This window comes from Campylobacter sp. MIT 12-8780 (assembly GCF_006864535.1).
Classification (GTDB): Bacteria; Campylobacterota; Campylobacteria; order Campylobacterales; family Campylobacteraceae; genus Campylobacter_D.
In genome coordinates, this window is sequence record NZ_QHLL01000013.1 from 1 (window position 1) to 40,558 (window position 40,558).

Annotated in this window: 36 protein-coding genes, 5 tRNA genes and 4 pseudogenes; 21 read left to right on the forward strand and 24 right to left on the reverse strand. The window is 34.2% G+C overall.

Features of this window, described 5'->3' with window-relative positions:
• Positions 1-166: pseudogene (locus tag DMB95_RS09800) on the forward strand (methyl-accepting chemotaxis protein); the annotation flags it as partial.
• Positions 166-429: a hypothetical protein gene (locus DMB95_RS08930; protein WP_142931784.1), complete on the forward strand. Its 264-nt coding sequence runs from the start codon at positions 166-168 to the stop codon at positions 427-429. The pseudogene DMB95_RS09800 and the gene DMB95_RS08930, both read left to right, overlap by 1 nt.
• 41 nt (positions 430-470) lie before the next feature.
• Here the strand turns inward: DMB95_RS08930 and moaA are convergent, their stop codons facing one another.
• The 4 genes from moaA to mqnP are packed head-to-tail and all read right to left on the reverse strand — an operon-like array spanning position 471 to position 3,301.
• Positions 471-1,433 carry a GTP 3',8-cyclase MoaA gene (moaA, locus tag DMB95_RS08935; protein WP_142931785.1) on the reverse strand — a complete coding sequence of 321 codons (963 nt, stop codon included), beginning with the start codon at positions 1,431-1,433 and terminating at the stop codon, positions 471-473.
• Positions 1,433-1,948: a hypothetical protein gene (locus DMB95_RS08940; protein ID WP_137633655.1), complete on the reverse strand. Its 516-nt coding sequence runs from the start codon at positions 1,946-1,948 to the stop codon at positions 1,433-1,435. Before DMB95_RS08940 ends, moaA begins: the two co-directional genes overlap by 1 nt.
• A complete protein-coding gene (locus DMB95_RS08945; protein WP_142931786.1) occupies positions 1,941-2,435 on the reverse strand; it encodes a hypothetical protein in 495 nt (164 codons plus the stop codon). Before DMB95_RS08945 ends, DMB95_RS08940 begins: the two co-directional genes overlap by 8 nt.
• Complete coding sequence (gene mqnP / locus DMB95_RS08950) at positions 2,429-3,301, reverse strand: menaquinone biosynthesis prenyltransferase MqnP (RefSeq protein ID WP_137633653.1); 873 nt, start codon at positions 3,299-3,301, stop codon at positions 2,429-2,431. Before mqnP ends, DMB95_RS08945 begins: the two co-directional genes overlap by 7 nt.
• A 72-nt stretch (positions 3,302-3,373) precedes the next feature.
• On the opposite strand from mqnP, the gene miaA reads away from it, so the two are divergent.
• Positions 3,374-4,249 carry a tRNA (adenosine(37)-N6)-dimethylallyltransferase MiaA gene (gene miaA / locus DMB95_RS08955; protein ID WP_142931787.1) on the forward strand — a complete coding sequence of 292 codons (876 nt, stop codon included), beginning with the start codon at positions 3,374-3,376 and terminating at the stop codon, positions 4,247-4,249.
• A 13-nt stretch (positions 4,250-4,262) separates the two neighbouring features.
• Here miaA and DMB95_RS08960 read toward each other — a convergent pair.
• The 7 genes and pseudogenes from DMB95_RS08960 to rplU all read right to left on the reverse strand — a co-directional run.
• Positions 4,263-5,393, reverse strand: a pseudogene (locus DMB95_RS08960) (glycosyltransferase family 8 protein); the annotation flags it as partial.
• Between the two features lie 176 nt (positions 5,394-5,569).
• Complete coding sequence (locus DMB95_RS08965; RefSeq protein WP_142931809.1) at positions 5,570-7,933, reverse strand: DUF7494 domain-containing protein; 2,364 nt, start codon at positions 7,931-7,933, stop codon at positions 5,570-5,572.
• A gap of 43 nt (positions 7,934-7,976) precedes the next feature.
• Positions 7,977-8,687: a hypothetical protein gene (locus tag DMB95_RS08970; RefSeq protein WP_142931789.1), complete on the reverse strand. Its 711-nt coding sequence runs from the start codon at positions 8,685-8,687 to the stop codon at positions 7,977-7,979.
• Positions 8,688-8,787: 100 nt separating this feature from the next.
• Complete coding sequence (recO, locus tag DMB95_RS08975; protein ID WP_137633648.1) at positions 8,788-9,405, reverse strand: recombination protein RecO; 618 nt, start codon at positions 9,403-9,405, stop codon at positions 8,788-8,790.
• Between the two features lie 2 nt (positions 9,406-9,407).
• Positions 9,408-10,433 (reverse strand): GTPase ObgE, encoded by a 1,026-nt coding sequence (obgE, locus tag DMB95_RS08980; protein WP_142931790.1) that lies wholly within the window; start codon positions 10,431-10,433, stop codon positions 9,408-9,410.
• 68 nt (positions 10,434-10,501) lie between these two features.
• Positions 10,502-10,756 carry a 50S ribosomal protein L27 gene (gene rpmA / locus DMB95_RS08985; protein WP_002800974.1) on the reverse strand — a complete coding sequence of 85 codons (255 nt, stop codon included), beginning with the start codon at positions 10,754-10,756 and terminating at the stop codon, positions 10,502-10,504.
• A 10-nt stretch (positions 10,757-10,766) separates the two neighbouring features.
• Positions 10,767-11,075, reverse strand: a complete 309-nt coding sequence (gene rplU, locus DMB95_RS08990; protein ID WP_142931791.1) for a 50S ribosomal protein L21 — start codon at positions 11,073-11,075, stop codon at positions 10,767-10,769.
• Positions 11,076-11,377: 302 nt separating this feature from the next.
• Here rplU and DMB95_RS08995 point away from each other — a divergent pair, with 302 nt between their 5' ends.
• A complete protein-coding gene (locus tag DMB95_RS08995; RefSeq protein WP_142931792.1) occupies positions 11,378-13,270 on the forward strand; it encodes a DUF342 domain-containing protein in 1,893 nt (630 codons plus the stop codon).
• Positions 13,271-13,282: 12 nt separating this feature from the next.
• Here DMB95_RS08995 and DMB95_RS09000 read toward each other — a convergent pair whose 3' ends face one another.
• The 7 genes from DMB95_RS09000 to DMB95_RS09030 form a co-directional block, all read right to left on the reverse strand.
• Complete coding sequence (locus tag DMB95_RS09000) at positions 13,283-14,539, reverse strand: DUF2920 family protein (RefSeq protein WP_142931793.1); 1,257 nt, start codon at positions 14,537-14,539, stop codon at positions 13,283-13,285.
• A 155-nt stretch (positions 14,540-14,694) separates the two neighbouring features.
• Positions 14,695-16,119, reverse strand: coding sequence for an anaerobic C4-dicarboxylate transporter (locus DMB95_RS09005; protein ID WP_142931794.1), 1,425 nt, complete (start codon positions 16,117-16,119; stop codon positions 14,695-14,697).
• A gap of 9 nt (positions 16,120-16,128) precedes the next feature.
• Positions 16,129-17,535, reverse strand: a complete 1,407-nt coding sequence (aspA, locus tag DMB95_RS09010; protein ID WP_142931795.1) for an aspartate ammonia-lyase — start codon at positions 17,533-17,535, stop codon at positions 16,129-16,131.
• 243 nt (positions 17,536-17,778) lie between these two features.
• Entirely contained in the window at positions 17,779-18,282 is a 504-nt protein-coding gene (locus tag DMB95_RS09015) for an ankyrin repeat domain-containing protein (RefSeq protein WP_202922035.1), read from the reverse strand.
• A 108-nt stretch (positions 18,283-18,390) separates the two neighbouring features.
• A complete protein-coding gene (locus DMB95_RS09020; protein ID WP_137633641.1) occupies positions 18,391-19,812 on the reverse strand; it encodes a catalase in 1,422 nt (473 codons plus the stop codon).
• A gap of 279 nt (positions 19,813-20,091) precedes the next feature.
• On the reverse strand, positions 20,092-20,583 hold the full coding sequence (fldA, locus tag DMB95_RS09025; RefSeq protein WP_142931796.1) for a flavodoxin FldA: 492 nt from the start codon (positions 20,581-20,583) through the stop codon (positions 20,092-20,094).
• A gap of 118 nt (positions 20,584-20,701) precedes the next feature.
• Positions 20,702-21,022: a DUF2325 domain-containing protein gene (locus tag DMB95_RS09030; RefSeq protein WP_137633639.1), complete on the reverse strand. Its 321-nt coding sequence runs from the start codon at positions 21,020-21,022 to the stop codon at positions 20,702-20,704.
• A gap of 359 nt (positions 21,023-21,381) precedes the next feature.
• Here DMB95_RS09030 and DMB95_RS09035 point away from each other — a divergent pair.
• The 10 genes from DMB95_RS09035 to DMB95_RS09080 all read left to right on the forward strand — a co-directional run bounded on the left by DMB95_RS09035 (position 21,382) and on the right by DMB95_RS09080 (position 30,201).
• A tRNA-Pro gene (locus DMB95_RS09035) sits at positions 21,382-21,459 on the forward strand.
• Positions 21,460-21,470: 11 nt separating this feature from the next.
• Positions 21,471-21,547 (forward strand) — tRNA-His (locus DMB95_RS09040).
• Between the two features lie 3 nt (positions 21,548-21,550).
• Positions 21,551-21,627, forward strand: a tRNA-Arg gene (locus tag DMB95_RS09045).
• A gap of 9 nt (positions 21,628-21,636) precedes the next feature.
• Positions 21,637-21,713 (forward strand) — tRNA-Arg (locus DMB95_RS09050).
• A 59-nt stretch (positions 21,714-21,772) separates the two neighbouring features.
• Positions 21,773-21,857 (forward strand) — tRNA-Leu (locus DMB95_RS09055).
• 303 nt (positions 21,858-22,160) lie between these two features.
• A complete protein-coding gene (locus tag DMB95_RS09060) occupies positions 22,161-23,792 on the forward strand; it encodes a multidrug ABC transporter permease/ATP-binding protein (protein WP_260604845.1) in 1,632 nt (543 codons plus the stop codon).
• Between the two features lie 137 nt (positions 23,793-23,929).
• Positions 23,930-25,738 (forward strand): translational GTPase TypA, encoded by a 1,809-nt coding sequence (typA, locus tag DMB95_RS09065; RefSeq protein ID WP_142931798.1) that lies wholly within the window; start codon positions 23,930-23,932, stop codon positions 25,736-25,738.
• Entirely contained in the window at positions 25,738-26,409 is a 672-nt protein-coding gene (locus DMB95_RS09070; protein ID WP_142931799.1) for a hypothetical protein, read from the forward strand. The genes typA and DMB95_RS09070 overlap by 1 nt, the downstream gene beginning before the upstream one ends.
• Before the next feature lie 194 nt (positions 26,410-26,603).
• Complete coding sequence (locus DMB95_RS09075) at positions 26,604-27,728, forward strand: FkbM family methyltransferase (RefSeq protein WP_238386920.1); 1,125 nt, start codon at positions 26,604-26,606, stop codon at positions 27,726-27,728.
• A gap of 319 nt (positions 27,729-28,047) precedes the next feature.
• Complete coding sequence (locus DMB95_RS09080; protein WP_142931800.1) at positions 28,048-30,201, forward strand: TonB-dependent receptor; 2,154 nt, start codon at positions 28,048-28,050, stop codon at positions 30,199-30,201.
• Positions 30,202-30,356: 155 nt separating this feature from the next.
• Here DMB95_RS09080 and map read toward each other — a convergent pair whose 3' ends face one another.
• From map to DMB95_RS09095, 3 genes and pseudogenes are all read right to left on the reverse strand, one after another.
• The gene (map, locus tag DMB95_RS09085; protein WP_137633635.1) at positions 30,357-31,115 is read right to left on the reverse strand and encodes a type I methionyl aminopeptidase; all 759 of its coding nucleotides are present in this window, start codon (positions 31,113-31,115) and stop codon (positions 30,357-30,359) included.
• Positions 31,116-31,118: 3 nt separating this feature from the next.
• Positions 31,119-31,625 (reverse strand): NAD(P)H-dependent oxidoreductase, encoded by a 507-nt coding sequence (locus DMB95_RS09090; protein WP_142931801.1) that lies wholly within the window; start codon positions 31,623-31,625, stop codon positions 31,119-31,121.
• A 247-nt stretch (positions 31,626-31,872) separates the two neighbouring features.
• Positions 31,873-32,565 (reverse strand): annotated as a pseudogene (locus tag DMB95_RS09095) (putative metalloprotease CJM1_0395 family protein); the annotation flags it as partial.
• A gap of 88 nt (positions 32,566-32,653) precedes the next feature.
• Here DMB95_RS09095 and DMB95_RS09100 point away from each other — a divergent pair.
• The gene (locus DMB95_RS09100) at positions 32,654-33,022 is read left to right on the forward strand and encodes an HIT family protein (RefSeq protein ID WP_142931803.1); all 369 of its coding nucleotides are present in this window, start codon (positions 32,654-32,656) and stop codon (positions 33,020-33,022) included.
• A gap of 89 nt (positions 33,023-33,111) precedes the next feature.
• The gene (locus DMB95_RS09105; RefSeq protein WP_142931804.1) at positions 33,112-33,672 is read left to right on the forward strand and encodes a YceI family protein; all 561 of its coding nucleotides are present in this window, start codon (positions 33,112-33,114) and stop codon (positions 33,670-33,672) included.
• 31 nt (positions 33,673-33,703) lie between these two features.
• Here the strand turns inward: DMB95_RS09105 and DMB95_RS09110 are convergent, their stop codons facing one another.
• Positions 33,704-34,642, reverse strand: a complete 939-nt coding sequence (locus tag DMB95_RS09110) for a hypothetical protein (RefSeq protein ID WP_142931805.1) — start codon at positions 34,640-34,642, stop codon at positions 33,704-33,706.
• Positions 34,643-34,799: 157 nt separating this feature from the next.
• Positions 34,800-34,997, reverse strand: coding sequence for a hypothetical protein (locus DMB95_RS09115; RefSeq protein ID WP_137633629.1), 198 nt, complete (start codon positions 34,995-34,997; stop codon positions 34,800-34,802).
• Positions 34,998-35,170: 173 nt separating this feature from the next.
• Between DMB95_RS09115 and DMB95_RS09120 the strand changes: the two genes are divergently transcribed.
• The 4 genes from DMB95_RS09120 to DMB95_RS09135 all read left to right on the forward strand — a co-directional run bounded on the left by DMB95_RS09120 (position 35,171) and on the right by DMB95_RS09135 (position 38,316).
• Positions 35,171-35,761: a toxin-antitoxin system YwqK family antitoxin gene (locus tag DMB95_RS09120; RefSeq protein ID WP_185906694.1), complete on the forward strand. Its 591-nt coding sequence runs from the start codon at positions 35,171-35,173 to the stop codon at positions 35,759-35,761.
• 224 nt (positions 35,762-35,985) lie between these two features.
• The gene (locus DMB95_RS09125) at positions 35,986-37,560 is read left to right on the forward strand and encodes an ABC-F family ATP-binding cassette domain-containing protein (protein ID WP_142931807.1); all 1,575 of its coding nucleotides are present in this window, start codon (positions 35,986-35,988) and stop codon (positions 37,558-37,560) included.
• A complete protein-coding gene (locus DMB95_RS09130; protein ID WP_137633626.1) occupies positions 37,560-37,892 on the forward strand; it encodes a hypothetical protein in 333 nt (110 codons plus the stop codon). Before DMB95_RS09125 ends, DMB95_RS09130 begins: the two co-directional genes overlap by 1 nt.
• A 79-nt stretch (positions 37,893-37,971) precedes the next feature.
• A complete protein-coding gene (locus DMB95_RS09135; RefSeq protein ID WP_142931808.1) occupies positions 37,972-38,316 on the forward strand; it encodes a hypothetical protein in 345 nt (114 codons plus the stop codon).
• 188 nt (positions 38,317-38,504) lie between these two features.
• Here DMB95_RS09135 and DMB95_RS09140 read toward each other — a convergent pair whose 3' ends face one another.
• Positions 38,505-39,101, reverse strand: a complete 597-nt coding sequence (locus tag DMB95_RS09140) for an IMPACT family protein (RefSeq protein ID WP_137633624.1) — start codon at positions 39,099-39,101, stop codon at positions 38,505-38,507.
• Between the two features lie 181 nt (positions 39,102-39,282).
• On the opposite strand from DMB95_RS09140, the pseudogene DMB95_RS09145 reads away from it, so the two are divergent.
• Positions 39,283-40,558: pseudogene (locus DMB95_RS09145) on the forward strand (hypothetical protein); the annotation flags it as partial.

Genomic DNA, 40,558 nt, shown 5'->3' on the forward strand with positions numbered 1-40,558 from the left:
TAAAGAGCAAACTGCAGGTATTACTCAAATCAATGAAAGTGTAGCTCATATAGAAAGTGTAACTCAAGATAATGTGAAGATTGCTAATGATAGTTCTGTGATTTCTGATGCAGTCAATAGTATTGCAAAAAATATACTTGAAGATGCTCGGAAGAAGAAGTTTTAATGAAAATTTATGAAGTTTTAAATCAAAATAAAAGAGGCATGGGGTATTTTAGAAGCTCTTGGAATATACACGCTTTTATACAGATGAGTTATACAAGTGGAATTTATATGCTGTATGAGGTGCGTGATACAGAGCTTTTGAAAAGCCCTTTTGAATTTAATCAAGAAGATATTGACGCGAGTGATTGGAAAGTAGATAATCTTTGTGCCTTAGAATCAAAACTTTTAAGCATACAAGAAGCAAACAAAAACAAAGCTTCTTGATTCATTCCTCGTAAGATAACACAAAACAAGTAGCTATAAACTTAGCCTCCAGTTTGATAAAAAGCCCTTGTTGAGCGTTCGTTATCTTTAATGCTCCATTTGTTCTTTTCTGGCTTGTTTTCAATCACGCTTTGAAGTATCTTACTTGCTGCGTCTATATCGCCTTGTTTCACAGCCTTTCTTATGCTTAAAGCCTCATCAAAATAAAGACAAGGCACAAGCAAGCCATCAGCCGTCAAGCGGATACGATTGCAAGTATCGCAAAACTCATGACTATGCGGATCGATGATGCCAAAGGTATAATCATCTGCTTTGTATAAGCTTACCGGAGCATTTAAACTTTTTTCTAGGGCTTGCACTTTATACTTTTGACTTAAAAGCTTTAAAATTTCATCTGCTTTTAAGCCTTGAAGCTGTCCGTAAGCGTGGGTATTTTCCATAAATTCTATAAAGCGAATTTGGATATTTTTAGCCTTTGCAAACTCGAGCAAATCACATATTTCATCATCATTAAGCCCTTTTAAAGCAACGCAGTTAAGCTTGACTAAAAAGCCCTCACTTAAAGCAGCGTTAATGCCTTGCATAACATCTTTTAAAATATCTTTTTGAGAAATTTTTATAAGTTTTTTTGCATGAAGAGAGTCTAAAGAGATATTTACCCTTTTTAGTCCAGCTTCTTTTAAAAGCTTTGCTTGATTTTGAAGCAAAAAGCCATTTGTAGTTAAGGCTAGATCAATGCTATTTTTATACTCAAAAATCATTTTTATAAATTTGTGTAAATCTTTTCTTAAAAGTGGCTCACCCCCTGTGATCCTAATCTTTCTCACCCCAGCATCAATGGCAACTTTAACAAATAAAAAAAGCTCGTCAAAACTAAGTAAATTTTCATTAATTTTTTCATCAAAAGGGATTTTTGGCATACAATACAAACAGCGAAAATTGCAATTTTGCGTTACTGAAATGCGTAAATAATCAATCACCCTATCATAACGATCAACAAGCATTAATCAACCATCTTTTTCATCTTTAGCGTAAATTCAACGCTTCCTGTGGGAATTCTTAAATCTTTTGAGATTTGTTCTATACTTTTGCCTTCCTTAAACAAATCAACGATTTTTTGCTCTTCGTTTTCATAATTTGGCGTAAGCTTTGAGATATTTTGCGTTTTTTGCTCAAGATGAGAGAGTCTATTTTCTTGCTCATTTTGAAACTCTTCAATCACGCTTTCAAAGCCCTTCAAGCTCTTGAGTATAGGCACGATCTTGCTATTGACTTCTTTATTAAGCAAAAGATTGATCTCATCTTTTAAATCATCTGAATTTTGTAAATTTACACTTTGTATATCAGCTTTTGCCTCAAGTTCTTTGCGTAAATAGTGCATATTTTTACTCAACTCTTCCACTGCTTTTTCAAGCTTTATAATCTTAAGTGAATTTTCCTTGTCCTTGATAAAAATATAAGCCACTAAGGCAATTTGTAAAATCACTATAAAAATGAGATAAAGTAACTCATCACTCATTTTCTTTTCCTTTCATTTCTTTGATAAGCTCTCTTTGTGTCTGTGCCACAAAAGCATCATAAAGCGTTTTATCTTCACTTTTGATCTTAATAATACTCGCCGTTTTTTCATCTAAAGCCTTGATGAAAAAGGCTATCTCTTTGTTATTTATCTTTAATCTAGCATAATAGACTTGATTTTGAACTAAATTCGTGTTTAAAAATTCAAGATTTTCATAATGCACGCCTGAAATATGAGCTTTATTTTGAAGCGCGATTAAAAGCTGCTTGTCTTTTAGCTCAAGTCTTGCTATATCTTCTTTTATGCTAATAAGCATATCAAAAAGCAATTCTTCACTTTCGCTCAATTCTATTTTTTGGGCAAGTTTTTTAAATCTCATAATTTGAGCGTTTGAATTAAGACTGATAAATTCTTCATTAAAACGCATATCATCAAGAGTGCTTTCTTCAAATTCAATTCTTAAAGCTGTTTTAAAAAAACTTACCATATCAAATCAACCCAAATAAAAATCAAAAAAATGATACTTAAATATCCATTTAAAGTAAAAAAAGCCCTATCAATATGAGCAAAATTCTTACGCACGATCTTTTGCTCGAAAAACAAAATCACCGCACAAACAAGCACCCCAAAAAAAGCCACAAAAGAAAGTCCAGCCTGCCAAGCAAACAGAAACCAAAACAACACCGCCAAAAAATGACAAAATGCCGAAGCAAACAAAGTCGCCTTTGTGCCAAATTTAGACGGCACAGAATGAAGCCCTTTAAGCTTATCATACTCCATATCTTGCAAGCTATAAAGCAGATCAAACCCGGCCGTCCAAAACATCACCCCAAGACACAAAATCACACTATAAAGCTCTATCTTACCAAGCACAATCACACTTCCAGCAATAGGTGCAAGTCCCAAACAAAAACCTAAAACCAAGTGAGCCAAAGATGAAAAACGTTTAAAAGTTGAATACAAGCCAAGTATAAGCAGTATAGGAAAAGAAAGCACAAAGGCTAGGGTATTGATAAAAAAAGATGCTAGCACAAAAACAAAGGCATTAAGCAAGATAAAGCCCAGCACGCTTTTTCTATCTATCTTGCCACTGATATTTGGGCGATCTTTGCAACGAGGATTATCCTTATCAATATCCTCATCTAAAAAGCGGTTCATCGCCATAGCAAAATTTCTTGCACTCACCGCACAGATTATGCCTAAAAATAGCACCTTAAAGCCAAACCAAACGCTTTGAGTTTCAAGCTTTGAAGCTACCATCATAGAAATAAACAAAAAAGGTAAAGCAAAGATAGAATGCTTAAAAACAACAAGCTCTAAAAGAGTGTTAAGTTTTGTATAAAATGTTTTCATTATTTTTACTCTTTAGTAAATTTTTGTTATGATTTTACTAAAAAAACTTTAAATTTAAGGAAAAACTCGCTTATGTTTTTTGAATTTGCACTCATTGGCTGCACAGCTTGTGGTAAAAGCGAGCTTGCTTCAAGGCTAGCTGCTGAATTTAACGCCTTTATCTTGAGTCTTGATAGCCTGTGTGTGTATAAAGAGATCAATATCGCTTCGGCTAAGCCTGATGATACACAGTGTATTAATTATTTTGGAATCAATCTTTTAAGCGTAGATGAAGCCTTTAATGTGGCTTTGTTTTTCAAAGAGTATAAAAGAGCTAAAAACGCAGCTTTAAAGGCAAATAAGCCTCTTATTATCGTGGGTGGGACGAGTTTTTACTTAAAGGCTTTAATGAGTGGTTTAAGTAAAGAGGTGCCTGCGCTTTTGCATTATGAGCTTGATAATGAAGCTATTTACGCCCTTGTAAAACGTATAGATAAAAAAGCAAAGATAGAAAAAAACGATACTTATCGCTTAAGAAAATGGCTTGATATTTATGAGTTTAGCAAAGAAGTGCCAAGTGAGTTTTTAAAACGCACCTTAAAGCCAGCTTTGATTAAAAAGCTTGATATCTTTGAGCTGGTGTGCGATAAAGAGCTTTTAAGACAAAGGATAGCTAAAAGAACAAAGGCTATGCTTGAAAAGGGCTTGCTTGAGGAGGCGAGGTATTTATTTATGCATTTTGATACAAGTTTAAAGCCTTTAAATTCCATAGGTTTAAAAGAGTGTAAAGCTTATCTTGATGGTGAAATTTCACTTCATGAGCTTGAAACACTCATCACAACGCACACAGCCCAGCTTGCTAAACGACAAAGAACTTTTAACAAAGGTTTTGATAAGTTTAGCCTTGAGCAAAGCAAAGCGTATGATGAGCTTCAAGGTTTTATGCAAGCAAAATTAAACCAAATGTAAAACCTTACAAAATTTACTCTTCTTTAAGCTTATTGAGCCCATATTTTCTTACTCTAAGCTGAGTGCGGTAAGCCTGATATGGCAAAGAAAGCATTTTTCCTTCTTTCCTTCGCCAATATGCCTTAAAAGCTATCTTTCTTAGCTCAAAACCAAGATTGTGTTCTTCAAGTTTTCTTTTTTTCAAGCCTGTTTTATCGTGCTCATATTTTTTAATCGCTTGAAAAATCACAAAAGGCATTTGAAGATAACCCAAGAAAGACTTTGTGCATTGTATCATCAAAAAAGCGATTTCATCAGTATAAGGCTCTTGAAGCTCTAAAGCTTCTTGTAAATTTTTATATTCAGCATAAAGTTCGTCTTTAAAAATCGGTGTTTGTAGAGCATATCGCCACCATATCTCGCCTAAAAACTCGCCTTTTTCATTGATATAATTATGTGGTGCAAACCAAGCCTTATGCTCGTTTGTAAAGTGTAAAATGATAGGATTTTTTAAAGCAAAATTAAGCTCTTTTCGCGAGTAATCCACATCAAATTTCTTTCTTTCATCATTTGCTCTAACAAAAGAATACGAATGCACGAAGATATTGTATTCATAAGGAAGCTTAAGCACCTTTTGTCCTTGCACCAAAGCATTTAATATATCTTGATCATGGGCTTTTAAATCATAATTTGGCATAAGTTCTAGGCATTTTTGCTCCAGATTTTGTTTCCTAAATTCCTCAAGATTAATTAACATACAACCGCCATTAAAATAAGTCTTGCAAAAGGCTATATCTTTATACTCTAAGTTTAAGCTTTTTAAAATTCTCTTACTCTGCGTTCTCTCATCATAAACAGCTGCTAAAACTTTATCTTGCAAATCTAAAGCAAATAAAGCCCTTAAATCTCCCAAAACAAGCATATCCACATCAAGATACAAACAAGTTTTAACACTTGTATCTAAAAGAGAAGCGAGTTTGAGCCGAAAATAAGTCGTATGATTTGCCCCAAGTTTTGGCAAGTCCTTAAAAATGCTATCATCAAGCTGATGAATGTGTATAGAGCAAGGATAAAGGGCATTTAACTCTTTTTCAAGAGCATAAAAGCGATCTATGGTGTTTTGGCTAAAATTATTTGTAAGTATGTGAAAGTGATATTTAAGTTTTTCTTGTGAATTTAAATTATCATCAAATGCTTTATAAGTTAAAGCCCCCCCCCCTCGCTTGCATTGTTGGTTTTGGTGTTTTTGATGATAGAATACATCATCACCGCTGTGTATTTTGCATAATTTTCATCTGAATTAAAAACGATATGAAACATTGTTTCTCCTTTGTTAAAGTGTTAATTTGTATTTAAAATATTCATTTTTTCACGGCATAAATTCTGCCAATTCGAACTTGCATTAATATCAAGGCATTGTGTAAGGCTCGTTCTTTGGGCATTTAAATTTTGTGTTTTTTCAAAAATTTCAGCTTGTATATAAAAAGCCCTTGCTCTTTGTTCAGCATCTAAGTTAAGCTTTATCAAATCCGTTAAAACAGCCAAAGCTTCACTAAAATTTCCACTTTTATTTAAAGCATCAAGATACATAAACTCAAGCTCTGGACTATATACATTTACCCCTTTTAAATTTTGAAAATCAATCGCCTTTGGTGCATAGTGAAGTATGCTCGTAGTGAGGTTTTGCTCATTACAATAAAGTAAAAACTCATGATAGAGCTCAACCATTTTAAAGTTCATCTCAAAACGTTCAAGAGCTTCAAGACTCTTAATCGCAGCATTATAATCATTTTGTCTAAGCTGGGCTAAAAATTTGAAATAATACGCATTAAACCGCTCTTCATCGCTTTTCATCGTCCTTGAATCAATCACGCCATTTGCCAAAGCGATAGTATTTGCATAATTTTTAGCATTAAGCTCTAATTCGCTTTTTTCCAAATCATAATAAATGCTGTCTTCTTGCCTATTTTTATCGATATATTCTTCAGCTAAAGAAACTTGTAAATTTCTTTTTAAGCACGCGAGCATAGCTTTTTTGTTATTGATTTTCTGTCCTATTTCATACTCTTTATAGGCTTGAAAAAGGCTTGTTGCCCCGGAGCAATTATCCGCCCTTAAGTCTTCATTGAGCCTTGAAATAGCCGCTCTTTCAAGCAAATTTTTCATCTCAGGGTTATTGTATCGTTCTATCTCATCTTTATAATCAAGCACGGCTTGGGTATTGTTCTCATCAAAATACAATTTTACATCATAAAGAAGAGCTTTAGCAGCGATTTCATTAGCGTATTCTTTCATCAAGCTTTGATATTTTTCGTGCAAAAAGCTTGAATTTCCATCTTTCAAATCAAAAAAGATTCGATCGGCTGCTTCTTTTACTAAAGCCAAATGCTCCCCATCGCCAAATTCATCTGTATATAAGTCAAGATAACGCTTGGCTTTTTGATATTCATTTGTTTTACTTAGTGCAAGGGCGAGGTTTTTAAGCACTTCTTCGTATTCTTTATCGCTTCTATTTAAGCTATTAAATACTCTTTCATAGATCATCGCACTTATTTGAGGATTGTCTTTATCATACAAAAGCTTTGCAAGCTCTAAAGAAAGGGCTTTGTTTTGGATAAAAGAATTTGCATTTGCGTTTGTAATGGTATTGATAAGATTTAAGGCTTGATTTGTATCATCTGCGATAAGTGCAAGTCTAGCTAAAGAAAGCCCAGCTCTTGCGGCTATATCAACATTTTGTGTTCTGTAATAAAGATCATTAAAGATAATTTGGGCTTTTGCTCTATCGCCAAGAGTAAGCAAATAATCTGCATAATCAAGCAAAGCAAGCTGAGCAAAGTAATTCTCAGGGTATTCATTGCTTAAAATTTCAACCACATATTCCATATTTGCTCGCTGTTCTAGTGCCATATATGCTCGCATCATAATATATGAAATTTCGGGAAAATTTCTATCACTCGTAAAGGTTCTGCTCCATTCTTTAGCATCTTCTACCATTTGCTCAAGTTGATTTTGGTTTCTAAAGTCTGGAGTGTAAGTATAAAGCTGATTTTGCGCTCTAAGCTTATATAAGATAAACTCGTTCATAAAAATACTGCCTTGATAACGTTCAATCGCATTACTTGCATCAGTGATAACTTGAGTGTAATTTTGTTTTTCATACTCTTCTTTGATGCGTAAAAAGGTATTTATATCAGCACTTTGAGGGATAAGCACAGGGTTTGAGTTTAAGTCTAAAGCTCCTACAAAAGGCGTTTGTAAATTAGAAAAATTAATGTCAAAGTCAAGTCCATCATGATCTTTAAAATACGCTATCTCGTCAGAAAAAACAAAGGTAAAACTTGTGGAATTTGTATCGCTATTATCACTTAAAACTACATTTTCATCATAAATTTTTTGAGACAAATTAAACATTTTTGATGGAATTTTAGCTTGTATAAAAATTTGAGTGAGCTGATTTGTTTTTGTAAAATTAAGATCAAAAAAATCAAAACTTTGATTATCAAGTCTTGTTTCAACTACTCCTAAAATTTCGCATTCATAATGCTTTAAATCCCCTTCTTCAAATTCTTTACAAGTAAAGTTTTCATCATTTTTTAAATGAAGCACGCCAAAGGGGTTGTTATTATCACTACCTCTGTTTAAAACGATCTCAAAAGAAAAAAGAGTAGAAAAACTCAGTAAAAATATACATAAAATTCTCATAAAATAATTATATCCATAAAAAATAAATTTAAACACCAAAGCCTTATATCTTTGTAAGTTTTACACGCACAAAATCATAGCCCTTTGTATCAAAGTCTAAAAAAGCAATGATCGTGTTTAAGCCCTCATCACACATAAGCTTGCTTTCAAGCTTAAAAAACTCACTTTCTATGAGAATATTTGCTTGATCATTTATCTTAGCAATTTGTGAAAATTGTTGAGAACAATGCAAAAATTTATCCTTGTTTTTCAAACGAAAAAGCACTAAACCATCATAATTATCAAGCTCTTTTAAATGCCTAAATGTATCTTGCACTAAAAGCTCTTCTTCGCTCTCATCGCTAAAAGCGAATTTAAGCTTAAATTTATGAGCCAAAAAAGCACAAAAAAATAAGATATTTTCATAATCCTTATGCTCTTTTAAATTTATATCGATGATGAGAAATTCAGCCTCGTTTAAAAAGTCTAAAATTTCAGCAGCTTCTTCTTCGCCCAAACAACTCTCAGCACTCAAATACCCCTCATCAAGCATATCAAACTCATCACTACCAAGCCTTGCTAAAAGCGCTAAAACAAAGGCTGTGCTGGCAATCTCACATTTAAAAAATCGGGCTTTAAAATCACTATCATGCAAACAAGAAACATAGTAATTTTCGCTATTTTCAAGCTTTTTACATAAATTTGCATGTCTTTTACTCGCTAAATCCAAAAAACACAAAGCTTTTTTGCCGACTTCATAAACAACGCTTTTCATTAATTTTACCCTTATCAGTATGAGTGTGAATTTTTTATCAATTGTAGCGATTTTTAGCTTAAATTGAAGTTTTTATCATCAATTTTTATTTACAAAAACCCTAAAATCCCTCTTTGATAAGCATATAAAGCTCTTTAATCTCCTCATCATCAAAAACCGAGCAATTTTTATGCGTAAAAAAGTCCTTAAGTTTATTTTTATCAAAACTAAAACTCAAAGCATGGGCTTTGTGAGCTGGTAAAAAACCTCTTATGAGCGTTACTTCATCTTCATTTATCAGTTCATCACAAGCAAAACAATAAAAATCTTTATGAAGCCTGCCCTCAAATTCAAGCAAATTTGCATAAGCATCAACAATAACACGAAATGGATTTTGCCTTTCAAAACGTCTTGAGCTTTCATCAAGCAAATCAAAATAAAATGAATCAAGTGCTTCAATATCTTTTAAGTGTTTATAAAAAAGTCGTATAAATTCCTGCCAAATAAACATTTTATCGCGACTCATAATCCACTTAAAACCAAGATGAAGCGTATCTTTAAGGCGAGGTAAAAAGCTTGGATTTTCTTCTAATTCAAAATCTATCTTATAGCCACTTAAAATACTTGAATGTCTTAAACCATAAAAGCGATATGCCTTAATCACAGCCCTTTGACTTAACACATAAACGATTAAGTCTTCATCTTTTACGCGTTGGGTATGAAGGATAAAGCCTTGCATTATTACACACGAGTGATTTGTTTAAAAAGTTCATTTTTAAGCTCACTTAGCCCAAGACTTTGCAAGCTTGAAACCTTGATGATAAAACATTCTGGATTTTTAAGTGTTTTAAGATGAGCTTTTAGCTCATTAAAAGCGACTTCAAATTTTTCTTTTAACTCAGGCATAAGTTCTATACTATCACTTTTTGAGATCATAATGCCAAATTTTCTTTCATAAAGCTTTGATGAAAATTTTTCAAGCTCTTTGCTTAAAGCCTCAAACTGCTCTTTTAAACTTAACTCACGCAAAGGATCAAGCACAAAAAGCAAAAAAGAAGTGCGTTCTATATGCTTTAAAAACTCAAGTCCCAAGCCCCTGCCCTCACTTGCCCCTTCGATGATGCCGGGTATATCAGCCATAACAAAACTATCATATTCACCAACTTGAACCAAACCTAACTTTGGTGTGAGTGTGGTAAATTCATAATTTGCAATTTGTGGCTTTGCATTTGAGATCACGCTTATAAGTGTTGATTTGCCAACATTTGGAAAGCCCACAAGTCCAACATCAGCGATAAGCTTAAGTTCTAAACGCACCTTTAAGCTTTGCCCCTTAATACCAGCTTGAGCATAATCTGGACGTTGATTTGTCGCATTTTTAAAATGCGTATTGCCAAGCCCACCTTTACCACCTTTGAGTAATATTTTTTGCTCTAAGTGAGTTGTCATATCAAGTAAAACTTCTCCACTTTCATCATCGATAATTTGTGTGCCAGCAGGCACTGAGATCTCAAGATTTGCTCCACTTTTGCCATTGCGGTTGCGTTTATCGCCGTTTTGTCCATTTTGTGCGCTAAGTTCTTTTTTGCCCTTAAAATTAGCCAAGGTATGAGCGTTATTATTACACACGATAACCACATCGCCGCCCTTGCCACCATCACCGCCATCAGGACCGCCTAAGGGCACATGTTTTTCACGGCGAAAGCTTACCGCTCCTTTGCCACCATTTCCAGAGCTAAGGACTAATTTTACACTATCAATAAACATAGCAAAAGCCTTTAAATTTAAAAAAGAAGTTAATAAAAGAGTTTTTAGAGGATAAATCCTCTAAAAAATTAAGCAGGATATACAGAAACTTTTTTTCTATCTTTGTCTTTTCTTTCAAATTTCACAAAACCATCAATCAAAGCGAAGATAGTGTGATCTTTACCCATGCCTACATTGTTGCCAGCGTGAGTTGCTGTGCCTCTTTGGCGAATGATGATATTGCCAGCTCGGACAAATTCACCACCAAATTTTTTAACACCTAAACGACGACCTATGGAATCGCGGTTATTTTGAGTTGAGCCTTGACCTTTCTTGTGTGCCATATTTTACTCCTTAGCCTTTGATTTCTTTTACTCTAACGCGTGTGAATTGTCTTCTAAAGCCTCTTTTTATCTTTGAATCTTTTCTGCGTCTTTTTTTGTAAATCACGACTTTTTTGTCTTTGCCGTGATTAATCACTTCTAAAACAACTTTTGCACCAGCTAGCAAAGGCGCACCTACCTTGAGTTCTTTATCACTAAGTGCAAGCACTTCTGTGACTTCAATACTGCTTTTTTCTTCGGCTTCAAAACGATCAAGTTTTAGCTCATCGCCAACGCTTACTCGGTATTGCTTGCCGCTGTGTTTGATGATCGCATACATCAATACTTCTCCTTTTTCTTGGGTAAGTTAATGTTAAGCACCGAAAATTCGGATTTAAAAAGCTTAGACATTTCATAAAAAAGAACTAATTATACATTTTTTTGTTGAATTTTAGGTTAAAGATAAAAAATAAAATCTTTATTTTTAAAAAAAGAAGTGTTGAGTTTTTGCCACTTAAATGAGCTTATTTTAAGTTTTAAGCTCAAAATAATTATTTTTAACTTATAATCAAAATATATGTGAAAAAATACAATTAATCAATAATTGTTAAATATCAAATAAACTTAGTTTTGGAGTTACAAATGAGTTCGCAAATTCTTACGAGCTTTGTATCAAAAACACCGGTTTTTGACTATGAAGCATATCTTAAAAAAAATACACTTGATCCACAAGAGCATTCATTTAAGGTGCTTAATTTTACGACTTTTTATACAGAATCAAACGACGGCTTGTCTATCGAGCTTAAAAGCACGCAGCTTAATGTCTTTGAAAGCGATAGCTTTTTTATAAATGAAAAATTAAATATTTATCAAACCTATGAAATTGCAGTGATTCAAAAAGCTCCACCTCGTTTTGAGCTTGAGCTTAAATACGATGAGCAATTTATCAATATCCAAGCCATAATCAAGCAAGATACACACCTTGAGTATTATGATGAGTTATATGAGGATATTTTGCAAGAAATTTATCGTCAAATGATTGAACTTAACTTACTTATAGGTATTCGTGCTTTTGCACTGCATTCTTTGATTAAAGACTTTGTAGAGCAAGTAAGTATGGGAATTTGTATGATTAATGATGTTGTGATTGAAGTAGCAAGAGGTATTGAAAAGATTGATGATAAACCAGATGAGCTTATCATGCATTTTCGCCAAATTTTAGATGAGAAAAAAGCCCACTTTGAATCAGATTTTGAAAAAGGTGATTTAGCTGCAACCTTAAATAAAGGTGATTTGACACTTGAATACAAAAAAGTTCGCACAGGGATTGATGGTAAAAACATCAAAAATCATGTCATCAAACGCAAAGTCGAGCTAGCAAAATGTCGTCCAAAAATCAATGAGCAAAATTTCGAAGTAGAAGAAAATGATAAAATCATCAAATATTTTGCAAAAATCGATGGTTTTATGCAAAATAAAGACTTAAATTTTGATATTAGCAACGAAATCACTTCAGATAAAAAGCTTAGTCTAAAAAGTTCAGGCTCCGTAAAAGCAAGTGAAGGTGAAGAGGTTAATATCAACTTAACTATGGCAAATCGCTTTGATGATGGTATAGATTCAGGCATCACAGTAGAAGCTCAAATCATCAATCTTAACGGCTCAGTAGCCGAAAATGCTATAGTTAAAGCCAATAAAAGGCTTGATATCAAAGGACAAATCCACTCAAAAGCAAAAATTTATGCAAAACATGCAAGAATTTTTAATCTCAAAGGTTTTTTGCGTGCTGAAGTGGCGATAGTTGATACCTTAGAACGCGGTATTTTAGAAGCAAAAACAGCCTTTGTAAAAAATGCAATCAACGCAAAAATTTATGCTGAAAATGTCTATATTGAGAATCTCGCTAGCACAAATGAAATTCATTTCTTAAACAACTGCTTTATCAAAGAATGTTGCGGCGATACAAATAAATTTATCGTTGATGCCCTTGACTTTAAGCAGATTAATGATGCTTTAACAAGAGGAAAGCAAAAGCTTCAAGAACTAGAAGAGTGTGAAAAAATTTGTAAAAGCCTCCAAGAAAGTTATAAGCTTATCAGCCCAAATATGCAAAATATACTTTTATCTTACAAAGCTATGAAAGACGCTCACCAAGAGCCACCAAAAAGCTTTACAGATCAAATCATTCGTTTTAGAAATTTAGTCAATAAAATAAAAGAAGTCGAACAAAAACTTACAAATAAGCAAAAAGTAGAAAATGAAGTAAAAGAACAAATCAACAAAATAAACAATATCATCAATCAAGCAGAAGTCTTTAATCAAAGCGGTTTGTGGAGTAGAGATTATAATGAAATCCGCTTTGTTTTTACAGAAGGTGATGTTATCACAAGAGCTATTGATGCGCAAAGTGATTTATTTAAGATCGCTTTGCATGAGAAAAAAGTATGTTTTACTCATAAAAGCCAAGAAGAAAACAAAGAATTTGAGGCTTTAAAAGAGCTTGAAGCAGAGCTTATAAAAGAATTTGACTCATAAACTTTTGCAAATTTAATCATGCCTAAAAAGCTCTAATTCAAATGCCCCCCCCCCATGAGTTTCTTTAAAAAGATAATCAAGCTTTTCGCCTTTATAAAGAATTTCTCTTGGTGTATTTTTAGAAAGTTTGCGTTTTTTTAAAGCAAGTAAAGTGGGTAATTCTTTTTGTATCAGCATTTTTAAAGACATACCCATGCCATGTTTTAAGCTTTTGATAAAAGTCCCATCAACTTCGCTTTCATCTTTGATAATATGAAGCGAGCCTTTAAAATCAAGCTCTTTTAAAAGCTCAAACATTTGTTCTTTGTTTTGGGCTAAATCAAGTTCATCTTGTATGCTATGATAACTGATATAATAAGGCTTTGGATAGTTTGCTTGAGTGCGTAAATGGGCTTCATTAAAGATATCTCGTATATGATGATGATCGCTTGAAAAATAATATTTTGAATTTGTATCAAGCGAAAAAGGTGTCTTTGTAACACAGCACAACACAACATGCTCAAAAAATTCACCAGCTTGAAATTCACACTCTTTAATATAATCCACATCCCTTCCAAGCCCAAAAAGACGCATTTGTGGCTTTACATAGGCTGAATTTTCTAAAACACCATCGATAAGCCAAGGAGCAAATTTAGCCGCAAGCAAAGCAAGATACCCGCCATGAGATGAACCAAACATAATCGTTTTATAATCTTTTTCAAGTATAAAAGGTGGATTTTTCTTGATAAATTGTAAAACATTAAGTATATCCATGGCTTGTAAAACACCAAAATTTAAGTATTCGTTGCGAGCTGGCTGCACGCTAATGCTTATACCGATCCTTATGCCTTTTTTGTAAAAGCCTCTGTTTTGTCTTTCTTGTATAGCGTTATTGAGTATAGCGCAGGCTTGATATGTTTCTTGCTGACTAAGATCATGTGGTGGAAAAAAATTATCTGCAAAGTTGATATTAAGACCTTCGCCTACTCGTAGATAAATTTCCTTATCTTTTGCGTCCATAACAAAAGTCGCTCCATTTTGCGGACGAAGTCCTATATTGTTGTAACTTACTCGTATCACAGCGACTTGGTATTCTTTAACTAAAAATTCAGCCAAATGATCTTGATAGCTTTGATTGTTATCCTCGCCCAAACCAGCGATAAGAAAAAACAAAGCCTTAACCGGTTTTTCATCATCAAAATCAAGCTTAAACTCAAGCGGATTTTCTCTTTTTAACTCAAGCTCCTTATCCTCGCTTGCTGGTATGCTTAAAGTTTTGTTATTAAACATGCTTCTTCCTTAATCATAAAGCTAAATTGATAAAAAGTATATAATGATTATGCTTCATTTTGTTTGAATTTAAAACAATAAAAGCTTATTTTTGTGATAAAAGAGTATGATTTATGATAAAACAAGCTCGCCATAAAGGCGAACTTGTAAAAAATTTAAAAAAGTGGAGCGACTAAAAATCCTAGAGCTACACTTAAAGCGATAGCTAAGGTTCCTGGAACCAAGAAAGCATGGTTAAATACATATTTTCCTATCCTTGTTGAACCTGTATCGTCCATTTGCACCGCACCAAGTAAGGTTGGATAAGTAGGAAGCACAAAAAGAGCTGAAACTGCAGCAAAAGAAGCTACAAGTATGTATGAGTTTGCAGCAATGCTTCCATCGCTTGTTGCTGAGATGGAAAGAGCAGCAACTATAGTAGGCACGATAGCCTTAGCTGTAGCTGCTTGAGAGTATAAAAGCATACTTGCAAAGAAAAAGGCTACAGCCACAAGGAAAGGTAATTTTGTCGCTAAATCCCCAGCTATATCTTGAATTTGACCCTTATAGCCAGCCACAAAAGTATCTCCAAGCCAAGCTACACCAAGCACGCACACGCAAGCTACCATACCTGATTTAAACACGCTTTGTTCAAAAATCTTTGCGGTGTTGATTTTACAAAAGATCACAATTAAAGCCGCAATGCTTAGCATAAAGCTCATGATCGCACCATCTCTTGGCAAGCGCACAGGATCAATATAGCTTTTTACAAATTCAGCCAAAGCACTTAAAGAACTACCCTCAGCAATAAGCATATTCACATAATCAAGCATAGGCTTACGCACTACATCTGAAATCGTTGTTGCATAAAATACCACACAAAGCACTCCAAGCAAGAAAATAAGCACTGAAAGCTTGGCGCCTGGTTTTACTTCAGTATGAATTGCTCCTGTGCTTGCTTTGATAAGCCCATTTTTAAGTCTTTCTTGATACACTTCATCTTTGCTTAGATCAAGATCAGTGATTTTAGAAATGATAAAAGCTGTAAGCATACAACCCACAAAGGTTGTTGGTATCCAAATTCCTAAAAGCAAAGGATAGCTCCAGCCTAAAGGCTCTAAAACCCCTGTCATATATACAACAGCAGCTGAAACTGGGCTTGCTGTGATGGCGATTTGACTTGAAACAACAGCTATGCTTAGAGGAGCTGAAGGCTTGATGTTTTGCTCTTTTGCTACCTCAACGATAACTGGTATCATAGAAAAAGCTGTATGTCCTGTGCCCGCTAAAAGTGTCAAAACATAAGTCACGGTTGGAGCAAGATAGTTGATATACTTTGGATTTGAACGTAATATCTTTTCAGCTACTTGCACGAGATAATCAAGCCCACCAGCAAGCTGCATAGCTGAAATAGCTGCAATGACGCTCATAATGATTAAGATAACATCCCAAGGGATATTACCTACTTTCATACCAAGTATAAGCGTAAGCACGACTACGCCAAGCCCACCAGCAAAGCCTATGCCTATGCCTCCAAGGCGAACGCCTAAGAAAATGGCACCAAGTAAAACGATGATTTGAAGTATGAGTAAAATATCCATAACTTTCCCCTATTTTTTCGCTGTCATGTGAGGATTAAGCATATTTGCTGGAGTTAAAATTTCATCAAGCTTTTCTTTGCTTAAAAGTCCTCTTTCAAGGGCTAGATCATAGACTCTTTTACCTGTATTTAGAGCTTCTTTAGCTATGGAAGCTGAGTTTTCATAACCTATGTAAGGATTTAGTGCTGTTACTATGCCTATGGAGTTATATACAAAATCAGAGCAGATTTTTTCATTGGCTGTAACGCCATCTATACATTTATCAGCCAAAGTTTTCATCGCTTTTTCAAGCATAACTATAGAATTAAAAAGACTATAAGCAATAACTGGCTCAAACACATTAAGCTGAAGCTGTCCGCCTTCGCTTGCAAAGGTTACGCTTACATCAGCTCCTATTACATAAAAGCATACTTGATTTACAACTTCTGGGATAACTGGATTTACTTTGCCCGGCATGATAGAGCTACCTGGTTGCATTTTTGGTAAGTTAATTTCATTAAGCCCGCATTTTGGACCAGAGCTTAATAATCTTAAGTCATTACACACCTTAGAAAGTTTAGTAGCCACTCTTTTAAGCACGCCTGAAATTTGCACATAAGCACCTGTATCTTGAGTCGCTTCGATCAAATCATCAGCTACTTTGTATTCAAAGCCTGTAATTTCTCTTAATTTCTTCTCAACCACTTTTGGATAATCAGGATGTGAGTTTATGCCTGTGCCTATGGCTGTTCCACCAAGATTGATCTCTAAAACAAGCTTTCTTGCTTCTAAAACGCGTTCTATATCCTCGCCTATCATTACCGCAAAGGTTTGAAACTCGCGACCTAAAGTCATAGGCACGGCATCTTGAAGCTGAGTTCGTCCCATTTTAAGCACATCTTTAAATTCAACTGCCTTTCTTTCATAAGCTTTTTTAAGATGCTCCATAGCCTTAGCTAAATCACTTAAATAATCATGCAAAGCCATTCTAAGTGCTGTTGGATACGCATCGTTTGTGCTTTGAGAGAGATTTACATGATCATTTGGGTGAAGGTATTGATACTCACCTTTTTTGTGTCCTAAAATTTCTAAAGCAATATTTGCAATGACTTCATTTGCGTTCATATTCGTGCTTGTTCCAGCTCCACCTTGAAACATATCAACGACAAATTGATCGTAGTATCCGCCCTCTAAAATTTTATCACAAGCTTTAATGATAGCCCCTTCTTTTTCTTTGTCTAAAAGTCCTAATTCGCAGTTTGCCATAGCTGCTGCTTTTTTAACCCTTGCCATAGTGCGTATAAAACGAGGGAAATTTTTGAGTCTATCATGAGAAATATTAAAATTCTCCATTGCTCTAAAGGTTTGCACCCCATAATACACATCATCACTGATCTCAAGCTCACCGATGAAATCGTGTTCTTTACGTGTTGCCATCTTGTTTCTCCTTAAGTTAAGAATAAAATCTAAAGACCAATTAGTCTTTACAAGAAGCAATATAAACTAAAAATATTTAAATAAATATTAAATTATTATTTAATATTTAAAAATAAATAAGATATTGTTACTTTTTGTAAATACACACTTTCATATTCAGTGCAAGATAAAAAACAAAATGTAACAAAAGATAAGTATAAATACGGATTATAAGAAAAAATTTATTTTTAATAGTCTAGAATTTTAGGCAAACTTGTTTCTTTTTGAAATTTTATTTGCTTTTTTGAAAAGAGACAAAAACCAAAGTAAAAGTCTTCTGCTTGCACTCATCTTTGTTTGCTCGGCAAAATACTGCGCAATATCAGCTCGTGCAAACATCAAAGCAAAAGAAAAAGGTGTCATGCCTAAGCCATTGTTTTCATTGATATTTGCTCCATGCTCCACTAAAAGCTTAGCCATATCAAAATAACCCTTAAAGCATACACCAGCTAAGGGCGTTTGTCCGCGATCGTTTTTCTCATCAACTATTGCTCCATGCTTTAAAAGCATTTTTGCAGTCGCTAAGGCGTTGTGATAGCTTGCGAGCATTAAAAGACTATCGCCTTTGTGGTTTTTTAAATTTGCACTTAAGCCAGCTTCTATCATCGTTTTGAGGTTTTCGCATTCATCATTTCTGGCAAAATTAAACGCCATGGCACAAAGCTCTTCGTAACGTTTTTCTTCTTCTTGAGTTAAATTTTGTATCATTGTAACTTCCTTATGTTGCATAAACTTAAAACTGCCAACTCCAAGGAGCGTCAAGTTGGCAGTTTTAAGTTTATAAATGCGTAAAGCAAAAAGACTTTACGCTTAAGATTAACCAAGAGCTTTTTTTACTCCAGCAGCATACTCAGGGCTGATTTTTTCAAAATGCCCTAAAGCTCTTTGAATGATTGCCTTATCAACACCTTCCATAGAAGCAGCTATGTTATTAAAGAGCTGATTTTTTTGATCAGCGTTCATAAGATCAAACAAAGCCCTTGGCTGAGTGTAAAAATCCTCATCAAGTGGGGCATATCTTTGTGCATTGCCATTAAGCTCAAGATCAGGCTCAAGATAAGACTTATCTTCTTTTGGGCTGTAATCATAGCTATTTGGTTCATAATACGCTGCTTTGTTTTTGTAAGTATCACTATTCATCGCACCAGCGACATTATAGGTATTTACTTCGCTTTTTGCAGCATTTACCGGTAAAAGATGATAATTTGTGCCTATGCGGTAGCGTTGTGCGTCTGGATAGCTAAAAATCCTACCTTGAAGCATTTTATCAGGGCTAAAACTAATTCCCGGGACTATGTTTGACGGCGAAAACGCAGCTTGCTCAACTTCATTGAAGTAATTATCCACATTGCGGTTAAGCACCATTTCACCTACATCGATAAGTGGCACATCTTTATGAGACCATACTTTAGTAAGATCAAAAGGATTGAAGCCTAACTTTTCAGCATCCTTCTCGCTTAAAATTTGAATTTTAAAGCTCCATTTTGGAAAGTCACCTTTTTCTATACTTTCAACCAAATCTCTTTGATGACTTTCTCTATCCTTAGCGATAAGTGCTTCTGCCTCAGCATTTGTAAGGTTTTTTATACCTTGTTTGGTTTTAAAGTGGAATTTCACCCAAAATCGTTCGCCCTTATCATTAATAAGGCTATAAGTATGACTTCCAAAGCCGTGCATATGGCGATAACTTGCCGGAATTCCTCTATCACTCATCAAAATCGTAACTTGATGAAGGCTTTCAGGACTTAAACTCCAAAAATCCCAAGCTGCGTTTGCACTTCTTAAATGTGTGCGCGGATCTCTTTTTTGTGTGTGGATAAAATCTGGGAATTTATATGGATCGCGTATAAAAAAGGTTGGGGTATTATTGCCTACTAAATCCCAATTCCCCTCTTTTGTGTAAAATTTGATCGCAAATCCTCTCACATCTCTTTCAGCATCAGCAGCTCCAGCCTCACCAGCAACGGTTGAAAAGCGAATGATAAGAGGGGTTTTTTCACCTTTTTGAAGCACTTTTGCTTTAGTATATCGTGAAATATCTTCTGTGATAACAAGCTCACCATAAGCTGCACTTCCTTTGGCATGAACTGTTCTTTCTGGAATTCTTTCTCTATTTTGATGAGCAAGTTTTTCAAGCAAGATATAATCTTGCAACAAAAGCGGTCCTTTTGCACCAGCACTAAGTGAGTTTTGATTATCAGCAACGATATTGCCGAAGTCATTTGTAAGTTTTTTCATTTAACTTCTCCTAGATAATAAATTTTATTGATTGATAAATTATATCTATAATAACTAAAAATAATCTTAAATAATAAAATTTATTATTTAAGATTTAATGGGTATTTGAAAATAAAATATCTTGCCTTAACTTTTTGTAAGAATCTAAAATAATAAATTCAATATTTTTGCTAAAAAGCATTGTCATAAAGAGAAAAACAAGGAAAAAATCTATAAAGTTCAGTGGATAAAAGACTAAAAATAAGCATTTGAAAAAGCCCGCAAACGCAGGCTTTTAGATTAAGAAAAAGAAGGTTTTATCGTCGCTACCCAAGCATCGATTCTACTTTCGGTTTGATCTTCGTGATTGTCATTGTCTAGTGCAAGTCCTACAAATTTACCATCTACCACAGCTTCGCTTGCTTCAAAGCTATAGCCATCAGTTGAAACCGCACCAACCAAAGTTGCGCCAGCTTCTTTAAGCTTCTCAGCAAGTTTTCCCATAGCGCCGCAGTAAGTATCTGAATAACTTTCGCTATCTCCCATTCCAAAAATAGCAACTGTTTTGCCACTTAATTTTAAGCCAGAAAAATCAAAAGCGTCCCAATCATCTTGAAGATCGCCGCTTCCCCAAGTTGAAGTTCCGCAAATAAGTTTATCGTAAGAATTAAGCTTATCAGCATCAACATCTGCTATGTTTAAAACATCGCTGATTCCTAGTTTTTCAGCTATAAGATTAGCTGCACCTTCTGTATTTCCCATAGCACTTCCATAAACTACGGCTACTGACATAAGTTCTCCTTTTATAATTGATAAAATTTTCTAAGCAATTCTAGCATAATTTTATATATTTTATGCAATAAATTTATTTTTTATATAAACAAAGTGTTTCTTTATTACACTACCACACTTAAAATTCATCTTCACCACAACAAAAATCTTTATTAAGATTAAAAATCTTGCAGTATTCAGAATACACACAACTCACGCTTCTTTTGGCACAAACTAAAGGAATTTTTCGTTTTTTTGCTTCGCCTTTGATTTTTTTCATTGTATTGTGATTTAAAAAACTTGTAAGCATCACAACACAACGAGTATCTTGGGGAATGGGCTTGCGATTAACTCTGTTTTCATTACGAGCATCCCAATGCTCAACTTTTTTCGCACCCAAATCATAAAGCACCGCCTTTATAGGCGTAATCTCATCTGCTCCTATCACTAAAACTGACATTTTTGCTCCTTGTAATTATCAAAATATAATTTAATAATTATTATTATAAACTAATGAAGCTAAATTTATTTTGAAATTTATTATAAAATTTTAAATTTTGATATTTTAACTGAGTCAATAATGAAATATAAAGCAATATATCTCTTTTAAAAACAATTTTATTTTGATTATATATAATTTAAAAAATTTCTAGCAGATTTGGTATATTTTTACTTGCTTTTTGAGTGATTGTAGTCATTTTTATTTTGCATGATTGAAATTTTATGGATAAATTTTTAAATACTTTCGCTTGTAAAGTCTTTTTCCTATCTTGACTTTTAAGAAAAATTTGTATATAATTTTGCCTTTGATATTGTCATCGGGGTGTAGCGCAGTCTGGTTAGCGCACCTGGTTTGGGACCAGGGGGCCGAAAGTTCGAATCTTTTCACCCCGACCATTTTGCAAATGGTGAGTGTAGCTCAGTCGGTTAGAGCATCAGATTGTGGTCCTGAGGGTCGTGGGTTCGATTCCCATCACTCACCCCAGTCGCGCTCGTAGCTCAACTGGATAGAGCGACAGACTTCGGATCTGTAGGTTATGGGTTCGATTCCTATCGGGCGCACCATTTTTTTGAGCGCTCATAGCTCAGCTGGATAGAGCAACGGCCTTCTAAGCCGTAGGTCAGAGGTTCGAATCCTCTTGGGCGTACCACTTTTTAAAGTTTTTGATTAAATTTACACAAGATTTTATTTGTTTAAATTTACGCTTTTGCGGATGTGGTGAAATTGGCAGACACGCCAGACTTAGGATCTGGTGCAGCAATGCGTGAAGGTTCAAGTCCTTTCATCCGCACCACCTTACTAAACTTTTATCTCTTTACTGGCTCTTACAAAATTTATTTAATTTAACAGGCAACAATAAAAAAATAAAATCATCTTTGATAGCTTATTTTTAAGTCTTTACTTTTTATAAATTTCCTTAAATTTTCTGAGTTCTTAATATGAAACACTTTTTAAGTCTTTACAAACAATTCTATCCTTGCAAAACAAATATAAAATTTTACTTTTTTCCTCAAAACTAGTTTAAATTTAGCTTTATTTTTGTAAAATGGCATTTTATTTTAAATTTTTTTATCATTTTAAATTCAAGGATAAGTTTTTGCAACTCATTACTAGTATCTTAAAAGAACATAAATTTAAAGTTTTTGCGTTCTTGTGTATCTCTATCGCTACGAGTTTGCTTGGTGTTGGTATCTTAGCTTTTATCAACGAATATTTGCTTAAGCAAGCTGGAAATTTTATCTTTATCATTTATTTTGCTTTGCTTTTGCTGATCTTTTTTGCAAGTTCTGTTTTTGTGGAGCTCAGTCTTGCCCACTTTGGACAAAAGTTCATTTATGCAACACAAAAAAAAGTTGTCAAACAAATCATCGATACTTCAGTGCTAAAAATCGATCAAATCGGCAAAGCAAAGCTTTTAGCCTCTTTAGGAAATGATGTTCGCACTATTTCTTTTGGCTTGCTTCGTTTTCCAGACTTTATCCAATCAAGCATTTTAATTATTGCGAGCAGTTTTTATCTTTTTTCACTTTCAGCAAAGATTTTTTTGCTCTGCTTTGTGTGGATTTTTGTGGTATTTTTTATCAACCATTTTTTTATGCGAAAAACTTATCATTATTTTCGCAAGGCAAGAGATAATGATGATGCCTTGCAAAATAATTACCAAAATATCATCGATGGACGCAAAGAACTCACGCTAAATACTTTCAGGGCAAAGCTTTACTATGAAAGTGAATTTGATATCAACGCCGAGGATAAACGCCGCAACAACACCCTAAGTTCTGCTATGCAAAGCTTGTCGAGCAATTTTACAAGTGTGGGCTTACTTGCACTTGTGGGCTTTGAATTTTATTGTTCCTTGCATTTTGCTTGGACTAGCCTTGAAAATGCTACGACTATAGCTATAGCCATACTTTTTTTACGCACGCCTTTAATGGCGATGATAGGGGCTTTTCCTACACTTTTAATGGCAAAAGTCGCTCTTGAAAAAATTCAAAAACTTGATCTAAGCGAATATAAACAAGACTTTAAAACCCTGCCTAACTCAAGCTCTTGGCAAAAGATAGAGTTCAAAAATGTGGCTTTTTCCTATGATGAAAAATTTTCCCTAAAGCCTACAAATCTTGAAATTCACAAAGGCGAGCTTATCTTTTTAATCGGCAAAAATGGTAGTGGCAAATCCACCTTTTCCCTCCTTTTAGCTGGACTTGTTAAGCCAAAAAGCGGGGCGATTTATCTTGATGAAAAGCAAATTGATGATGAAAATATCACTGAATATAGACGTTTAATCACAGCTATTTTTAGCGATTTTCATCTTTTTACCCAAACGATAAAAGATGATGAGTTAGCAAATGCCAAAGACATAGAACATTGGCTTGAGGTGCTTGAGCTTAAAGACAAGACAAAAGTAGAGCAAGGGCAGATCAAGCTTACTAAACTTTCTACCGGGCAAAGAAAACGCCTAGCCATGCTTATAGCTTTGCTTGAGGCAAGAGATATTTTAATCCTTGATGAATTTGCAGCTGATCAAGATCCACTTTTTAGACGCTTTTTTTATCAAAAACTTCTTCCCTTGCTTCAAAAAGAGGGCAAAACTATCATCGCTATCAGCCATGATGATAAGTATTTTGATATAGCTGATCGTATTTTGCTTGCACAAAATGGTCGTATAAGCGAGCTAAAAGGAGAAGATATAAAAGAAATCGCTAAAAATGCCGTGGAGCATTTTTAGTTTTAAACTTTAAAGTATTGTAAATTCAAAGCTTAAGGCTGATTTTAAAGCAAAAATAAATTTATAAAATTAGATATTATATATTTTAAGCAAAGTTTAGCTATAATCAGCCTTTTAAAAAATTTGTGGAGAAAAACTTGGAAAATATAAGAAATATAGCTGTTATAGCCCACGTTGATCATGGTAAAACAACTATGGTTGATGAGCTTTTAAAACAAAGTGGCACCTTTAGTGAAAGAGAGCAAATCGCTGAAAGAGTGATGGATAGCAATGATATAGAAAAAGAAAGAGGCATTACCATACTTTCAAAAAATACAGCCATTAATTACAAAGGCACAAAGATCAATATCATCGATACTCCAGGACATGCTGATTTTGGAGGCGAGGTTGAACGGGTTTTAAAGATGATTGATGGGGTGCTCTTGCTTGTTGATGCCCAAGAAGGCGTAATGCCTCAAACTAAATTTGTGGTTAAAAAAGCCTTACAGCTTGGACTTAAGCCCATAGTTGTGATTAACAAGATAGACAAGCCTGCAGCTGATCCTGAACGCGTGATTAATGAAATTTTTGATCTTTTCGTAGCCTTAGAGGCAAATGATGAGCAACTTGACTTTGCTATAGTCTATGCAGCAGCAAAAAATGGCTATGCTAAGCTTGATATGAATGATGAAAGCAAGGACATGACTCCTCTTTTTGAAACTATCTTACAAAGAGTGCCAGCCCCAAGTGGCAATGCAAATAACCCTTTACAGCTTCAAGTTTTTACCCTAGGTTATGATAATTTTGTAGGCAAAATAGGCATAGCAAGAATTTTTAATGGCAAGGTGCGTAAAAATGAAAGTGTAATGCTTGCAAAAGCTGATGGAACTAAGGTGCAAGGACGCATTAGCAAGCTCATAGGCTTTATGGGCTTAGAAAAAATGGATATAGAAGAAGCCTCAAGCGGCGATATAGTAGCCATTGCTGGCTTTGAAGCCCTTGATGTTGGCGATAGCGTAGTTGATCCAAACAATCCTCAGCCCCTTGATCCACTTCACATAGAAGAACCAACCCTAAGCATAGTTTTTAGCGTCAATGATGGACCTCTTGCTGGCACAGAAGGCAAAAGTGTAACTTCAAATAAAATCGCAGAACGCCTAGAAGCCGAGATGAAAACCAATATAGCCATGCGTTATGAAAGCAGTGGCGAGGGTAAATTTAAGGTAAGCGGAAGAGGCGAGCTACAAATCACCATTTTAGCTGAAAATATGCGTAGAGAAGGCTTTGAGTTTTGCATGGGACGTCCTGAAGTTATAGTAAAAAATGAAAATGGAGTAAGAACTGAACCTTTTGAACACCTAGTCATCGATGTGCCTGATGAGTTTAGCGGAGTATGTATAGAAAAGCTTGGCAAAAGAAAGGCAGAGATGAAAACCATGAGTCCAACAGGAGATGGGCAAACTAGGCTTGAGTTTGAAATCCCAGCAAGGGGACTCATAGGCTTTAGAAGCCAGTTTTTAACCGATACTAAGGGCGAGGGCGTGATGAATCATAGCTTTTTAGAATTTCGCCCCTTCTCAGGAGCGGTTGAAAAACGCAATAATGGGGCTTTGATCTCTATGGAAAATGGAGTGGCACTAGGGTATTCGCTTTTTAATCTCCAAGATCGAGGCGTGCTTTTCATAGAGCCTCAAACTAAGGTGTATATAGGTATGATCATAGGCGAGCATTCGCGTCCAAATGATCTTGATGTCAATCCTATCAAAGGTAAAAACCTAACCAATGTAAGAGCCAGTGGAAGTGATGATGCCATAAAACTTGTGCCACCAAGAAAACTTAGCCTTGAAAGAGCACTAGAGTGGATAGAAGAAGATGAACTTGTAGAAGTTACCCCACAAAACATACGCGTTCGCAAACGTTATCTTGATCCAACCCAAAGAAAAAGAATGGAAAAGAGTAAAAACTAATGCTTTTTGATGAGCCAAACAACCCTATCGATAAAAGGCGAAAAGCTTATGTATTAAGATTAAATTTATTGCGTTTTTTTGCCTTTTTTCAAGGCTTTATCATCTTTATGGTCTTAATCAAAGTTTCACAAGACTTTGTGCTTGCTTTTGCTGGTGGGGCTTTGTTTGGCTATGGAGTTTATCGGCTTTTTATCAGTAAAGCCTTTGCTCAAAAAAAGCTTATCGATGAAAAAAAAGAGCTTGAAAAACTCATACTTGAGGAGTTTTTAAAAGAAGAAGAAGGAAAATTTTCAAATGAAGGCATAAAAGAAAAGGAATTTAAAAGCCTTTTTAACTTTAAACCAAGTGAATTTAAATCCGCAAATGCCTTTGAGTTTAAGAATTTCAAGCTTTATGATGTGCTCTTTAAAGATGAAAAAAACCGCTTTTTTGTAGGTGTTTTGCTTATAAGTCAAAACCCTTTGCAAAATGATAAAATGCTAAGTCAAGACGAGTTTTATTCTGCAAAAATCCCAAAAAAGTTTAGCACTGAAGTTAAATTCATACAAGGTAAAGCCTGCCTAATCAAAACAAGGATAAATCCTTTTTTCATCCATCTGCATCTTAGTTTAGAACAAAACAAAAGTGCTTTAAAGCAAAATTTAGCTCAACTTGAAAAGCTTTTATCATGAAAAAAATAAGAATTGTATATCAAAATTATCCCCCCCCCCCCCCCATAGTATAATAAATTTTTTACGCAAAAAATACAGATAAAAAATACTTTTGAAAGGAAAAAAAGTGAAATTCATTCGTTATAAACACTCTCTCAACAAGAGAACAACCCAAGTTTGTGGTATCCCACTTTTTACACGCCTAAGAGTGCCTTATGCTAGGGGGGGGGGGCTTTGAATTTGTTCGCTATGTGTATAAGTTTTTAAATTTTACTTATCATAGAACACATAGTATAGCTGAGCTTATCGATGAAAATACACTTTCTCAATCGACTTTAAATTTACAAATTCTTAATTTAGTCCAAGAAAATTCACAAAAACTTAATCTTCTCACCCGCCTTAAGCAAAGACAGCTACCGGGTAAATTTTGGATGGAGCTAAGCAAAGGAAAAGCTTTGTGCGAAGAAAGCGATAAGGTTGAAAAAGTTCAAAAACTGCTTGCGAATTTAGATCAGCAAAGCAAAGAAAATGTATGCAAACTCTTGGTAAGATTAAAGCAAAACTATCTTAACTCAGGACAAGGCTACATCACACTTGAAAAAGCTGAAATCAAAGAACTCAACAAGATAGAATATGAGTTTATACCTTCTATCTTAGAGCTTGCAAAAAATGTGTTTTGTTATAATGGATATTTTTTACCGATAAAACATTTTGAAGCTGGTGTATTTTTGTATAAGCACTCGCTTGATATTTTGCACCCAAATACTCTCAAGATGATGAAAGAAAAAGATTTTATCGATGTTGGTGGTTTTATAGGTGATAGTGCCATTATCTTTGAAAACGAATTTTGCAACAAGCAAATTCACACCTTTGAAGCCTCGAGTAAAAATTTCGAACTCTTAAAGCAAACGTTAAAGCTTAATTCAAGTAAAAGGATAATTCCTATCAATAAAGGTTTAGGTTCAAAAAACGGGATAAATACCATTAGTGCAGGCTTTGGAAGCGGTGCAAGTATGGTATTTAAAGATCAAAATAATGTCGAAGAAGTCCAAATCATCACCTTAGATGAATATGTCGCCCAACACAAGCTCGAAGTAGGTTTCATAAAAGTTGATATAGAAGGCTTTGAACAAGAGTTTTTAAAAGGAGCTAAAAAGACAATTTGTGAGCAAAAACCAGCTATGCTCATTAGTATTTATCATAGCTCGCAAGACTTTTTTGATATAAAACCTATGATAGAGTCTTGGGATCTAGGCTATACTTTTAAAATTCATCGTCCAACTGATACTTGGAATATCAGCATAGAAACAGCATTATATTGCGATCCTATACAAAAATAATGTAAAAATGAAATAAAATCTAAAAAATGGTTTTATTTCATTTTGAATCTAAAAGATAAGACAGAATACGCAATACAAACAATAAGCAACTAACTTTTATTGAGTCTTTATAACTTACTCATTCGATTTTAATTCTTTTTCTGAACCTCTAGTTTTGTGTGCCTCACTTCAACTTTCTTTACAAAACTTATAATATATAAATTTAAAACAAGGGTATTATCTACAAAATATTATAAATGATAATAGATATTTATTTAATTTAAATTTAATCCTTTTTATACTATACTCAAATTTTTATTTTACAAAGAAAGGACTTAAGATGAAAAAACATTTGTTTTCATTTGCTTGCGTTATAGCTTGCTCTGGTGTTGCTTTGGCTGATGAACCGTTGCATAGGCTTGATGCGAGCGTGATTTCTGGATCAAGTATGATTTCAAAGCTTGATGAGCTGAACCGCAATGTCTATACTATAGACAAAAATAGCCTCTTAGATAAAGGATTTAAAGATACTGAAAGTGCTTTTCGATATATGCCTTTTGTTAATCTCTCAAATACTGGTTTGGGTTCAAATTTGGATTTAAGAGGGCAAGGCAACAAGGCAAATACTAGCGTTCAAGTGCTGATTAATGGCGTGTATGCAAATATGCTTGATTCTTCACATGGGGTAACGCCTTTAAACACGCTTTCGCCAAGTTCTATTGAAGAGATTGAGCTTCTGCCTGGTGGTGGAGCGGTGCGTTATGGTAATGGCACAAGGGGCGGTGTGGTGAATATCATCACAAGAAGACGTTTTGATGATCCTTTTTTAAGTGCTGGACTTAATTTCTCGCACAACAGTGCTACTTTTGGTAATAATTATAACGCCGATGTAAGATATGGGGATAAATTTGGCGATACACATGTCAATGTCGGTGCAGCTTTGATTAACAAAAGAGGTCCTCGCTCTTATGATAAAACAAGTGGCGGACAAGGAAATTTTGGTGTATTGTATGATATTAATCCGGGCGAAAGCATTATCTTTGATGCGGATTTTTTCAAAGGTAGCATTCACACAAGCCCAAATAATTCTTTTTTAGATAATGCTAATCCTAGCAAAGATGATAGACAAAGACAAGGCAATGGCAGACTTCACAACGAGCAAACTCGCTTTACGACAAGTTTAGGCTATGAAAATGAATACAGCGAGGAGCTGAAATTTGATGCTAAGGTTTTTTATCATTATAATAGGATAGATTATAAAGACTCAGTAACAAGGCTAAATGATTATGCATACAATAGCATGATACTTTCGGGCGTAACAAGCGCTGATCAAAGTGGCTCTTTTTTTGATGATCAAAAGATAGGCTTTAACACAAATTTACAATACGATCACGGCACAGGTAAGTTTTTAGCTGGTTTTGAGTCCTTATATCAAATGTCAAAAAGAACGATGAATCAACGCATATTTTGGAGTGGCTCTGCTTCTATGAATGGTAGTATAACTGTTACAAGATATGATCACGCTATGCGAATTCCTTTTGAGGGCAACAAATGGACAAATGCTCTATATATGATAGAAAAATACGATTTTACAGATAAATTCTCACTTACGGGGGGGGGGCGTTACGAATTTGCTCATTATGATATAGACGCAAACTATCATAATGATATGCTTTTATCGATGACTATGCCAACTCCTCCGGGAACGCCAATGAATCAAAATATAGCCTACTCAGTAAATGGCTCTCTTACAGATAATCTCCATAATTTCGCTTTTGAACTTACTCCAAGTTACAAATACTCAGACACAGGCACAATTTACGCAAAATATGAAAGAGGATATTTCTCTCCATCTCCAAATTCTATGCTTAAACGCTCTGGAAGGGCTTATCAAACAACCGATCTTAAAAAAGAAACTTACGATACTTTTGAGCTTGGCTTAAAAGACTTTTTCTTTGATACGATCACCTACAGCGGCTCGGTATTTTATACCCAAACTCGCAATGAATTTTACACCATAGGAAACGCCCATTCGCCAACAGGTGTAGAGTATGGCAACTACGATAAAACGAGACGATATGGCTTTGAAGTCGCAAGCGAGCAGTTTTTGGGGATATTAAGCCTTAATGAAAGCTTTAGCTATGTTGATGCAAAAATCAAAGGTGGTTCAAAAATCCCAAATGTATATACTTATAAAGCCACTTTAGGAGCAAGTGTAGAAGTAGTGCAAGATACGAGTGTGTGGGTGCAAAATGCCTTTTTTGGCAAGCAAAAAGTCACAGGACAAAATGAAAGCTTAAAAGCCTATAGCTTAAGCGATATAGGCGTAAGCACAAAAGTAGGACAAGTCAGTCTTAGCGCTGGTGTGAGAAATGTCTTTGATACTTTTTACTATGATTACTATAATGCAGATGAAACCGATACAATCGCTGGATATGGCTACTTAGTAGGACAAGGAAGAACTTTCTTTCTTGAAGGAAGATATGATTTTTAATTTTAATTAAAAAGCTTGCAAACACTCACGATAATTCCTCCTTCACTTTTTATCGTGAGTGAAAAGCATGCTTTTAAATTTGAATATATTATATATATTTTTGCGGATTGCTTCATCTTATAAGCACAGCAAAAAAGCTTCTAAAACCCATTAAATCAAGCTTGAGAAAGTATCTCAGCCCTGCCATTTATCACAGCCAAACAATGCTCATAATGAGCTGTATTTAAGCCATCTTTACTCGCTGCGTCCCATTTACCTTTAAGGTGCGTTGGGGTGCCGTCTTTTTGGCAGATCATCGGCTCTATACAAAATACCATTGAGTTTTTGATTTTTGCTCCACTTTTGATATTTTCGCCCTTTTGGGTGTAGTTTGGAATTTCAGGCTCGCCGTGTGGTTTTGAGCCTATGCCGTGTCCGCAGTATCCTAGCAAAGGCACAAAACCTCTTTTGTGAATGAAGCTTTCTATAGCCGCTGAAAGCTCCTTAAAACGCATACCTTCTTTGATAATGTCTATGGCATAATACAGCGCGTCCTTTGCACAAGAAATTAATGCTTCATCTTGGGCGGAAATTTTGCCTATGCCTATGGTTCTAGCTGCATCACCATAAAAGCCATCTTTAAAAGTGCCTACATCAAGCCCGAGTATATCGCCTTCTTTGATCTTAGTATCATCTGGCGTGCCGTGAATGCAGACTTGATTTAAAGAAGTGCAAATGGCTCCTTCAAAGCCATAAAGCCCTTTAAAACTTGGCTTTGCTCCCTTTGAGAGTATGAATTTTTCCGCCATATCGCTGATGTCTTTTAAGCTCATACCGACTTGAATTTCTTTTTCAAGATAGTCTAGGGTTTGGGCGACGATTTTGTTTGCAGCTCTTAGCTTGTCAATTTCTGCTGGTTTTTTAAGTTCTATCATGTTTTAATCCAAAAAAATTTGATATGCTTTGCAAAAATCATTCAATCTTTCATCACTCATAGCAAAGCTACCATCACTATGAAAAATGCCTTTGAAATTAAAGCCTATATAAAGGCACATTGCTCTGAAATTATAAGTGATTTCTTCTATAGTATAGCCATTTGCTCCATCTTTTTGATAGTTTTGCTTAGGGCTTCCTGTGCTGATAGCTAAAGAAAAGTTTTTGCCTACCAAAGCCCTACTTTCAAGCAAATCAGGTAAAAAGATCGTATCCATATAACTTTTAAGCAGTGGCGGACAATTCAGCCAAAAAAGCGGAAATTGAAAGATGATATGCTCGGCTTTCACAAGAAAATCTTGTTCAAGTTTGATGTCAAATTCTTTCTTGCCCTTTTCATAAAGTGCTTCTAAATTCCTTACTTCAGCCTTATCTTGCGCGGCTTTAAGTAAGGCTTTATTTACCCTTGAGTTTTCAAAATGGGTGTGTGAAAATATGATAAGATTTTTCATTTTTATCCTTTTTGTTATAATATAGAGCAAAAATCTTGCCCAAAACTTACGCTACAAAGCTAAAACTACTTTGAGTTTGAGCTTTATTTTGCTCTTGATATGCTAGGGCTACTAAATTTGCGCGCTGGTTTAAATTTGTTTTGTTGTCATTATCTAAGCTTGAATTTTGCTTTAAATCAGCCTCGTTATTTGGATAAGAATTTGTAGCTAAAGCATTTTTGTTTTGATTGAAATTTGTTGTTTGATTTGAAAAATTAGCTTTGTTTTCTTGGGAATTTGTGCTTAAATTTGTGTTTAAGCTTTCATTTAAAGGCTTTTGATTAGGTTCAAATTTAGCATTTAAAGAATCACTTTCCCTCTCTTCATCTTGTGTTTTTTGCTCTTGTTGGGCTTGTTTTTTTTCTTTAAGTTCTTGTTGGGCTTTGTTTTCTTCAGCTTTTTGCTTGTTAAGTTCAGCTCTTGCATTAATTTCCATTTTCATCGCATTTGCTGCCACAGCGTAATCTTGTGGGCTTGGATCACTTGGCGCCATAGCTGCGGCTTGAATTTGCCTTGCATTAGCTATGGTTTCTTCTGGAGTGTTGCCCTCTGACATAGATATAGGCACTTCTCCAGCTATAGCATACATTTTATTATCAGGACCTCTAGTGTAAGTATAACTTGCCCCGCCCGTAAGTCCGCCACCAGCAGCTACATGAGCCATTTCATGAGCTCTTACTTTGGTATCTGTGATTTGAAGCTGACTGACTACTCTTCGTTCATCTTGGGTGAGTTCATTTGGATTGTCTTTTTTTTCTTGAGTAGTGTTATTTTGTTTTGTTTCGTCTTTTTCTTCTGTGGAGTTTTGGCTGTTTAAGCCCAAAGTATTCTTTTCTTCTGTCTTATTTTTGGACATATCATAAGAAATGCTTGATGAAAAATTCGAATACTGAATTTGCATACCTTGCTCTTTTTTGATGAAATTTTGCCTGTATTATAACGAAAATTTGCTACACTTGAGCTTGAATTTATCAAAGAAAGGCTGAAAAATGATTTTTGAAAACGAAAATTTCTATATAGAACAAGAGCTTTCACAAATTCCTTGGCTAAAAATCTTTACCAAAGAGCCTTTTAAGGAGCTAAGTGATTGTCCTTTGGCTATACAAAATGAGCTTTTTGCTTTGATTTTAGAGTGTGAAAGGGCTTTAAGGGATTTTTATAAACCAGAAAAAATCAATATCGCTTCATTTGCAAACTATGTCCCGCGCGTGCATTTTCATGTTATGGCTCGCTTTAAAGAAGATGAGTTTTTTCCAGAGTGTATGTGGGGCAAGCCTCAAAGGCAAAAAGTTACACTCAACTTGCCTAAATTTTCAGACTTTGCTGAGTTTTTACAAGGTAGATTAAAGCAAAAATAAGAGTTTTTTGACAGCAAAACAAACATTTACTTATCATTATTTTTCATCACTTAGAATTTCAATACAAAATTTATCAAAAAGGATTGACAATGAAAAAATTACTTCTTTCTTCACTCGTTGCAGCTTCACTGCTTAGTTCAGCACTAGTTGCCAAAGAATACACGCTTGATAAAACGCACACTAATGTGGGCTTTAAGATCAAACACTTGCAAATTTCAAATGTGCGTGGAAATTTCACTGATTATGATGGGCTTGTTGATTATGATGCTCAAAGTGGCGAGTTTAAAAAACTTCAAGCAAAAATCAAAGTTGCTTCAGTAGATACTGACAACAAATCAAGAGACGATCATTTACAACAAGATGATTTTTTCAAAGCAAAAACTCACCCTGAAATCACTTTTGTGATGAAAAAATTTGACAAAAATAGCAAAAAAATGACAGGCACACTCACTATAGCTGGCGTTTCAAAAGACATCACTTTAAACACTGATATAGGCGGCGTTGCTCAAGCTCAAGGCAAGGAAAAACTTGGTTTTTCACTTAATGGCGTGATTAAAAGATCAGATTTTAAATTTGCTCCAAGCTCATCAACTGTAGCTTTAGGCGATGAAGTTGAACTTAACATAGAAGTAGAAGCAAACGCAAAATAATTTTTAGACTTTAAGCTCTAAATTTTAGGGCTTAAAGCTCTTTTATCTCTCTTAAAAGCTCTTCAAATGAAGCTTTTGAACTCAAACTCTTAAGTGCAAAGCTTAAAATCACCTTTTCATTTTCAAGTTTAAAGCTTACTTGTGAGAAAAAAAGCTCGATTTGCTTTAGCACAAGCTCATCATTTACCACAAAAACAAAATCCTTATCAACGCTAAAAATTTTATAATTTTTGAAATTCTTTCTTAATAACTTTGCTATAGCTTTGAGTAAAATCAAGGCATATTTTTCTTGCATAGCTTCAAGTTCATTAAAATGAAGTATGAAAATTTGATAATTTTCAAGCCCTATAAGATAGCGTTTGAGGCTTTTTTGATTGGGTAGCTTTGTAACAAGATCAAAATACATTATTTTATAACTATGATAAAACATATACAGCACAAAAAAAAGCGAAGCAAACTCAAAAAAAGGATAAGCATCAAGTCCAAATAAAAACTGCACAAAACTTAGCACAAAAGCAACGCTTAGATAAATTTGAGCCTTTAAAACACACCATATCAAAAAAAACATAAACAAAACAAGAAAAAATACAAAAGCTATATCGCTAACAAAATCAAGATTTTCAAAAAGCTTTGTGCTTAAAGCTGCATTAAAATTGGTATTTTTGCTTAGGAAAAAACCCAAAATCAACACAAAAATCAAGATAGCGATTTTACTTAAATTTCTTTTTTCAAGCACAAGATTTGAAGCTGGCAAAAGTGCAAAAAGCACAAACACAAAAGGCAAAAACAAACAAACAAACAAATGCGCTTGATACAAGCTTGCATACACATACACAAATCGCATACAAAGCAAAGCAAGAGTGATGAAAAAAATACGCGAATTTTTAAAATAAAAACTCAAAAACAAAGCAAAAAGCTCAAAAACAAAACTCAACATCGCTAAGGAGTTTAACAATAAAAGTGAAGACAAACAAAAACCTTTGATATAAGAAAATAATGCGAAATTATAGCCATTTTAAACTAAAATACAAATGAGTTTGCAAAAAGCTCGCACAAATTCAATGAAATTTAAGCAAAACACAAAAAATAAATTCAAAATATTTTTACTCAATGCAGCTTAGATATTATCATTTTTCTTTGATAATTTGCTCGCTTTTGTGTGAAAATTCTTTTAATTTTTCATAATTTTCTTTACTTAGTGTTATAGCCTCATCTATAGCCAAGCCTTGCATAATCACGCGGTAAAGATTTGGGCGGGTTTTTTTCCAGTTCCTTAAAGTCTGCACATCTACACCTAAAAATCCTGCTATATCTCGTTTTGTCATCTTTAACTCAAATTTTGATTTTTTAAAAGCTTAATCAATAAAATCTTAATTCCTAACAACATAATATTTATTATTTATTTTATAAAAAAGTATATATATTATGTTTTTTAAGATTTTTTAAAGTTTTATATTGCTATGATTTCTTTATATAATTTTACTATAAAGGAAAAATGATGAAAACCCGATTTAAGCTTGCTTTTATCAGCCTTGCTCTTATGGCATTTGTAGCGTGTGATTCAACTTCTATCAAAGAAACAACCTACTCAGATGGAGCCTTAAAAACACAAACTCCTTACAATGACGAAGGACGCATTCACGGCGAACGCAAAGAATACAACAGGGACGGACAGCTTATCCAAACAGAAACATTTAACAATGGTAAAAAAGAAGGACTTTCAAGAGTGTATTATTCAAATGGGCAAATCAAAGAAGAAGTTATGTTTAAAAATGGAAAAGAAAATGGTGCGTATAAAACATACAACGACAGAGGGGATTTGATTTTACAGATGAATTATAAAGACGGAAAGAAATTTGGACCATTTAAACAATACAACGCAGAAACTCTACAACTTATCGAAGAAGGTTCTTTTGGCGAGAAAGAACAACTTGATGGAATTTACAAACAATACAACAAAGAAGGGCTTCCTTTAAGCGAGCAGTCTTACAAAGATGGTAAGAAGGATGGCAAATTTGTGTATTATAAAGGTGCTGGCGAGATAGACAGAGAAGAAATGTGGAGTAATGGCATAAAGCAAAAGGATTAATTTTTGCTTTATTATCTTAATTTTGATGCAATTTTGCTTGCCAAAAATCTATCAAATTTGCATCAAAATCACAAATTTAAACTATTATCAAATTTAACTTGATATTTTTTACAAACACAATCCACAACAAAAAACAATAAAAGTAAAAAGTTAAATTTGAGCTTTTTTCTTTCTTTAAGATATTATGATACAATCTCATTTTATTTTTAAATTCAGGAATTTTTATGGTTGAGATTAGAAATTTAAGTATGCGTTTTGCCAATCAGCTTTTATTTGAAAATGTCAATCTCACGCTTAAAAAAGGCGAAAGATATGGACTTATAGGGGCAAATGGGGCTGGAAAATCTACTTTTTTAAAAATTCTCTCAAAAGAGCTTGAGGCTAGCAGTGGCGAGATTGAGTTTGATGCTGGGCTTCGCGTGGGTGTTTTAAAGCAAGATCAATTTGCCTTTGAAAACTACAGCATAAAAGATGCGGTAATGTGTGCAAATGATAGGCTTTTTAAGGCTTTGAAAGAAAAAGAAAAGCTTTATATGAGTGAAGAATTTACAGATGAGATTAATGAGCGTTTAAGCGAGCTTGAGATCATCACAGCCGAAGAAGATCCAAATTATGACTGCGAAACGCGTTGTGAAAAGATTTTAAGCGCTTTAAAAATCAAGGATTTTGACGCTCCTATGTCAAGCCTTCAAAATGCGGATAAATTTAAAGTCTTGCTAGCTCAAGTGCTGTTTTTAGGTGCTGATGTGCTATTTTTAGATGAACCAACAAACAACCTTGACTTTGAAACCATAGCTTGGCTTGAAAATGAACTTTTAAAGCATGAGGGCACACTTGTGGTTATCAGCCATGATAGGCATTTTTTAAACCGAATTTGCACGCGGATTTTAGATGTGGATTTTAAGCAGATTAGGGATTTTGCTGGAAATTATGATGATTGGTATATGGCTTCTACACTTTTGGCTAAACAAGCTGAACTTAAAAGAGACAAAGCCCTAGCTCAAAAAGAAGAGCTTGAAAGCTTCATAAGACGTTTTTCAGCAAATGCAAGCAAGGCGAAACAAGCCACAAGTAGAGCAAAAGCCTTAGCAAAGCTTGAACTTGAAGAAATTCAAATCTCAACGCGTCGCGATCCAAGCATACTTTTTCGCCCTCAAAGAGAGATAGGTAATGAAGTTTTAGAGTTAAAAAATATCTCAAAAAGCTATGATAAACCTCTTTTTAAGGATTTAAATCTCAAGATAGAAAAAAACGATAAAATCGCTCTTATAGGCACAAATGGCGTAGGCAAAAGCACCCTGGCTAAAATCATCGCTTCAAAACTAAAAGCTGATAGCGGGGATATTCATCTAGGTGCAACTATAGAACTTGGGTATTTTACGCAAGATACAAGTAGTGTTATTTGTGAAAATTTGAAACTTTATGAATGGCTCATGAGTGAGAAATTCAAGGACCTTGATGAAATTCGCAAATGTTTAGGTAGAATGCTCTTTAGTGGCAATGATCAAGAAAAACTAGCCTCAAGCTTAAGTGGGGGCGAAAAACACCGCCTAGCCCTTGCAAAACTTATGCTTGAACGCCCAAATTTCTTGCTTTTAGATGAGCCTGATAACCACCTTGATCTTGAAGCGATCATCGCTTTGGGTGAGGCTTTGTTTAATTTTAAAGGTGTGGTGCTTTGTATCAGCCACGATAGAGAGCTTATCAGTGCATTTGCAAACCGCATTTGGCACTTAAAAGACGGCGAGTTGATCGATTTTCGCGGCTCGTTTGAGGAGTATTTGCAAGGAGAATTGTGATGAATACCTATAAAATCAAATACGCAGCTGGTTTTGGACACTATACCCAAAATCACAAAGGCTTTGGACCAACAATTTACATTGAAGAAACTGTGCTTTATGAAAGCACGAAGGATTATTTTGACTATATGGATTTTTATCTTTCGCATTCAAAAAGCGACGATACTTATTTTCATATCTCATTTTTAGAAGATCGCCCTCTAAGCGAGCAAGAACTAAAAACAAGAAATGCTTATCGCAAGCTTCGAGATGAACGCTGTGAAAAGGCTAAGCTTGAGTTCATCGAAAATTCAGAACTTGAAGCTGAATATCATCCTAAGCATGGAGATTAAGCTATAAAAATCTAAATTTTCTCCTTTTAGGAACGATTTTTGCTTGTTTTAAGAGCATATTTTGAAAGGAGAAAAGACTATGCAAGTAAATTACAAAACCATAAGTTCCATGGAATTTGATGTTTTAAGCGGAACTTATAAAAAAGTTGATAAGCAAGTTGAAGACGAATCAGCTTCGCTGTTCTCTCAGCTCATAAACAATGACGCAGAGCAAGAGCAAAACGACTTATCAAAACTAAGCACTGATATTTCAGGCTTTAACACAAGCGATCAGAGTTTTAATGATAGCTTTAACACAGCGCTTCAAAGCTTTCGTTTTAGACAAAGCGAAAATGAGTTTTTAAAGACTCAAAGCCCAGTCAATCAAACACAAGACGAGCAAAAGCAAAATTTAACTGCTGATTTGCTTTCTATGCTTTCTTGATCTAAAAAGCGAATAGCACCGAGCAAAAATAAAATGGATTGCAAACAATGACTTGCAAAAATAAAGCTTTTTCATTGTAAGGCTTTAAAAAAGCCAAAGCAATCCATTCAAAAAAAGCAGAAAATTGCTTCGCAAAATTTACACTTTACACGCAAGAAAGCTTGCTTTTCAAGCCTTACTTAACCTAGCTAAACAAGCCACATAAAATCTTTGAAGTTCAAATGAGTATTATTTTGCAAGAAAAATTGCAAACTTTTTTGCTGATCTTGACTTAAATTCAAATTTATACGCACCTTATCATCTTGAAATTCTGGATAAAATTCAAAGGCATTCTTAAGCAAAAAATGTCTTACTTTATCAAAATCCTTAATCTCAAGGCTTAAAACACTGCTTTTTTTAAACTCAAACTCCACAAGTTTGGCTACAGATATAGCCTCATTTACCGCTTGAGTATAAGCACGCACAAGCCCACCTGTGCCAAGTTTTATACCGCCAAAATAGCGCACAACAATCACCGCCACATTCACAAGCTCGCTTCCTCTTAAAGCATTTAAACTTGGCAAACCCGAAGTGCCTTTTGGCTCATTATCATCACTTTTATCCTCGACAATCTGGCTCAATTCATTTAAAAATCGATACGCATAGACGAAATGAACGGCTTTGATATGCTCTTTTTTAAGCGTTTCAAGCAAATTTTTAAATTCAAAAAAAGGGCAAAGATATGCTATAAATTTGGACTTTTTAATTTCAATCTGGGTGCTATAAGTTTTTTCGATAGTTTTCATAAGAACATTATATCAAAAAGCTTGAAAAGTATTCAAATATGAATTTCAAAAACTCGTAATTACTTTAAAGACAAAAATACCAAAAAACTGCACTTTTACAAAAATATTAATTTTTCGTTTTTTTTTTTTTGATATTTTTTGATCTGAGTATTGATTGTCCTCTATACAATAAAGGTGTAAAATGAAATTTTTTGTAACAAAAGATGAAAGAAATAATATTATTTATCATTATAAGCCTCTAGATGAAATCAAGCAAGAAACAAATATCAATTTTTATGGAAAAAATAATATCATTTTTTTGTGTGAAAAAGCTTTTTTACAAAAAAGTAAAATTTATATATCAGGTGATGAAAATTTACTTTTTATAGCCAATACAAATTTTTGTATGGATATTAATATCTTTGGGTTTTCACTTTGTTATGTGGGAAATAATAATTTTTTAAATCCTTTTAGAAAACCTTCAAGAGCTGAATTATCAGAACATAAGGCTCTTATTATTGGGGATAATAATCTCATCTCTTGGGAATGCGAATTTGAAAATTTTGACTGGCATTTCATCTATGATAAGACAAGTAAAAAACGTATAAATGAGGCTAAAAACATACACATAGGAGATTTTTGCTGGATTTCTCAAAATGCTAAATTTTTAAAAGGGGGCTTTGTCGCAAGTGGCTCCATTATAGGTGCTAGAAGTGTAACTTCAGGGAAAGTTTATTATTCAAATTCCATATATGCTGGAGTGAGTGCAAAAAAAATTAAAACCAATGTTTTTTGGCATAGTTCTTGCCCTATAAGTTGGGACAAAAAAGCTATTCAAGCTTACAATTTTTATGATAAAGAGGAGTGCTGTTTCACCTTCCAAAAAGAAAAATTCCTCAATCCAGCTCTAATAGAAAAAGAACTAGAAAGTATGGATACAGCTTTGCAAAAGCTTGAGTTTGTGTATGATTATATCTATAATAACACAGAAAAAAATCGTTTTGCTTTGTTTGAAGATAGTGATATTAGCGAATGTAAATTATATAAAGATGAAAGTAAAACAGCCTTTAAAGACTTAGAATTTATCGATAGTAAAGAACTTCAAAAACTAGAAATTTTTAAACCAAAAGGAGCTAAGGAAAGAATTCAAAACACACTTTCTTATAAACTTGGCTTAGCAATGATACAAAACTCAAAAAATACAAGTGGTATCATAAGATTGCCTTTTACTTTGCTTAAGATTCAAAACAAACACAACAAAGCTCAAAAACTTTATCAAGAACAAATTAAAATAAATCCAAATTTAAAACTTCCACCTTTGCAAACTTATGAAGATTATCATGAAGCTTTAAAAGCAAAAGAGCATTTAAGTTATAAGTTAGGAGAAGCTTTGATACAAGCTCATAAAAACATACTTAAGGGAGGATATGTGAAATTTTTCTTTGAGTTAAAGAGGATTAAAAATACTCATTGCAAAA

Excerpts from the sequence above, each read along its gene's own strand:
- fldA (WP_142931796.1), bottom strand. The coding sequence starts at position 20,583 with ATGTCAGTAGCCGTAGTTTATGGAAGTGCTATGGGAAATACAGAAGGT.
- DMB95_RS09080 (WP_142931800.1), top strand. The coding sequence starts at position 28,048 with ATGAAAAAACATTTGTTTTCATTTGCTTGCGTTATAGCTTGCTCTGGT.
- recO (WP_137633648.1), bottom strand. The coding sequence starts at position 9,405 with ATGCAAGGCTTTATCCTTCATACCCAACGCGTAAAAGATGAAGACTTA.
- obgE (WP_142931790.1), bottom strand. The coding sequence starts at position 10,433 with ATGTTTATTGATAGTGTAAAATTAGTCCTTAGCTCTGGAAATGGTGGC.
- DMB95_RS09105 (WP_142931804.1), top strand. The coding sequence starts at position 33,112 with ATGAAAAAATTACTTCTTTCTTCACTCGTTGCAGCTTCACTGCTTAGT.
- DMB95_RS09015 (WP_202922035.1), bottom strand. The coding sequence starts at position 18,282 with ATGATACAAAATTTAACTCAAGAAGAAGAAAAACGTTACGAAGAGCTT.
- moaA (WP_142931785.1), bottom strand. The coding sequence starts at position 1,433 with ATGCTTGTTGATCGTTATGATAGGGTGATTGATTATTTACGCATTTCA.
- DMB95_RS08930 (WP_142931784.1), top strand. The coding sequence starts at position 166 with ATGAAAATTTATGAAGTTTTAAATCAAAATAAAAGAGGCATGGGGTAT.
- DMB95_RS09120 (WP_185906694.1), top strand. The coding sequence starts at position 35,171 with ATGAAAACCCGATTTAAGCTTGCTTTTATCAGCCTTGCTCTTATGGCA.
- DMB95_RS09070 (WP_142931799.1), top strand. The coding sequence starts at position 25,738 with ATGCTTTTTGATGAGCCAAACAACCCTATCGATAAAAGGCGAAAAGCT.
- rplU (WP_142931791.1), bottom strand. The coding sequence starts at position 11,075 with ATGTATGCGATCATCAAACACAGCGGCAAGCAATACCGAGTAAGCGTT.
- DMB95_RS09000 (WP_142931793.1), bottom strand. The coding sequence starts at position 14,539 with ATGTTTAATAACAAAACTTTAAGCATACCAGCAAGCGAGGATAAGGAG.
- miaA (WP_142931787.1), top strand. The coding sequence starts at position 3,374 with ATGTTTTTTGAATTTGCACTCATTGGCTGCACAGCTTGTGGTAAAAGC.
- rpmA (WP_002800974.1), bottom strand. The coding sequence starts at position 10,756 with ATGGCACACAAGAAAGGTCAAGGCTCAACTCAAAATAACCGCGATTCC.
- DMB95_RS09030 (WP_137633639.1), bottom strand. The coding sequence starts at position 21,022 with ATGTCAGTTTTAGTGATAGGAGCAGATGAGATTACGCCTATAAAGGCG.
- DMB95_RS09115 (WP_137633629.1), bottom strand. The coding sequence starts at position 34,997 with ATGACAAAACGAGATATAGCAGGATTTTTAGGTGTAGATGTGCAGACT.
- DMB95_RS08995 (WP_142931792.1), top strand. The coding sequence starts at position 11,378 with ATGAGTTCGCAAATTCTTACGAGCTTTGTATCAAAAACACCGGTTTTT.
- mqnP (WP_137633653.1), bottom strand. The coding sequence starts at position 3,301 with ATGAAAACATTTTATACAAAACTTAACACTCTTTTAGAGCTTGTTGTT.
- DMB95_RS09020 (WP_137633641.1), bottom strand. The coding sequence starts at position 19,812 with ATGAAAAAACTTACAAATGACTTCGGCAATATCGTTGCTGATAATCAA.
- DMB95_RS09130 (WP_137633626.1), top strand. The coding sequence starts at position 37,560 with ATGAATACCTATAAAATCAAATACGCAGCTGGTTTTGGACACTATACC.
- DMB95_RS09100 (WP_142931803.1), top strand. The coding sequence starts at position 32,654 with ATGATTTTTGAAAACGAAAATTTCTATATAGAACAAGAGCTTTCACAA.
- DMB95_RS09135 (WP_142931808.1), top strand. The coding sequence starts at position 37,972 with ATGCAAGTAAATTACAAAACCATAAGTTCCATGGAATTTGATGTTTTA.
- DMB95_RS09005 (WP_142931794.1), bottom strand. The coding sequence starts at position 16,119 with ATGGATATTTTACTCATACTTCAAATCATCGTTTTACTTGGTGCCATT.
- DMB95_RS08940 (WP_137633655.1), bottom strand. The coding sequence starts at position 1,948 with ATGAGTGATGAGTTACTTTATCTCATTTTTATAGTGATTTTACAAATT.
- DMB95_RS09090 (WP_142931801.1), bottom strand. The coding sequence starts at position 31,625 with ATGAAAAATCTTATCATATTTTCACACACCCATTTTGAAAACTCAAGG.
- DMB95_RS08970 (WP_142931789.1), bottom strand. The coding sequence starts at position 8,687 with ATGAAAAGCGTTGTTTATGAAGTCGGCAAAAAAGCTTTGTGTTTTTTG.
- DMB95_RS09075 (WP_238386920.1), top strand. The coding sequence starts at position 26,604 with ATGCTAGGGGGGGGGGGCTTTGAATTTGTTCGCTATGTGTATAAGTTT.
- DMB95_RS09140 (WP_137633624.1), bottom strand. The coding sequence starts at position 39,101 with ATGAAAACTATCGAAAAAACTTATAGCACCCAGATTGAAATTAAAAAG.
- DMB95_RS08965 (WP_142931809.1), bottom strand. The coding sequence starts at position 7,933 with ATGAGAATTTTATGTATATTTTTACTGAGTTTTTCTACTCTTTTTTCT.
- map (WP_137633635.1), bottom strand. The coding sequence starts at position 31,115 with ATGATAGAACTTAAAAAACCAGCAGAAATTGACAAGCTAAGAGCTGCA.
- aspA (WP_142931795.1), bottom strand. The coding sequence starts at position 17,535 with ATGGCAACACGTAAAGAACACGATTTCATCGGTGAGCTTGAGATCAGT.
- DMB95_RS08945 (WP_142931786.1), bottom strand. The coding sequence starts at position 2,435 with ATGGTAAGTTTTTTTAAAACAGCTTTAAGAATTGAATTTGAAGAAAGC.
- DMB95_RS09125 (WP_142931807.1), top strand. The coding sequence starts at position 35,986 with ATGGTTGAGATTAGAAATTTAAGTATGCGTTTTGCCAATCAGCTTTTA.